Here is a 57671-nt window from a genome sequence, read left to right as displayed (position 1 = left end):
TCCAGTATCCGCCGTAGGTATCGCGCCGGCTGTCTCGCCCATAAAGGTGATGCAGGATTGAACCCGGCGCGGGGAAGCGATCGGGATCAGTCTTGAGTACGCCATCTTCAAGATAAATGGCGGCATGGTTGGGCACCGGCGAACGAATTTGCATCAGCACGATATCGCCCTGCTGCAATTGGCTGACCTGTTCAAAACCAGCGGCGGGCAGGTTCTCCAGATAGAGATTTGCGCCCTTGTCCCACCAGCCGTCCTCGCGGTCATAGTCACCGAGTTCGATACCCATTTCCCTTCGGTAATAGTCAAGAATGATGCTCAGGCAATCATGTACACCGTGGACGAATGCGCGCCCAATCAAGGGCGCCAGATATCCACTGGGTGTGATGGTGACCAGTTCACCCTTGTGAACTTGCCCTTCATCATCCTTGCGCACTTCGAGAATGTGCCACGGTAACCCAGAGGCTTCACAAGAGACCCGGTCTGCCTCACTGGCCGTCGCCGGATAATCAGGATGGCTGTGAACGACGGCGATGATCTCGCCGCACTCCTCGGCCGCTGCGTAGTCTTGTGGTGCCAGACGAAAGTGTTCACTGGGCGTCGTTGCAGTATTGCGGCACGGCACATAACGTTGTCTGCGTCCCTCGCGAATCAGCAAACCGCAGCATTCGTCGGGATACTGCGCGATGGCATGACGCTCGATGGCGGCCAGCGTGGTCTTGTTCATGATCAGCTCCGAATCAGACCCGCCGCCGGAAATGAGCCGTATGGCAGTGGATTGTTTTCGCCAAAACGCAGCTTGCAGCTGCTCAGGCGGCCACCGCACTTGTCCTTGGCCGCGTCGCTGACGATCACGTCATTGGCATCCGCCACAGGACCGCCGTTGTAGCCGCAGTACGGACCGCGATAACCGCCACAACTGAGCCACCAGCAGACATTGGCAACGATTTGCCGACGCGGCAGTTGTACGCCGTTGAAGTCCAGCGCACTGGCGAGTTCGAACTTCACCACTTCACTGTCTTCACTGACTTTGCGTTCGATGTACCAGACATCTGGCGGCAGTTCTTCTTCGGGATCGGCTTCAGGCTGACCATCGAGGTACTTGCCCAACGTGCGATGACGGATCAGCCGCGCCCCGACCAGATCATCGAAATACAACACCAGAGCAGTGATGAAACCACCGACGTTACCGACCGAAAGCGATGGAGTCGGTTGTGTGCCTTGCCCGGTCATTTCAAAGCCTTCGGCCTGAATGGGCCAGGGTGAATACTCCAGGCCTTGCCAGAAAATCGAGGCTTGCTGTGGATAGCCGTGAAAGCGATATAACTCGGCGCCGAGGCTGGTGGCATCGAGTTCAAACAGCTCGACCCAGGCCCCCGGTTCCAGCGCCTGGATATCTGCAGTAATGGACATTTGAATCTCCGGGCAAAGAAAACCCCGCACAAGGCAGGGTGGTTTTGGCGTCAGGCGTATCCCGTTTTACGGGTGAAATGCCTGCTCGAATGTGGCTAGCAAGGTGTAGAGACCTGCTCCCATTGGAGTCGGTTGATAACCTTTGCAGCGATAGAGGGCCGGCTCGCTCAACGGTGCCGTCCAGTAAAAAGGCGCGGCTCCGGCGTGACGATCAAGAAACTGCACAATGGATCTGATCCGCGCCTCGTCACCGACGAAGGTCAGCGGCCAGGATTGTGTTTTGTTGTTGATACCGTCTTCGGCCACTTGTTGATAGCCATCACCAAACTTCGCCGACTTGAGGCGAAACTCGACATTGCCGACAGGCTCTACTTTTGGAAGCCAGCTGAATGTTTCCGTGCTCATGTTTCCTCCGGGCGTGAGTGGTTGCAGCCGCTGATCGTCAGCGGCCGTTAATGGCGGACCAGATCTGTCCACCCGGTTTAAGGTCACGAGCAATCTGTTCGGCGGCACCCAGTTTGGCGGCACCGGCGTAGGCCTTGGCGACGGTTTGCGAGTTCATGTCGCCTGCTACGCTCCCCCCCGAACTGTCGCCCACATTGATTGTTTGCTGGATGACTACCTGATGGTTGCTGTGACCGCCCAATGCGCCACCCTGCACCTGCACGCCGAGGGAGCCATCGGAACCTCGACTGAGCGGCATGATGGCTTCTGCTCCGGCTTCGCCGAACATGGCCATCGGCGCCAGGATCGGCCCCGTGGCAACGCCGTTTGTAAAGGCCCCCCCCTTGGCGAATCCGGTGTATTTGAAATCCGACCCAAGCGATAAAGCCGGGTTGAAGATGGTGGTGTCCGCCCCTACTCTGGCGGTCGTCACCCCAGGTGCGCTACCACCACCAAACAGCGACGTCGCCGCCGTTCCGACCAGACCGAACAACGAACTCAGACCTTTGGACATCGCTGTTTGAGCGGCCAGCTTGGCCATGTCTCCAAGCACCGATTTGGCAAAATCGGAAAACGAAAACTTGCCTGTCAGCGCAAATGTCGACACCGCATCGCCCATGGTGTTGAACGCGTTGGTAAACACTGCCTTGGATTTGGCTGCAACATTGTTGGTGCTGGTCAGGTAATCATCCCAGGCCGAAGTGGCCCCATTGATCCAATTGCCCTGAGCCTCGGTCATCGACTCATAATTGCTTTGAACCTGAAGAGTCATTGAGTCGTGCTCGGACTTCAACGCCGCCAGTCGAGTGCCGTAGTCGGCACTGTCTTGAGGCGCAACACCTCCAGACACAGGAGTATCCAGCGCTTTTCGCGAGACTGCATATTTCTGGTCGATTTCACTCAACGCTTTCGCACGCTCACCTTCCCGTGAGCCCATTCCAACAAGTGCGGCAGACAATGAGCCATCGCGCCGCAACTTGTCGAAGTCGTTTGAATAGTTGACTTGCTTACTGGCTTGCTCCTGAACATCGACATAAGTAGCGATATTGGCTTGGGCAATCGAGCTGGCTGACGTATGCAACGTCACGCCGATTTTCTTTGCTGCGTCCTCGATCTGCTTTTGCATCTGGCGCAGCTTTTGTTCAGTGATACGTGACGCCTGAGTCCAGGCTTGTTCAAGGCCGTCCAGGTTCGGCGTCAAACCCGCTGAGGAAGTAACTGCCATGTGCATTTCTCCGGGCTATGAAAAAACCCGCCGAAACGGGTCATGTAGTTGTCTGCCTATCGCCATTGCTCAATCGCGCGTTCAAGGGAGAGCCCCTGACGCTGCTCATGGGGCATGAAGTCCAGCAGTTCTGCGAGGCCACCGCCCAGCCGGTGAGTCTGTAGCGCGACCATCGCACTACCCGCCTCCAGCCGCCTACCGGTATGAAGCGAACCATATCGATCGATATAGCGGCCCCACGCCAGAGCTTCATGGTAGGTCATGCGCTCCTTGGCTTCGACAATCGTCCGGCCGCCGATTCCGTTAAGCACCAACTCGTGCCAGAACTCATCGGCGGCAGTCAGTTTTTTGCTGCGTGACCACCCGTGCCATTCACCTCATTGACTGCATTGAGCATCAGAAAGCCCAGGGCGGGCTCAAGACTGTAGGCATCGTCGTAGGAGAGCGCTTCCGTGCCCTCGGCCCCCAAAGACACCGAAGCGGCGATATAGCTCGCATTTCGGCTCTGCTCGTTTTCGCCTTGAGCAAACAGCCGCTCGATGACGCCAAACGACTGTCGGCGAATATGCAAAGTGAAGGTATCCGTTACTTCCTTGCCCGATTTGCTGTCCAGATGCGTCCAGCTCACATCTTTGCGGACGAGCTGAGCATCGACGATGCCGCCCTTGGCTTTAAGTTGTTTGAGGTTCATGACGTCTCTCAGGCTTTCTTGATCCAGGCGGAACCGCCGGTGCGTTGAATCGTGACAGTGGTCGTGACCACAGCATTCAGCGCGAAATTGAATGGGAAGTCCGACACATAACCGTCGAACGAAAACCAGGTACGGGTCGTTGGCAGCTCAAAGTCATTGCCTTGAGTATTCACGGTGGGCACTACACCCTTGCCATCGGACCAACCCACCACCCATTTGATACCGGTGTCGCCATCGGTTTCGGAGAGTTGATGCAGGCGAATGTGACTGGCATTGGTAGGATCGGCGTTGAGGCCCAGACTGGCGGTACCAGGGGTACGCAGACCTTTTTTATAGGTGCGCGCCTCAGCATCGAGACTGGTGTCCTCAATCTGTTCCGCTGGAGCACCACCCGGATCAAAAGACGTGGCGTGTTCAATTTCCAGAACAGTGTGAGGACCGGTACCGGTAGTTGGCGGCACCAGGGCGAAAATTTGCGTACCTTGGGTGAGGATCGACATATAACGTTCTCCAATGAACATAAAAAACCCGCAAAAGCGGGGTGGGTTGTGTTGTTTGTTTTGGGGACGACCTGAAAGACACGAGGTGGATCAGGGCGCAGGCGTACCATCAAGGTAGGGAGGCGCATTCGGATCTGGTTCCCGACTCTTGATCAGATCCACCAGAGCCTGATTGCTCTGCGCCAATAATCGGATAGAAGCATTCAGCGCTGCCTGGCCGTCAGTCTGAACTTGCAGCGCCGCGACCAGCCTGTTGATTGCGGCCAGATCTTCGTCATTCATCGTCAATAGTTCTCTTCGAGAGGATCATTTATCGGTGGGGGAATCGCGCGACGGTACTTCGCAGACACCAATGCGCTTGGCAGCCCAACGTTCATAGAGGCCGATAGCTACGTCAGCACCGGCCATCGCGGTCAGGCAACCGAACGCGCCGGCGGCCCAGATCGAAAGTCCTGCGGCGTACAGCAGCATGATCGCCGACACACCGCAGATCATGCAGGCGCCGGAGCGCAAGGCCAGTCGCCGCAGCAGCGACCAGCCGCGGGCACCTTCCTTGTCGGCGCGCCACATTTCGCCGGACACCCCGCCGACGACGGCAAGGAGGATGACCAGCCAGATCGGCATGTCCGCCAACGCTTGTTGCTCGCTTGTCATGTCACGCCTCCCGGGGGTGATTGATGAGTGATGTGTGTTGGGTTCAATCGTTTTCTCTTGAGGTAGGCATTCCAAAAAGCCCGGCGCGGGAGCCGGGCTTTTCAGTAATGCACTCCAGACTTGGTTACGGCGGGTATGCCGAATCAGAACGGAGCGACTGGCCAATTGATCGTCGGGAATGTGTTTTGCTCGGTAACTTCGCTGACGGCAACGAAGTACTGCTTATAGGCGATCAACGCCGACTCGTCCGCTGGAGTGGCGATGCCGAGGTCCGACTTGTATTGCAAAGGGTTAAACATCAACCAGCGCTCGGCTGCATCAAAACGTTGTTGCATGCGACCCGTGGTGATCAGTTGTTGCTCGAGGGGAGTAGCCGCAACATATTCATCTCCAGCGGGGCCCCAGGTGATTTTCATTCCCGACTGAGCAGTGTCGTTACCGGTGATATCCCGCCATGCGGCATAGGGTTCATTTGCCGGCACAGCCGGCGCGTCTCCCTCAGTGTCGACGACCTGAAGAATCACGGTGTAACCCATTACGGTGGTTGCAAGTGCGTAACGATTCATTCCAATTCCCTTTTTTGATGAGTTCTGAGCAAACGCTGTGGGTTATGCCTGTCAGTGCGGAGCGACAGGCCAGACCAGTTAATAAAGATTCATTTCGTCTTGCTGGGTTTGTTGTTAGCGATAAACATCGCGATGAAATTAGGCAGGCATTCCAAAAAGCCCGGCGTTAAGCCGGGCCTTTCAGTAATGCGCTCCTTCGCCTTCCTTCAAATCCTGTGTTCAAGAAGGAAGCTGACTTTTCGGCGCTACTGGCGCGGTACGAGTCCATTCAGATTGTTTTTCCGACCGCGGTCCCTGCCCGCCGGATAACTGCTTCTGGTGCTTTACGCTGCACACCCGGGTCAGTTGCCAACCCTCTGAACCGTTGAGGCCGGTTCATCGCTGCCTGTTCTTATGGAACTAAAGAGCTTTCTTGCCAGCCGCTTTGTCGAGCGGCTTGGTGGCAATAATATGCATGTATGCATATCCAGTCAATGCGCAAATGCATTTATTTATGCACTAGAAATGCGTAGATGCATGAAAGCCCCGCTACTCAAGGGTTTGGCGGTTTCATCAAGGCGAAAAAAAACCCGCCAATGGGCGGGTTTGTCTGAAGAGGGTCGGGTTAGCGGGCGTACATGCCCCACCAGAAGACGTGACCGAGGATGACGATCTGCTCTTCCTGGATTTCCTGGAAGCTGTAGTCCTCGTCCGGATGTTCATCGCGATTGAAGCTGCGCAGACGGATACCCGTCGGCAGGCGGTAGAGCTGCTTCACGCGCAATTGGCCGTTGTGATTGATCGCGTAAAGGTCGCCATCAATGATGTCGCCGATGCCGCACTTACCGGCGTTGACGCCGACGGTGGCACCATCACGCAACACCGGCAACATGCTGTTGCCGCGCACTGTCACGCATTTGGCCTGGTCGAACTGCACACCGTTATGGCGCAGGCTGCGCTTGCCGAAGCGCAGGCTAGAGCGTTCGCTCTCTTCGATGACGAATCTTCCTGATCCAGCAGCCAATTCAACCTCGCGAAGGAACGGTACCGACACTTCGTCATCATCGACAGGCGTATCGTCGTCCCACAGCATTATGTCCTTGAGTTCCGCGTGTACGTCATCACGCGCGGCACCCGCCGACGGCGCGACATCCGCGCGCCCGCGCAATTGATCGGTGCTCACGGCGAAGTACTCGGCGATCTTCGAGATATGTTTATCCGAGGGATCGACGATCTTCCCGCTGAGAATCCGCGAGAGAGTGGATTGAGGCACGCCGGTGCGACGGTGGAGCTCCGTGGGGGAGATCCCGTGCTGGTCGAGCAGTGCTCTTAAGACGGAGGCTACGTTGCGTTTTTGCATAACGCGCATAGTGCTTGAAGTTATTCGCGAAGACAAATGCTGATTTGCATAAATCGTGCATAAACACACTTTTTGATGAAGAAACCCGTCACCCGGCTGCGATGCCTGCGTCCGACAGACTGCCCATGGTAACCTTGCGCCCATCGCGGAAAAGCCCGGCTGATGCCCCCGCTTTTGCCCTACATCTTTTAACGAGTTGCCTGACAATCCGATGAATAAAGCCGTCTCCGACCTGTCCTCCCACACTCCGATGATGCAGCAATACTGGCGCCTGAAGAATCAGCATCCGGACCAGCTGATGTTCTATCGCATGGGCGACTTCTACGAGATCTTCTACGAAGACGCGAAGAAGGCGGCCAAGTTGCTCGACATCACCCTGACCGCGCGCGGACAGTCGGCGGGGCAGGCGATTCCGATGTGTGGCATTCCTTACCACGCGGCGGAAGGCTATCTGGCGAAGCTGGTGAAGCTTGGCGAGTCGGTGGTGATCTGCGAGCAGGTCGGTGACCCGGCGACCAGCAAAGGCCCGGTGGAGCGTCAGGTCGTACGGATCCTGACGCCGGGTACGGTCAGCGATGAGGCCCTGCTCGATGAGCGCCGCGACAACCTGATTGCAGCGCTACTGGGTGATGAGCGCCTGTTCGGTCTGGCCGTACTGGACATCACCAGCGGCAACTTCAGCGTTTCGGAAATCAAAGGCTGGGAAAATCTGCTGGCGGAACTGGAGCGGATCAATCCGGTTGAGTTGCTGATCCCGGATGACTGGCCAAGGGACCTGCCAGCGGAAAAACGCCGTGGCGTCAGTCGTCGTGCGCCGTGGGATTTCGAGCGCGACTCGGCGCTGAAAAGTCTTTGCCAACAGTTTTCCACTCAGGACCTGAAAGGCTTCGGCTGCGAGAACCTGACCCTGGCCATCGGCGCCGCCGGTTGCCTGTTGGCCTACGCCAAGGAAACCCAGCGCACCGCCCTACCCCATTTGCGCAGCCTGCGCCACGAACGTTTGGATGACACCGTGGTGCTGGACGGCGCCAGCCGCCGCAATCTTGAACTCGACACCAATCTGGCCGGCGGCCGCGACAACACCCTGCAATCGGTGGTCGATCGCTGCCAGACCGCCATGGGCAGCCGTTTGCTGACCCGTTGGTTGAATCGTCCGCTGCGCGATCTGACCGTGCTGCTGGCGCGCCAGACTTCGATCACTTGCCTGCTCGATCGCTACCGTTTCGAAAAACTGCAACCGCAGCTCAAGGAAATCGGCGACATCGAGCGGATTCTCGCGCGGATCGGCCTGCGCAACGCGCGTCCTCGTGATCTCGCACGGCTGCGCGACGCCCTTGGCGCACTGCCTGAACTGCAAGTGGCCATGACCGACCTGGAAGCGCCGCACCTGCAAGGTCTGGCGACCACCACCAGCACTTACCCGGAACTGGCGGCGCTGCTGGAAAAAGCCATTATCGACAACCCGCCTGCGGTCATCCGTGACGGCGGCGTGCTGAAAACCGGTTACGACAGCGAACTCGATGAACTGCAGTCGCTGAGCGAAAACGCCGGTCAGTTCCTCATCGATCTGGAAGCCCGCGAGAAAGCCCGCACCGGCCTGAGCCACCTGAAAGTTGGCTATAACCGCATTCACGGCTACTTCATTGAACTGCCGAGCAAGCAGGCCGAATCGGCGCCAGCGGATTACATTCGTCGGCAGACGCTGAAAGGCGCCGAACGCTTTATCACGCCGGAACTGAAAGAATTCGAAGACAAGGCGCTGTCGGCCAAGAGCCGCGCCCTCGCACGCGAGAAGATGCTTTACGAAGCGCTGCTGGAAGACTTGATCAGCCAATTGCCACCGTTGCAGGACACCGCTGGCGCACTGGCCGAACTCGACGTGTTGAGCAACCTCGCCGAGCGCGCGCTGAACCTCGACCTGAACTGCCCACGTTTCGTCAGCGAGCCGTGCATGCGCATCTCCCAGGGTCGTCACCCGGTGGTCGAGCAGGTGCTGACCACGCCGTTCGTGGCCAACGACCTCAGTCTGGATGACAACACGCGCATGCTGGTGATCACCGGCCCGAACATGGGTGGTAAATCCACCTACATGCGCCAAACCGCACTGATCGTGCTGCTGGCGCATATCGGCAGCTTCGTGCCGGCCGCCAGTTGCGAACTGTCGCTGGTCGACCGCATTTTCACCCGTATCGGTTCCAGCGATGACCTCGCGGGCGGCCGTTCGACCTTCATGGTCGAAATGAGCGAGACCGCCAACATCCTGCACAACGCCACCGAGCGCAGCCTGGTGCTGATGGACGAAGTCGGTCGCGGCACCAGCACCTTCGACGGTCTGTCGCTGGCGTGGGCTGCGGCGGAGCGCCTGGCCCATCTGCGTGCCTATACGCTGTTCGCTACGCACTACTTCGAACTGACCGTGTTGCCGGAAGCCGAGCCATTGGTGGCCAACGTCCACCTCAACGCCACCGAGCACAACGAACGCATCGTGTTCCTGCACCACGTGCTGCCCGGCCCTGCCAGCCAGAGTTACGGGCTGGCAGTGGCGCAATTGGCCGGTGTACCGAGCGAAGTGATCGTGCGTGCCCGCGAGCACTTGAGCCGACTGGAAGAAACCGCTTTGCCGCATGAAGCGCCGAAACCTGCGGCCAAGGGCAAACCGGCGACGCCACAGCAAAGCGACATGTTCGCCAGCCTGCCGCATCCGGTACTCGATGAGCTGGCTAAACTGGATCTGGATGACCTGACCCCGCGTCGTGCGCTCGAAATGCTCTATGCATTGAAGAACCGGATATAAGCACTGAAGAAGCGGATATAACGCAAACGGCTTCAAGCTGTTAGAATCTCGCGCGGTTTGGGATGCTGCTGGCTAATAGCCTGGCCAGCAGGTATCGCTCCCGAACCTGGCGACCCCAACCGTGAAGGGGCAACGCTGCCGCCGCCTGAGGAGAAAATTAGAAATGACCTTCGTCGTCACCGACAACTGCATCAAGTGCAAGTACACCGACTGCGTAGAAGTCTGTCCGGTGGACTGCTTTTACGAAGGCCCGAATTTCCTGGTGATTCACCCGGATGAGTGCATCGACTGCGCCCTGTGCGAACCGGAATGCCCGGCCGTAGCCATTTTCTCCGAGGACGAAGTTCCGGAAGAGATGCAGGAATTCATTCAACTGAACGTTGAACTGGCCGAAATCTGGCCGAACATCACCGAGAAGAAAGAATCGCTGCCGGATGCCGAAGAGTGGGATGGTGTCAAAGGCAAGATCAAAGACCTCGAACGCTGATCTGCCACGCGCTCGAATGAAAAGGCCCCTTGCGGGCCTTTTTGCTGTCCTGCGTTTACTTTTTTGCGGGCAAAAAAAGGGGCGGTATGACCCGCCCACATTTTTTCCCTATTCCCTGTATTCCTTTTCATCGTCCTGATGAATCGCGTCCTGCGATGTCCGTTCCCCTCTTCCTTGAAGGGCGTGTCTGTCCGTCGACACAACCCAGATACTAAAGAGTTCCCGGCCAAAAGCAATCGGCTCCAGAGACCAAAAACAGCTGTAATAAGCACTTCACATTAAAAAATAAATAAACAAATCAACAAGTTAAAAAGCGCCATCGGTGGCGATCGACGTCTACCGTACTGTAAAAATAGTGAACACTTACGAAAGAGTAAGCCAAGGCTTACACCGCGAGACTACAAACGATGGAATTGCCAACCGTACGTCCGGCAATGAAGCGGGTGGCATGGGATAACCAACAAATCCATGCCAACAAAAAGCCCCGAACCAGTCGGGGCTTTTTGCAGGCGGGCGTATGAGGCGCTTACTGAAACAGCGACTCGCTCGACAGGCCATTCTTCTCGAGGATTTCACGAAGGCGCTTGAGGCCCTCCACCTGGATCTGCCGTACCCGTTCCCGGGTCAGACCAATCTCCAGGCCTACGTCTTCCAGCGTGCTGCTCTCGTGACCGCGCAGGCCGAAGCGGCGTACAACTACCTCGCGCTGCTTGTCGGTCAGCTCCGACAGCCATTGATCAATGCTCTGCGACAGGTCGTCATCCTGCAGCAGTTCGCACGGATCGGTCGGACGATCGTCGGTAAGGGTGTCCAGCAGGGTTTTATCCGAATCCGGACCCAGCGAGACGTCGACCGAAGAAACCCGTTCGTTCAGGCCGAGCATGCGCTTGACCTCGCCCACCGGTTTCTCCAGCAGGTTGGCGATTTCTTCGGGTGAAGGTTCGTGGTCGAGCTTTTGCGTCAGCTCCCGTGCAGCACGCAGGTACACGTTGAGCTCCTTGACCACATGGATCGGCAACCGGATGGTCCGGGTCTGATTCATGATCGCGCGCTCGATGGTCTGACGAATCCACCAGGTCGCGTAGGTCGAGAAGCGGAAGCCGCGCTCGGGATCAAACTTTTCCACCGCCCGGATCAGCCCGAGGTTGCCCTCTTCGATCAGATCCAGCAGCGACAGCCCCCGATTGACGTAACGCCGGGCGATTTTGACCACCAGCCGCAGGTTACTTTCAATCATGCGCTTGCGCCCGGCCGGATCGCCACTCTGCGACAAACGCGCAAAATGAACTTCTTCCTCCGGGGAGAGCAATGGGGAAAAGCCGATTTCGTTGAGATACAGCTGCGTGGCATCAAGTGCCCGCGTGTAGTCGATGTACTTATGTTGTTTAAGTGAAGCGGAGTGTTTGGATTTGGAACGAACGGAAGGTGGAGCAGCCCCTTCATCATTCGACATCGAAGATTCCGAATCGATGCCGGTCTCCATAAGGAGAACCTCATCGTCGATGTCAAACTCCGGCACTTCTTTACTGAGAGCCATTGTTATAGTCCTTTGGTGAGTTCGACCCCAAGCTCAAGCGACGCCTTTATCCTTGGCAGCGCTGGAGCCTGTCCCCTCTACGCGACGGAACAGGCTGGCTTACAAATCAACGTCTTGGCAGGAACTGCAGTGGATCTACAGGTTTACCTTGGCGGCGAATCTCAAAATGCAGTTTCACCCGGTCTGTACCCGTTGACCCCATTTCGGCAATTGTCTGTCCGACCTTGACCTGCTGTCCCTCCCGAACCAACAGCCTGCGATTATGTCCGTAGGCACTGACGTAGGTTTCGCTGTGTTTGATGATGACTAATTCGCCGTAGCCCCTTAAGCCACTTCCGGCGTATACCACCGTCCCATCAGACGCAGCTAAAACAGGCTGTCCCAAATCTCCGGCGATATCAATTCCTTTATTCAAACTACCGTTTGAAGAGAATTTTCCAATCAGAATGCCATTAGATGGCCATCCCCAGCCGGTCGGGGCCGGGCCTGCTGGAGGCAGCGGAGCGGGTGCCGATTTGTTGGCGACGGACGGTGCAACCCCCGCCGAACCGCCCGTAGAACCGGTGGTTGTGGTGGTCGTCGTGCCATTTGCCTGGCGCCGGATTACCGTGGTTTTACTCGACGAAGAAGGCGAAGTACTGCTGTTGCTCACCACCGCCGTCGGCGTTGAACCGGTACGGCCATCGAAGCGAATTGTCTGACCCGGATGGATCGTGTACGGCGTAGGAATATTGTTCCGGGCAGCGAGGGCTTTGTAGTCCCAGCCGTAGCGAAACGCGATCGAAAACATCGTATCGCCGGGACGGACTACATACTGTCCGGTCGTCACGGTAGGACGCTGGGCCACCGCGTTGTTGCGATCGACTACCCGGACATTGCTCGATTTGGTGCTGGAGCAACCGACCAGCAAGGTGCTCAAGACAAGGCCAGTCACCAGGCGCTGAAAGCTCGTGTTACCCATACGCTGCGCAATGACTGTGAGACTCACCCGCCGCTCCCTTTGTGGTGGCTGAAAAATGTGAAATGCCGGATTTCGACATGAGGTGTCGCCAGTATAACGGGCCGGATCGGCTTTACCTTTAATGAAGCGAAATCGCTTCGCGCACACGTTTGCAAGTTGAAAGTCTGCTGCGTTTAAACCATCGCTGTCGGCGTAAGACACAGACGAACGAAAGGAATTCAGCGCACGTAAACAAATGCTCAGGCCAGTGGCCCGTTGAGCAACGGCACGAAACGAACTGCCCCCAGAACGTGTCGGGAAAAGCCATTTTCCTCACGTACGATCAGCAACAATTGCTGCACTTCTCCGGAGCCTACCGGAATCACCATGCGCCCGCCCGGAGCCAGTTGATCGAGCAAGGCTTGCGGTACATCCGTGGCCACGGCGGTGACGATAATGCCGTTATAAGGTGCCAGTGCCGGCCAGCCTTCCCAGCCATCGCCCCAACGGAACACAACGTTGCGCAGGTTCAGCTCGACCAGGCGCTCCTTGGCGCGATCCTGCAGCACCTTGATGCGCTCAACCGAGAAGACTCGCTCGACCAGTTGCGACAACACGGCGGTCTGGTAACCGGAACCGGTACCGATCTCCAGCACTTTATCCAGTGGCCCGGCCTCCAACAGCAGCTCGCTCATGCGTGCCACCATATAAGGCTGGGAAATCGTCTGGTTATTGCCGATCGGCAGAGCTGTGTCTTCGTAAGCGCGGTGTGCCAGTGCCTCGTCGACGAACAGGTGACGCGGTGTACGCCGAATCACTTCCAGCACCTTGGCGTTGGACACACCCTCTTCGTACAGACGCTGGATCAGACGCTCGCGGGTACGCTGGGACGTCATGCCGATGCCGCTCCGCAGCCGGTCTTCGTGTTCACGAGCCATCAGCGCAGTCCCTCCAGCCAGCCGTCGAGACTTCTGAACGCGTCGTTAAAGGTGCGATCAAGCTGCAACGGCGTGATGGAAACATAGCCCTGCATCACTGCATGGAAGTCCGTGCCCGGGCCGCCATCTTCGGCATCGCCGGCAGCGGCAATCCAGTAACCGGCCTTGCCACGCGGATCGACCACCTTCATCGGCGCCGCCGCCCGGGCGCGATGGCCCAGTCGGGTCAGCTGGATGCCGCGAATGTGGTCGATGGGCAGGTTGGGAATGTTCACGTTGAGCACCGTGCGCGGCGGCAGATCGAGCCCGGCATGGGCTTCAACCAGTTTGCGCGCAAAGTACGCCGCTGTCGGCAGATTATCCACCTGCCGCGAGACCAGCGAAAAAGCAAATGACGGACGCTCGAGAAAACGTCCCTCTAGGGCGGCCGCCACGGTTCCGGAGTACAGCACGTCATCGCCAAGGTTGGCGCCGAGGTTGATCCCGGAAACCACCATGTCCGCCTCGCGCTCCAGCAAGCCGTTCAGGCCCAGGTGCACGCAGTCGGTCGGTGTGCCGTTGAGGCTGATAAAGCCGTTGGCCAGGTATTGCGGGTGCAGCGGACGGTCGAGCGTCAGCGAACTGCTGGCGCCGCTTTTGTCCTGCTCCGGGGCGATAACCACACACTCGGTGTAATCCGCCAGCGCAGCATAAAGCGCGGCAAGACCGGGTGCGGTTACCCCATCGTCGTTAGAAATCAGAATACGCATGGGCTGTCCGTCTGCCCCACCGGCACCAGATCAACGAGTTCGCGCACCAATACGGTGGCGAAGCATCCGGCCGGGAGGACGAATTCCAGTTGCAGAATGTCAGGCTGGGGATAATGCCACGTCAACCCGCCAATGGGCAGCCGCAGGATGCGACGTTCGTGACTCATACCGGCGTTGATCAACCAATCGCGCAACTCCGCCTCGCGTGCGGCGATCCCCTGCTCCAGTTCATGGACAGCGCCTGCGGTCGGCGAGTCACCTTCGCCCCACTGCGGGCCGGTTGGATGCAGATCAAGAATCGCCAGACGCGGATCACTGCACTCGGCTTCACCGGCCGGAAAAAAACTGCGGCTGTCGGTGAAGGCCAGCAAATCACCGACCTGGGCTTTTTGCCAGGTGCCATCGGCAACACGCGCCGCCAGCACCTTGTTGAACAGAAAACTGCGCGCGGTCGAGAGCAGGCGCGAACGCACGTTGCGTTGCTCCGGCAAGGCCTTGCGCGCCGCCCACGCACGGGCATCGACAACGTTGCCGCCGTCGTGACCGAAACGCTGGGCACCGAAATAATTAGGAATGCCTTGTTTGGCGATCAGTTGCAGACGCTCTTCGATTGCAGCTTTGTCGCCGGCGAATTGGGTCAGGCGCAGTGTGAAACCGTTGGCCGAATGCGCACCGCGTTGCAGCTTGCGCTTGTGCCGGGTGGTCTTGAGGATCTTCAGCGTGTCGTTTTCCGCCGCTGACAGATCCGGGTCGGCCTTGCCCGGCAGTTGCACGCTGAACCATTGACGGGTCAACGCCTGACGATCCTTGAGACCGGCATAGCTGACGGTACGCAATGGCACGCCGGCAGCCTTGGCGATACGCCGTGCGGCTTCTTCAGTGTTCAAGCCACGTTTTTCGACCCAGATCCACAGGTGTTCACCATCGCCGCTAAACGGGATATCGAGGACTTCATCCACCTGAAAATCTTCAGCGATGGCTTTCAGTACCGCGGTGCCCAAGGGTTCGCCATAGGCGCGAGGGCCGAGCAATTGCAGTTCATTCATGCGCGCAGCAACAAGGCAACGGAGTGCACGGCGATACCTTCTTCGCGACCGACAAAGCCAAGCTTTTCGGTAGTGGTAGCTTTCACGTTCACTTGATCCAACTCAACTTGAAGATCCGCCGCGATCAGCGCGCGCATCGATTCGATATGCGGGGCCATTTTGGGCGCCTGGGCAACGATGGTGTTGTCGACGTTGCCGACTTTCCAGCCTTTGGCGTGAATCAGCGCGACGACATGACGCAGCAGCGCGCGGCTGTCGGCGCCCTTGAATTGCGGGTCGGTGTCCGGGAAGTGCTTGCCGATATCACCCAGCGCCGCAGCGCCGAGCAAGGCATCGCTCAAGGCGTGCAGCAGGACGTCACCGTCGGAATGAGCGAGCAGCCCGAAGCTGTGTGCGATACGCACGCCGCCCAGAGTAATGAAATCGCCTTCAGCGAAACGGTGCACATCATAGCCGTGGCCAATACGCATAAAAAAAACGCCCCGATTTTTGTCAGGGCGTGATTCTACCTGCATTAACCGCGCAGGGCGCGTGCGTGATGCTGCAAGTGGTCGTCTATAAAGCTTGAGATGAAGAAATAGCTGTGGTCGTAGCCCGGTTGCAGGCGCAACGTCAGCGGATGGCCCGCTTGTTTTGCCGCTTGTTGCAAGGCTTCGGGTTTGAGCTGGGTAGCGAGGAAGTCATCGCGATCGCCTTGATCGACCAGCAGCGGCAGTTTTTCATCCGCTTCGGCGATCAGCGCACAAGCATCCCACTCCTTCCACTTCGAACGGTCTTCGCCCAGGAACCGGGAAAAAGCTTTTTGCCCCCACGGGCAATCCATCGGATTGTTGATTGGCGAAAATGCCGACACCGATTGGAAACGCCCAGGATTACGCAATGCACAGACCAGCGCACCGTGGCCGCCCATGGAGTGGCCGCTGATGCTGCGTTTGTCCGAAGCGGGGAAATGCGCTTCAACCAATGAAGGTAATTCCTGCACGACATAGTCATGCATCCGATAGTGCCGCGACCAAGGTTCTTGCGTGGCATTCAGATAGAAACCGGCACCGAGGCCGAAATCCCATGCGCCATCTGGATCACCCGGGACATCAGGGCCTCGCGGGCTAGTGTCCGGGGCGACGATGATCAAACCCAGTTCGGCAGCCATGCGCATCGCGCCGGCCTTCTGCATGAAGTTTTCGTCAGTACAGGTCAGGCCCGACAACCAATACAGCACTGGCAGCTTGCCGCCCTGCTCTGCTTGCGGTGGCAAGTAGACGGCGAACACCATGTCGCAGCCGAGCACGTCGGAACGATGGCGATAACGCTTGTGCCAACCGCCAAAACTTTTCTGGCAGGAGATGTTTTCCAGACTCATGTAAAGACTCCTACGCGGTCACGACCACAAGCCTTCAAGACTTGCGGCCATGTCGCCACGATTGATCAGAAATGAATGACGGTACGGATGCTCTTGCCTTCATGCATCAGGTCGAACGCCTTGTTGATGTCTTCCAGGCCCATGGTGTGGGTGATGAACGTATCCAGCGGGATTTCGCCGCTTTGGGCCATGTCGACGTAGCTTGGCAATTCGGTACGACCGCGCACGCCGCCGAACGCCGAACCGCGCCAGACGCGACCAGTCACCAGTTGGAATGGACGGGTAGCGATTTCCTGGCCGGCTCCGGCCACACCGATGATCACCGACTCGCCCCAACCTTTGTGGCAGCACTCAAGGGCGGCGCGCATCAATTGCACGTTGCCGATGCACTCGAAGGAGAAGTCCACACCGCCATCGGTCATGTCGACGATCACTTCCTGGATCGGACGATCGAAATCTTTCGGGTTTACGCAATCGGTGGCACCGAGTTGCTTGGCGATTTCGAACTTGGCCGGGTTGATGTCGATAGCGATGATGCGTGCAGCCTTGGCCTTCACCGCGCCGATGACTGCAGACAGACCAATACCGCCCAGACCGAAGATGGCCACGGTGTCACCCGGTTTGACCTTGGCGGTGTTGAGCACGGCACCGATACCGGTGGTGACGCCGCAACCGAGCAGGCAAACCTTTTCCAGTGGCGCATCTTTGGAGATCTTGGCCACGGAAATTTCCGGCAACACGGTGTATTCCGAGAACGTGGAAGTGCCCATGTAGTGGAAAATGGTTTCGCCCTTGTAGGAAAAACGCGAAGTGCCGTCCGGCATCAAGCCTTTGCCCTGAGTCGCGCGAATCGCCTGACACAGGTTGGTCTTGCCCGACTTACAGAATTTGCATTGGCCGCACTCCGGGGTGTACAGCGGAATGACGTGATCGCCCACCGCAACCGAGGTTACGCCCTCGCCGATGGCTTCAACGATCGCGCCACCTTCGTGGCCAAGGATCGACGGAAAGATGCCTTCCGGATCAGCACCGGACAGGGTGTAGGCGTCAGTGTGGCAAACCCCGGAAGCCACCACGCGCAGCAACACTTCACCAGCCTTGGGCATGGCGACATCGACTTCTACGATTTCCAGCGGCTTCTTGGCCTCGAAGGCAACGGCGGCGCGCGACTTGATCATGCTGACTCTCCAGTGAATCCAATGAATAAAAAACCAGACAAGGAGTGTAATACATGGCTTTACGATGAATAATCAGGGCAAAAGCAAAACATTATTGCCACACAGGGATAATCCCGATGTCCGAAAATCGCTGGGAAGGCATCGACGAGTTTGTCGCCGTTGCTGAATGCAGCCAATTCACCGCCGCAGCCGAACGTCTTGGGGTTTCGTCCTCGCACATCAGTCGACAAATCGTACGACTCGAAGAGCGTTTGCAGACGCGCCTGCTCTATCGCAGTACCCGGCGCGTGACACTGACCGAGGCCGGGCAGACCTTTCTGCAACATTGCCAACGCTTGCAGGATGGTCGCGAAGAAGCCCTGCGTGCGGTGGGCGACCTGACCAGTGAGCCTAAAGGCATGCTGCGCATGACCTGTGCCGTGGCTTACGGCGAACGCTTCATCGTGCCGCTGGTGACGCGGTTCATGGGGCTGTATCCGCAGCTGCGCATCGATATCGAACTGAGCAATCGCCAGCTCGATCTGGTCCATGAAGGGCTGGATCTGGCGATTCGCTTGGGCCGCCTGCAGGACTCGCGGCTGGTCGCGACACGCCTGGCGCCACGGCGAATGTTTCTCTGCGCTTCACCGTCCTACGTTGAGCGGTATGGTCGCCCACACAGTCTGTCGGAATTGAGTCGGCACAATTGCCTGATCGGCAGTTCGGACATTTGGCAGCTTGAGCAAAACGGGCGCGAGTTTTCCCAGCGTGTGCAGGGCAACTGGCGCTGCAATAGTGGGCAAGCGGTGCTGGATGCGGCGCTTCAAGGGGTGGGGTTGTGTCAGTTACCGGACTATTACGTGCTGGAGCACTTGCACAGCGGTGCACTGATTTCATTGCTGGAGGCGCATCAACCGCCGAATACGGCGGTGTGGGCGCTGTATCCGCAGCAGCGGCATTTGTCGCCGAAGGTGCGCAAATTGGTGGATTTTTTGAAGGAGGGGTTGGCTGAGCGGCCGGAGTATCGACGCTGAGTGATGGGTTGCCTGTCCGGCCGTCTTCGCGAGCAGGCTCGCTCCCACAGGGGATCTTCAGTGGATAGAAAATTCGTGTTCGGCGTAATTCAAAGGTGGGAGCGAGCCTGCTCGCGAAGGCAATCTGAAAAGCGTCACTGCACTCAGCGGCGGTTAGCCCAACGCTGACGCAACCACTCCAGATCTTCCGGCCGGGTGACCTTGAGGTTATCCGCCCGCCCTTCAATCAGACGCGGCTTAAGCCCGGCCCACTCCATCGCTGATGCTTCATCGGTAATCACAGCATCAGCAACCAGACTGTCTGCCAACGCCCGATGCAACGCGCCGAGGCGAAACATCTGCGGCGTATACGCCTGCCAGATCACGCTGCGATCGACGGTTTCCAGCACACGACCGTGCTTATCGACCCGCTTCAACGTGTCGCGCGCCGGCACCGCAAGCAAACCGCCGACCGGATCATCTGCCAGTTCATCCAGTAACTTGTCAAGATCTTCGCGGCTCAGATTCGGTCGTGCCGCATCGTGCACCAGCACCCAATCTTCATCATCGGCACCCTGCGCGTGCAAGTGCAGCAAGGCATTGAGCACCGAACCGGAACGCTCGGCCCCGCCGTCAACCCGCTGAATGCGCGGATCGTTGACGCACGCCAGGTTCGGCCAGTAAGGATCATCAACAGCAAGACTGACCACCAGCCCTTTAAGGCTTGGGTGATCAAGGAAACAGCCGAGGCTGTGTTCGAGAATTGTGCGCCCGCCCAGTTGCAGATATTGCTTGGGACGGTCCGCGGCCATTCGGGCACCGACGCCCGCGGCAGGAATCACGGCCCAGAAGGCCGGCAGGGAATTGATCATTGGGCCAACTGGTAAAGGGTTTCGCCGTCCTTGACCATGCCCAGTTCGTGACGAGCCCGCTCTTCAACGGTCTCCATGCCCTTTTTCAACTCGCTGACTTCAGCGTCCATCACTCGGTTGCGCTCCAGCAAACCTTCGTTCTCGGCGTGTTGATCAGCAATCTGCTGATTCAGCTCGGCGACTTGCGCCAGACTGCCGTTACCCACCCACAGGCGGTACTGCAGACCGGCCAGTAGCAAGAGCAAAACGAGAAACAACCAGTAAGGACTGCGCATCGAATATCAGGTATCCAGTGAAAAAAGACAGCCACGCCAAAACTTTGAAGCATCTGATAGCACGAAGCCTGGAAGACCCAGGCTTGTGCTGTTAAGGCATCAGATTAGTGGCAAATCCATCGCTGTCACGACTTTTTCGACACAATCCGGTGTCCTTCCATCGATTTGTACTTAGCCGCGGAACTCGCTGCGACCGTTGTACTTGGCCTTGCCATTCAACTGCTCTTCGATACGCAGCAGTTGGTTGTACTTGGAAACGCGGTCGGAACGGCACAGCGAACCGGTCTTGATCTGGCCAGCCGAAGTACCCACCGCCAGGTCGGCAATGGTCGAATCTTCGGTTTCGCCCGAACGGTGCGAGATCACTGCGGTGTAACCGGCAGCCTTGGCCATCTGGATGGCTTCGAGGGTTTCGGTCAGGGTGCCGATCTGGTTGAACTTGATCAGGATCGAGTTGGCGATCTTTTTATCGATGCCTTCTTTGAGGATCTTGGTGTTGGTCACGAACAGGTCGTCGCCTACCAGCTGAGTCTTCTCGCCGATCTTGTCGGTGAGGATCTTCCAGCCAGCCCAGTCGGACTCGTCCAGACCGTCTTCGATCGAGATGATCGGATAACGTTCGGTCAGACCTTTCAGGTAGTCAGCGAAACCTTCAGCGGTGAACACCTGGCCTTCGCCGGACAGGTTGTACTTGCCGTCTTCGTAGAATTCGCTCGCCGCGCAGTCCAGGGCCAGAGTCACGTCGGTGCCCAGCTTGTAACCGGCATTGGCCACAGCTTCCGAGATCACTTTCAGCGCGTCTTCGTTGGACGCCAGGTTCGGTGCGAAACCGCCTTCGTCGCCAACGGCAGTGCTCAGGCCACGGGCCTTCAGCACAGCTTTCAAGTGATGGAAAATCTCGGTGCCCATGCGCAGACCTTCCGAGAACGACTTGGCGCCAACCGGCTGCACCATGAATTCCTGGATGTCGACGTTGTTATCGGCGTGCTCGCCACCGTTGATGATGTTCATCATCGGTACCGGCATCGAGTAAACACCCGGAGTGCCGTTGAGGTTGGCGATGTGTGCGTACAGCGGCAGGTCCTGATCCTGTGCAGCCGCCTTGGCCGCAGCCAGGGACACGGCGAGGATGGCGTTGGCACCCAGGGTCGCTTTGTTTTCAGTACCGTCGAGCTTGATCATCGCGTGGTCCAGAGCTTTCTGGTCGCTTGGGTCAGTGCCCAGCAGCAGATCGCGGATCGGACCGTTGATGTTGGCTACCGCTTTGAGCACGCCCTTGCCCAGGTAACGGCTCTTGTCGCCATCACGCAGCTCGAGCGCTTCACGCGAGCCAGTGGATGCACCGGACGGCGCGCAAGCGCTGCCGATGATGCCGTTGTCGAGAAGCACGTCCGCTTCCACGGTGGGATTGCCACGGGAGTCGAGAACTTCACGACCTTTGATGTCGACGATTTTTGCCATTGTTGTAAACACTCCAAAGTTGACGAAAACGACGCAGCTAGAGGAAATCTTTTTACCGTCGGCAAGGGGTGTGCAGCGGGCAGGCTTGCAGACGATAACGCTCATACCTGAGGGCATGAGCGACAAATCGTGCGGTACTTTACCGGAGAATTGAGTATTACGCGGTTTCTACCGTCGGAAAACTCTTCACCAGTTCGTCCAGAGCTTTGAGCTGGGCCAGGAATGGCTCCAGTTTGTCCAGACGCAAGGCGCAAGGGCCGTCGCATTTGGCATTGTCCGGGTCCGGATGCGCTTCGAGGAACAGACCCGCCAGTGACTGGCTCATGCCAGCCTTGGCCAGATCCAGAACCTGGGCACGGCGACCGCCGGCGGAGTCGGCACGACCACCCGGCATTTGCAACGCGTGGGTCACGTCAAAGAACACCGGGTACTCGAACTGCTTCATGATGCCGAAGCCGAGCATGTCGACCACGAGGTTGTTGTAGCCGAAGCTCGAACCACGCTCGCAGAGGATCAATTGATCGTTACCTGCTTCGACGCACTTGTTCAGGATGTGTTTCATTTCCTGAGGCGCGAGGAACTGGGCTTTCTTGATGTTGATCACTGCATTGGTCTTGGCCATCGCGACGACCAGATCGGTCTGACGCGACAGGAAGGCCGGCAGCTGGATGATGTCGCAGACCTCAGCGACGACCGCAGCCTGATCAGGCTCGTGGACGTCGGTGATGATCGGCACGCCAAAGGCTTGTTTGATGTCCTGGAAGATGCGCATGCCCTCTTCCAGGCCAGGACCACGATAGGAGGTCACAGAAGAACGGTTGGCCTTGTCGAAACTGGCCTTGAACACGTAAGGGATACCGAGTTTCTCGGTAACCTTCACATACTCCTCGCAAACCTGCATGGCCATGTCACGGCTTTCCAGCACGTTCATGCCGCCGAACAGCACCATGGGTTTGTCGTTGGCAATCTCGATGTCGCCGACGCGGATGATCTTCTGTGCCATCGGGGTTACGCCTTCTTCTGGTGTTGAGCCAACGCAGCTTTGACAAAACCGCTGAACAGCGGATGGCCATCGCGCGGTGTCGAGGTGAACTCAGGGTGGAACTGGCAAGCGACGAACCATGGGTGATCGGCCGCTTCAACCACTTCAACCAGCGCCGCATCAGCGGAGCGGCCGGAGATTTTCAGGCCGGCTTCGATCAGCTGTGGCAGCAGGTTGTTGTTCACTTCGTAACGGTGACGGTGACGCTCGACGATCACGTCCTTGCCGTAGCAGTCGTGGACCTTGGAGCCGGTTTCGAGCAGGCAGTCCTGAGCGCCGAGACGCATGGTGCCGCCCAGATCCGACGACTCGGTACGCACTTCAACGGCACCGGTCGCGTCTTCCCACTCGGTGATCAGACCGACAACCGGATGGCCGCTGGCGCGATCGAACTCGGTGGAGTTGGCGTCTTTCCAGCCCATCACGTTACGGGCGAACTCGATGACCGCCACTTGCATACCGAGGCAGATACCCAGGTACGGAACCTTGTTTTCACGAGCGTACTGAACGGCAGTGATCTTGCCTTCCACGCCGCGCAGACCGAAGCCGCCCGGGACGAGGATCGCGTCGACACCTTCGAGCAGCGCAGTGCCCTGGTTTTCGATGTCTTCGGAATCGATGTAACGCAGGTTGACCTTGGTACGGTTGCTGATGCCGGCGTGACTCATCGCTTCGATCAGCGACTTGTAGGCGTCCAACAGCTCCATGTACTTGCCGACCATGGCGATGGTCACTTCGTGTTCCGGGTTCAGCTTGGCGTCAACCACCGCGTCCCACTCGGACAAGTCAGCGCTGCCGCATTGCAGGCCGAAACGCTCGACAACGAAATCGTCCAGACCCTGCGAGTGCAGGATGCCCGGAATCTTGTAGATGGTGTCGGCGTCTTCCAGCGCGATCACCGCACGCTCTTCAACGTTGGTGAACTGAGCGATCTTGCGACGCGACGAGATGTCGATCGGGTGATCGGAACGGCACACCAGCACGTCCGGCTGCAGACCGATCGAACGCAGCTCTTTTACCGAGTGCTGGGTTGGTTTGGTCTTGGTTTCGCCAGCGGTGGCGATGTACGGCACCAGTGTCAGGTGCATCAGCATCGCGCGCTTGGCGCCGACTTCGAAACGCAGTTGACGGATGGCTTCGAGGAACGGTTGCGACTCGATGTCACCGACGGTGCCACCGATTTCAACCATCGCCACGTCAGCGTCGCCAGCACCCTTGATGATGCGGCGCTTGATTTCGTCAGTGATGTGCGGGATCACCTGGATGGTTGCACCCAGGTAGTCACCACGGCGCTCTTTGCGCAGCACGTGCTCGTAGACACGGCCAGTGGTGAAGTTGTTGTTCTGGGTCATGGTCGTGCGGATGAACCGCTCGTAGTGCCCCAGGTCCAGGTCGGTTTCGGCGCCGTCGTGGGTAACGAACACTTCACCGTGCTGGAACGGGCTCATGGTGCCCGGATCGACGTTGATGTACGGATCCAGCTTCAGCATGGTGACCTTAAGTCCCCGCGCCTCCAGGATGGCTGCCAATGAAGCCGATGCAATGCCTTTCCCCAATGAAGAAACAACACCGCCCGTGACGAATATGTAGCGCGTCATGAAAAACCCTAGAAGTCTGCGTTAAAGCGGTACGAGCCGCCGGGGAAAGCGAAGGAAGGCCGAAGCCCCCGATCACCTGCATTAATCACAGTGCACCTTTCAAAAAAACCGCCGCGTTGGGACAGACCGGCAGATGAAACACCGGTACGTTGCTCGCTACACATTTTTTGGAATCGCCCAGCAAAGACTGCTTGGTAATCGGCAACTCCTGCAATTCAGGCGAATCCACAGAAGTTGTATCAAGAAGGGAGCGTAGTCTACCGGAATGCTCCTTTCAGCTCAAACCTTGATCTTCGTCTGTTGGCAGCCAATGCAATTTCCAGCCGTGCTGCAAATGGCCATCAAGTCCCGACAGGTTCGCCACCGCGAGCAATTCATCGCCGCGAAACAGCAGCGGCAATCTGCCACGGACGAAGCCTGGCACTGCGCGCTCATTGAGCAGGCGCTTGAGATCACGATGGCCGCGATCCGCGACCTGCATGACTTCGCCGCCCTGCCGATAGGCAATGCGCAATGGCCCGGAAGGCGCCTGCCCGCTGAACAGGACACGTCCATTATCGGCCAAGCGTAGCGCTGACGCCGGCGCTTGCCAGTCGGCGCCGATCACCGGCGCGCGCAACCAATTGCCACTGAGCCACCACAGACGGCCGGCGCTGCGGTGCAGTTCGCCATCGACCAGGCGCCAGATTGGCGAAGCATCAGGAGCGGCGCCGCACAGATTCGCCCAACCCGACCAGTGGTCGGTGTCGGGAAGTCGGGTCAACGGTTCGAGCCAGTGTCTGAGGGCGTTTCGTTGACGGGCGACAGACAGCGCAGCCAGCGGCGCCAGTTCCAGCGACGGCAATCCCAGCCATTCGAATTCATGCGCGTTCGCCGCCTGCGCCAGATCAATCTGCGCCAGCTCATCGAGCAGCCCCTCGGCTTCACGCAGATGCACGGCGCTGCGGGCCATGTTCGCCTGCGCTTGCGGCCAGCGACCGGTCAGCAACGGCACGATCTGATGGCGCAGATAGTTGCGCGAGAATTGCTGATCCTGATTGGACGGGTCTTCGATCCAGACCAATTGGTGAGCCTGCGCATAGGCTTCCAGCTCGGTCCGAGAGATTTCCAGCAACGGACGAATCAGCGTGCCCTGCCCCACTGGCCGTTGCTTGGGCATCCCCGACAATCCCCGCACACCTGCACCACGCATGAGTCGAAACAACAGCGTTTCCGCTTGATCATCACGATGCTGGCCAGTGAGCAACACGTCATTGGCTTGCGTGAGCGCACTGAACACGGCGTATCGCGCATTCCGCGCCGCCCGCTCCAGACTCGCGCCTGGTTGCACTGTCACGCGCTCGATCAGCAGCGGCACGCCCAGCTCGTCGCAGACGGACTGGCAATGTTGCGGCCACGCGTCGGCCGCAACCTGGAGGCCGTGATGGATATGGATTGCGCTTAGCGCGGGGATGGATTCGGTTTTTGCCAGAGAGGCGAGCAGGTGCAGCAGGACGGTGGAATCAAGACCACCGGAGAACGCGACGCGCCAATGAGCGGCATTGCGCCAAGGCTCAAGGTTCAGTCGAAGCCGCGACGGTAAATCACTCATGGACTGCCCCATTTCTTTACCCTTGCCTAAACCAAATGTGGGAGCGAGCCTGCTCGCGAAGACGGTTTAACATTCAACAGATTTGTCGACTGTTATACCGCTTTCGCGAGCAGGCTCGCTCCCACATGGGTATTGCGTTCGACTTAGAGACCGTAGCTCATCAGTCGATCATAACGACGCTTCAACAGCGCTTCGTTATCGAACTTCTTCAACATCGCCAGTTGCGAGCTCAGCTCGGCACGGATCGACGCCGCAGCAGCGGCTGGATCACGGTGCGCACCGCCCAGAGGTTCGCCGATAACTTTATCGACGATGCCGAGGCCTTTAAGACGCTCGGCGGTAATGCCCATCGCCTCAGCAGCATCCGGCGCTTTTTCTGCGGTTTTCCACAGAATCGAAGCGCAACCTTCCGGCGAGATCACCGCGTAGGTCGAGTATTGCAGCATGTTCAACTGATCGCAGACACCGATGGCCAGTGCACCGCCGGAACCACCCTCACCGATAACGGTGGCGATGATCGGGGTTTTCAGGCGCGACATCACGCGCAGGTTCCAGGCGATCGCTTCGCTCTGGTTACGCTCTTCTGCGTCGATACCAGGATAAGCACCCGGGGTGTCGATGAAGGTCAGGATCGGCATTTTGAAACGCTCGGCCATCTCCATCAGGCGGCAAGCCTTGCGGTAGCCTTCCGGACGCGGCATGCCGAAGTTGCGGCGTACCTTCTCGCGCACTTCACGGCCCTTCTGGTGACCGATGATCATCACCGGCTGGTCTTCCAGACGGGCGATACCGCCAACGATGGCCGCGTCGTCAGAGAAGTGACGGTCGCCGTGCAGTTCGTCGAACTCGGTGAAGATGTGCTCGATGTAGTCGAGGGTGTACGGGCGTTTCGGGTGACGTGCCAGACGTGCGATCTGCCAGCTGGTCAGCTTGCCGAAGATGTCTTCGGTCAGCGTTTTGCTCTTGTCCTGCAGGCGGGAGATCTCATCGCCGATATTCAGCGAATTGTCATTACCGACCAAGCGCAACTCTTCGATCTTGGCTTGCAGGTCGGCGATCGGCTGTTCGAAATCTAGAAAATTCGGGTTCATAGGCGTCCGTCTTGGGTCGTGTCCCAAATGAGCTTGGGCCGGCCGGTTGTCTATTCGCGCCCTACCTTAAGGGAGAGGCGCGCTGAGGTCGAGATTAAAAATTCAGGTTGCGGGCAAGCGCCATGATGGCACTCGCCGGTCAACGGTATTGGAGGAAGACGTTGTCTCGCCCGAACTGGTCACGCAGAGCCTGAATCAAGGCATCCGCCGGATCAATTCGCCACGTCTCGCCGAACTGCAGCAAGGTCTTCGCATCCGGGCTGGTGTACTCCATGGTGATCGGGCACGCACCGCGATGACGCTTGAGCAAATCACCCAACCAGCGTAGCTGATCGCCTTTCAGGTCCTGGGTTTGCAGCTTCAGGCGCAGGCTCTCGGCCAGATTCGTGCGGGCATCTTCCATGCTCATCACGCGCTTGACTCGCAAGCGCAGACCACCGGAGAAGTCGTCGTTGCTGACTTCACCTTCGACCACCACCATCGCGTCAGTCTGCAACAACGACTGCGCAGAATGGAACGCATCGGCGAACAGCGACGCCTCGATCCGCCCCGAGCGGTCGTCGAGGGTGATGAAACCCATCTTGTCGCCCTTCTTGTTCTTCATCACCCGCAGGGCAATGATCATCCCCGCCACGGTTTGTGTATCCCGGGCCGGTTTCAGGTCGATGATGCGCTGACGGGCGAAACGACGAATTTCGCCTTCGTATTCGTCGATCGGGTGACCGGTCAGGTACAGGCCCAAGGTGTCTTTTTCACCTTTGAGGCGTTCCTTGAGGGTCAGCTCCTTGGCCTTGCGATGGGACGCATAAACGTCGGCGTCTTCCTCGACGAACAACCCGCCAAACAGATCGGCGTGGCCACTGTCGTGAGTACGCGCGGTCTGTTCCGCTGCCTTGATCGCCTCTTCCATCGCCGCCAGCAGCACGGCGCGGTTACGGTCGATGTTGGCTTGATAAGCCTTTTGTTCGTCGTGGAAGTACGGCCCCAGACGATCCAGCGCACCGCTGCGGATCAGGCCGTCCAGCGTACGTTTGTTGATGCGTTTGAGGTCGACACGGGCGCAGAAATCAAAGAGATCCTTGAACGGACCTTCCTGACGCGCCTCGGTGATCGCCTCAACCGGGCCTTCACCGACACCCTTGATCGCGCCGAGGCCGTACACGATGCGGCCGTCGTCGTTCACCGTGAACTTGAACTCCGAAGTGTTCACGTCCGGCGCGTCGAGGCGCAGCTTCATCGTGCGCACTTCCTCGATCAAGGTCACGACCTTGTCGGTGTTGTGCATATCCGCCGAGAGTACCGCGGCCATGAATGGCGCCGGGTAGTGGGCTTTCAGCCATGCAGTCTGGTAAGAGACCAGGCCGTAGGCGGCAGAGTGGGATTTGTTGAAGCCGTAACCGGCGAATTTTTCTACCAGGTCGAAAATGTTACCGGCAAGGTCGGCGTCGATATTGTTGGTCGCACAACCCTCAATGAAACCGCCGCGCTGCTTGGCCATTTCCTCGGGTTTTTTCTTACCCATCGCTCGACGGAGCATGTCCGCACCGCCGAGGGTGTAGCCGGCCATGACCTGAGCGATCTGCATCACCTGTTCCTGATACAGGATGATGCCGTAAGTCGGCGCCAGAACAGGCTTCAAACCTTCGTACTGATAATCCGAGTGCGGATACGCCAGTTCGGCGCGACCGTGCTTACGGTTGATGAAGTCATCCACCATGCCGGACTGCAGCGGGCCCGGACGGAACAGGGCCACCAGTGCGATCAAGTCTTCCAGGCAGTCGGGCTTGAGCTTTTTGATCAGCTCTTTCATGCCGCGCGATTCAAGCTGGAACACCGCGGTGGTTTCAGCTTTCTGCAACAATGAGTACGTCGGTTTGTCGTCCAGCGGGATAAATGCGATATCCAGCGGCGGCTCGTTGACCTTGGCGCGGTCGCGGTTGATGGTTTTCAGCGCCCAGTCGATGATCGTCAGAGTCCGCAGACCAAGGAAGTCGAACTTCACCAGGCCGGCCGCCTCAACGTCGTCCTTGTCGAACTGGGTAACCAGACCGTCGCCGGCCTCGTCGCAATAGATCGGCGAGAAGTCAGTCAGCTTGGTCGGCGCAATAACCACACCACCGGCGTGTTTACCGACGTTACGCACGACGCCTTCGAGCTTGCGCGCCATCTCCCAGATTTCTGCGGCTTCTTCATCGACCTTGATGAAGTCACGCAGGATTTCTTCCTGCTCGTAGGCTTTTTCCAGGGTCATGCCGACTTCGAACGGAATCATCTTCGACAGACGATCCGCCAGGCCGTAGGACTTGCCCTGCACCCGCGCCACGTCGCGCACCACAGCCTTGGCGGCCATGGAACCGAAGGTGATGATCTGGCTTACCGCGTTGCGGCCGTACTTCTCGGCCACATAATCGATCACGCGGTCACGCCCGTCCATGCAGAAGTCGACGTCGAAGTCGGGCATCGAGACCCGTTCCGGGTTAAGGAAACGTTCGAACAGCAGGTCGTATTCCAGCGGATCAAGGTCGGTGATCTTCTGTACATAAGCCACCAACGAACCGGCACCCGACCCACGGCCCGGACCTACCGGCACGCCGTTGTTCTTGGCCCACTGGATAAAGTCCATAACGATCAGGAAGTAACCGGGGAAACCCATCTGGATAATGATATCCAGCTCGAAATTCAGCCGGTCGACGTAGACCTGACGCTTGGCTTCGTAGTCTTCGGTGGTGTCCTTGGGCAGCAGCACCGACAAGCGTTCTTCGAGACCGTCGAAGGAGACTTTGCGGAAATATTCGTCGATGGTCATGCCATCGGGAATCGGGAAGTTGGGCAAAAAGTGCGTGCCCAGCTTCACTTCGATGTTGCAGCGTTTGGCGATCTCGACGGTGTTTTCAATCGCGTCAGGAATATCGCTGAACAGCTCGATCATTTCCTCGGCGCTTTTCAGGTATTGCTGATCGCTGTAATTTTTCGAACGTCGCGGATCGTCGAGGGCGCGGCCCTCACCGATGCACACGCGGGTTTCGTGGGCGGCGAAGTCTTCCTGCTTGATGAAACGCACATCGTTGGTCGCCACCAACGGCGCGCCCAGTTTGTCGGCGAGGGCGACGGCGCCGTGCAATTGTTCTTCGTCGTTGGGACGGTTGGTGCGCTGGATTTCCAGATAGAAACGATCCGGGAATACCGCCATCCATTCTCGCGCCAGCGCTTCGGCCTCGGCCGGGTTGCCACCGATCATGGCCATGCCGATCTCGCCTTCTTTGGCGGCGGACAGCATGATCAGGCCTTCATTGGCTTCAGCAACCCACTCACGCTCGACGATGATCATGCCGTTGCGCTGGCCTTCGATGAAGCCGCGCGAGATCAACTCGGTGAGGTTGCGATAGCCCTTGGCGTTCATCACCAACAGGCTGAGCCGGCTCAGCGGTGCGTCCGGGTCCTTGTTCGACAGCCACAGGTCGGCGCCGCAGATCGGCTTGATGCCCGCGCCCATGGTGTTTTTGTAGAATTTGACCAAGGAACACATGTTGTTCTGGTCGGTGACCGCGACCGCCGGCATGTTCATGGCCGTCAGTGCCTTGACCAATGGCTTGATCCGCACCAGCCCATCGACCAGGGAGTATTCAGTGTGCAGGCGTAGATGAACGAATGAAGCCGGCATAGTGATCCTGTCCAGTTACATAGAGACAACAAGGCCCGGATTGTACCGGGCCTCGAACAAAACATCAGCCTTGCGACTAAACCTGCGTCAGACCTTCCAGCGCTTCATAAGCCTGACGCACCGGGGCGAACGAGCGCCGGTGAATCGGCGTCGGGCCAAGGCGCACCAACGCTTCCAGATGAACGGGCGTCGGGTAGCCTTTATGGCCGCCGATGCCGTAACCCGGGTAGATCAATTCGAATGCAGCCATCTCACGGTCGCGACTGACCTTGGCCAGAATCGATGCGGCGGCGATGGCTGGAACCTTGCCGTCGCCCTGCACCACCGCTTCAGCACGCATCGGCAGTTGCGGGCAGCGATTGCCGTCGATCATTGCCAGTTTCGGCTGGATGTGCAGGCCGGCGACTGCGCGCTGCATGGCCAGCATGGTCGCGTGCAAAATATTCAGCTCGTCGATTTCTTCGACTTCGGCGCGGGCGATGCACCAGCTCAGGGATTTCTCGATGATTTCGTCGTAGAGCTTTTCGCGCTTGGCTTCGGTGAGCTTCTTCGAATCGTTGAGGCCGAGAATCGGACGATCCGGATCGAGAATCACCGCCGCCGTCACCACCGCACCGCACAATGGGCCACGACCGACTTCATCGACACCGGCAACCAGTTCTTCAACTTCGGCGACCAGGGTGAAATCCAGGCCCATCTGCATGTTTGTCTTGCTCATCGTGTTTGACCGATCAGGTTGAGGACGGCATCCGCCGCCTGATTGGAGGCGTCCAGGCGCAGTGTGCGATGGATCTCGTCGAAACCGCGCGTCTGTTCCTCGCCACCTTCGATCAATGGCGACAGGGTCTGCGCCAGCGCTTCGACCGTCGCATCGTCCTGCAACAACTCCGGGACCAGCAGACGCTGGGCCAGCAGATTCGGCAAGGACACGTACGGACTCTTGACCATGCGTTTGAGAATCCAGAACGTCAGCGGTGCCAAGCGGTAGGCCACCACCATCGGCCGCTTGTACAACAGCGCTTCAAGGGTGGCGGTGCCCGAGGCGATCAACACGGCGTTACACGCGGCCAGAGCCAGATGGGATTTGCCATCGAGCAAGGTCACCGGCAGATCGCGGCCGGCGAGCAGCTCTTCAAGTTGCGCGCGGCGCTCCGGGTTGGCGCACGGGATGACAAAGCGCAAACCCGGGCGCAACGCACGCAGGCGTTCAGCGGTATCGAGGAACAACGCCCCCAATCGGGACACTTCGCCGCCACGGCTGCCGGGCATCAACGCCACCAGCGGGCCGTCGGGCAAGCCCAGTTCGGCACGGGCCGCAGCACGGTCGGCTTCCAGCGGAATGGTATCGGCCAGGGTGTGACCGACGAACCGCACTGGCACGCCTTTCTCTTCGTAGAATCTGGCCTCGAACGGCAGCAGCGTCAGCATCAGGTCGCAGCCTTCGCGGATCTTCAGCACACGCTTCTGCCGCCACGCCCACACCGACGGGCTGACGTAATGCACGGTTTTGATCCCGGCCTGACGCAGCTTGAGTTCGATATTGAGGTTGAAGTCCGGCGCATCGATACCGATGAACACGTCCGGCTTCTCGGCGATCAGCGTGGCGATCAGGTCTTTGCGGCGCTTGAGCAATTCGCGCAGCCGGCCGAGGACTTCCACAAGACCCATGACCGACAAGCGCTCCATGGGAAAGTAGGAGGTCAGGCCTTCGGCCTGCATCAACGGGCCGCCGACGCCGATGAACTCGACCGCCGGATGCTGCACCTTGAGGGCGCGCATAAGGCCGGCACCGAGAATGTCACCGGAAGCTTCACCTGCCACCAGCGCAATACGCAGATTGGCCATGATCAGCGAGTGATGCCGCGAGTCGACGACTGAATGGAGTCGCGGAATATCGCCACTTCCGGGAACTGCGCCGCAGGTTCGGCCAGCTCAGCCAGTGCCTGTTCGACCGTGAGGCCCTGGCGGTAGACGGTTTTGTACGCGCGACGCAGGGTGTGAATCGCGTCCTCGCTGAAACCGCGACGGCGCATGCCTTCGAAGTTCATGCTGCGCGCTTCGGCAGGGTTGCCGAACACGGTGACGAACGCCGGAACGTCCTTGCCGATGGCGGTGCCCATGCCGGAAAAGCTGTGGGCGCCGATATGGCAATACTGATGAACCAGGGTGAACCCGGAGAGGATCGCCCAGTCATCCACGTGCACATGGCCGGCCAACGCGGTGTTGTTGACCAGAATGCAGTGGTTGCCGATAACGCTGTCATGCCCGATGTGCGCATAGGCCATGATCAGGTTGTGATCGCCCAGCGTGGTTTCCGAGCGGTCCTGCACGGTGCCACGGTGAATCGTCACGCCTTCGCGGATGACGTTGTGGTCACCGATCACCAGACGGGTTTCTTCACCCTTGTACTTCAGATCAGGCGTGTCTTCGCCTACCGAGGAAAACTGGTAGATGCGATTGTGCTTGCCGATGCGGGTCGGGCCTTTGAGGATTACATGCGGCCCGATCACGGTACCCTCGCCGATTTCCACACCTGCGCCGATGATCGACCACGGGCCGACCTCGACGCCATCAGCCAGAACGGCTGACGGATCGATGATTGCGCGAGGGTCAATCAAACTCATAGCTTGCGTTCCGCACAGATGATTTCAGCGGAGCAGACTGGCTTGCCGTCGACCGAAGCCTGGCATTCGAACTTCCAGATCTGACGCTTGCAGCTGATGAACTTGGCTTCAAGGATCAACTGATCGCCCGGCAACACCGGCTGGCGGAAACGCAGCTTGTCGGAACCGACGAAGTAATACAGGGTGCCGTCGGCCGGTTTGACGTCGAGCATTTTGAAACCGAGGATCCCGGCAGCCTGAGCCATCGCTTCGATGATCAGCACGCCCGGCATGATTGGATGCGCCGGGAAGTGACCATTGAAGAACGGTTCATTGATGCTGACATTCTTGTAGGCGCGAATGCGCTTGCCTTCAGTGTCCAGTTCCACCACCCGGTCCACCAGCAGGAACGGGTAACGGTGAGGCAGGTATTCGCGAATCTCGTTGATGTCCATCATTTCGGGGGGAAGCCTATGTAAAGATTGGGAGCGCGACTGACGCGCACTCCTCTAGCAAATCAAGGAGGCAGTCTAGAGGCTGTGCACACTTGATATGGAAATGGTATCAGCCATCAGATGAAGCATTGCCGTCAGGGGTCACTTCCCCTACGCGCTTTTCCAGCTGTTTCAAACGTCGCGCGATGTCATCGAGCTGACGGATGCGGGCCGCGCTTTTGCGCCATTCGGCCGCCGGTTGCATGGCTGTACCGGAAGAATAGGCACCCGGCTCGGTAATCGAGTGGGTCACCATGGTCATCCCGGTCAGGAAAACGTTGTCGCAAATATCAATGTGGCCGACCAGACCGACACCACCGGCGAGCATGCAATGCTTGCCGATCTTAGTGCTGCCGGAGATCCCGACGCACGCCGCCATGGCGGTGTGATCACCGACCTGAACGTTGTGGGCGATCTGGATCTGGTTGTCGAGCTTCACGCCATTGCCGATCACGGTATCGGCCAGAGCGCCGCGGTCGATGGCGGTGTTGACGCCAATCTCGACATCGTCGCCGATGGTCACGCCACCGATCTGGGCGATTTTCTGCCAGATGCCTTTTTCGTTGGCGAAGCCGAAGCCTTCACCCCCGAGCACGGCACCGGACTGAATCACCACGCGCTTGCCGATGCGCACGTCGTGATACAGCGTCACGCGCGGGGCAAGCCAGCCGCCTTCACCGATTTCGCTGCGGGCACCGACGACACAATGCGCACCCAGTGTCACTTGTGCACCAACGCGTGCGCCGGCCTCGATCACTACAAAAGGGCCGATGCTGGCGGTTGGATCAACCACCGCGTCCGCCGCAATGAACGCTGAAGGATGGATACCCGCAGTGGCTTTTGGCTTGGGATCGAACAGATGCGAGATTCGCGCGTAAGCCAGATAAGGATCAGGCACGACCAACGCATTACCGTCAAAACCTTCGGCGTCAGCTTCTTTGAGCAACAGCGCAGCGGCCTGCGAACCTGCCAGGTATTTGCGATATTGAGGGTTTGCCAGAAAGCTCAACTGAGCTGGGCCAGCCTCTTGCAAAGTGGCTAGCCCAGTAATTTGCTTCTCCGGGTCGCCACGCAGGGTGGCGCCGAGGAACTCGGCCAACTGGCCGAGCTTGATATTCACGGTCATGGGTTACTTCAGCTGATTCATGCGCTCGATAACCTGGCGCGTGATGTCGTACTGAGGTTTGACATCGATCACTGCGCCACGCTCGAACACCAGGTCAAAACCACCTTTCTTGATGACTTCTTCCACTGCGCTATCCAGTTTCGGCTTCAGTTGCTTGAGCATTTCGCGGTCGGCAACAGCTTTGGCTTCGTTCAGTTCTTTGGACTGGAACTGGAAGTCACGGGCCTTTTGCTTGAATTCCAGCTCGAGACGCTCGCGCTCACCTTGCTGCATTTTGTCGCCACCGGCCATCAGACGATCCTGAATACCCTTGGCACTGCTTTCCAGTGTTTTCAGCTTGGTCAGTTGCGGGCCGAATTTTTTCTCGGCATCCACCGCGTACTTCTTGGCAGCGTCGGATTCCAGCAAGGCCATCTGATAGTTCAGAACGGCAATTTTCATGTCGGCAAATGCCGGGCCTGCCACCATCAAGGAGGCCAGGAGAACCAATTGAGTCAACTTACGCACGATGCACTCCTACAAAATCCATTGTCGTTATCTTGGGTCAGACGCTTAGAACGTCTGGCCGAGGGAGAATTGGAACACTTGAGTTTCAGCCTCATCCGGCTTCTTGATCGGCATGGCCAACGCGAAGCTCAGAGGACCCAGTGCGGTGACCCAGGTCACACCCACACCAACGGAACTGGCCATGTTGCTCAGGCTGATGTCGTTGCACTTGGTGTTCGACGTCGAGCCGTTCGCATTGGTAGTGTCCTTGCACTGCGAGTCAAATACGTTACCCACATCCCAGAATACCGAAGTACGCAGGGAACGCTGATCCTTGACGAATGGCAGCGGGAACAGAACCTCTACACCACCCTGGATCAGGACGTTACCACCGAACGGCAGTGGATCCTGGTCCGGATCAGCCAGGGTACCCGGGTTGTTACCACGACTCGGCGTACTGCGCGGGCCAAGCGTACTGTCCTTGAAGCCACGAACCGAGTTGAAACCACCAGCATAGTAGTTTTCATAGAACGGCAAGCCGTCGGTTCCACCGTAGCCGTCGCCATAACCCAGCTCGGTGTGCAGACGCAGGGTGTAGTTTTCGCTGATCGGCTGGAACAATTGACCACGGTAATCGAGTTTGTAGAACGACAGATCGCTACCTGGAATGGTCGATTCCAGTGTCAGGCTCTGCGAACGACCACGGGTCGGCAGTACGCCTTTGTTCAGGGTCGATTCGGACCAGCCGGCCGAAGCCTTGAAGTTCAGGTACTTGTCGCCTTCCTTGTTAACGAAGTCGAAAATCTCGTCAACGGTGTAGGTACCGGTCTTGATCTCGTCCTGTTGAACCGACAGACCAAACGTCAGACGCGAAGTCTCGCTGATCGGGTAGCCAACGTTCACGCCGGCACCCAGGCTGTCTACCGCATAGCTTGCTACGTCGACGTCGAGGTCTTTGTAGTCAGTGGTGCGATAGAACGCGTTGTAACCCAGGCTCACGCCATCGGCGGTCCAGTACGGGTCAACGTAGCCGAAGTTGTAGCGGCTCTGGTATTCGCTGCGAGTCAGGCCGATGCTGACGCGGTTACCGGTACCGAGGAAGTTGTTCTGGGTGATCGAACCACCGAGGATCAAACCGGCGCTCTGGGCGAAACCGACACTGGCGGTAATCGAACCGGAAGCCTGTTCTTCAACGGCGTAGTTCACGTCAACCTGATCGTCGACACCCGGGACAGCCGGAGTTTCAACGTTCACTTCTTTAAAGAAGCCCAGACGTTCAAGACGGGTCTTGGACTGGTCGATCAGGTAAGTCGAAGCCCAGCCGCCTTCCATCTGACGCATTTCACGACGCAGCACTTCGTCTTCGGACTTGGTGTTGCCACGGAAGTTGATGCGGTTGACGTAGGCACGCTTGCCCGGATCAACAGCGAACAGGATATCGACGGTGTGATCTTCATCGTGCGGCTGAGGTACGCCGTTGACGTTGGCGAAGGTGTAACCCTCGTTACCCAGACGACGGGTGATCAGCTCGGACGTGGTGGTCATCAGCTTGCGCGAGAACACCTGCCCCTTCTGTACCAGCAGCAGGGACTTGACCTGATCTTCAGGGACTTTCAGATCACCGCTGAGCTTGACATCACGAACGGTGTATTTCTCGCCTTCGGTGACGTTGACAGTGATGTAGACGTGCTTCTTGTCCGGGGTGATCGACACCTGAGTCGAAGCGATATCCATATTGATATAGCCACGATCCAGGTAGTAGGAACGCAGACGCTCCAGGTCACCGGACAGTTTTTCACGGGCGTACTTGTCATCGTTCTTGAAGAACGACAGCCAGTTGGTGGTCTTCAGTTCGAACAGGTCGGTCAGGTCTTCCTCAGGGAAAACCGTGTTGCCCACCACGTTGATGTGCTGAATCGCCGCAACGGTACCTTCGTTGATCTTCACTTTCAGGCCGACGCGGTTACGCGGTTGCGATACCACTTCGGTATCGACCGTAGCCGAGTAACGACCTTGCGCGACGTACTGACGCTGCAGCTCATTACGCACACCTTCAAGGGTGGCGCGCTGGAAGATCTCGCCTTCGGCCAGACCGGATTGCTTGAGACCTTTCATCAGGTCTTCAGTCGAAATCGCCTTGTTGCCTTCGATTTCGATACTGGCGACCGACGGACGCTCGACGACCGTGATGACCAGAACGTTGCCTTCGCGGCCCAGCTGGATATCTTGAAAGAAACCGGTTTTGAACAACGCACGAGTGGATTCCACCAGGCGACGATCATCCGCCTGCTCACCGACGTTCAACGGCAAGGCACCAAAGACGCTACCCGCGGAGACCCGCTGGAGGCCATTGACGCGAATATCAGAGATAGTGAAGGACTCGGCGTGAACTTCGGCGATCATCAATACGGTGAGAACCGCAGTTAGCAGCAGACGTTTCATGAAGTCCTTTCTTATTCCAACTGGCAATAAACAAACTGCCGCAAAATGCGGCAGATTCGCAATTCAGCGAAGCGTTACAGTCGACCCAGATCGTTGACCAGAGCAAGCAACATCACCCCGACCACCAAACTGATACCGATCTGTATCCCCCAACCTTGCACCCGATCCGACAAGGGACGCCCACGCGCCCACTCGATCAGATAAAACAACAAATGCCCCCCATCCAGTACAGGAATGGGCAGCAAATTCAGAACCCCCAGGCTAATACTCAGATAAGCAAGGAAATTCAGGAAATCAGCAACGCCCGACTGGGCAGAAGCGCCCGCCACTTTAGCAATGGTTATCGGTCCACTCAAGTTTTTTACCGAGAGCTCGCCGAACAGCATTTTCTTCAGTGAGTCGAGTGTCAGAATGCTCATGGTCCAAGTGCGACGGGCGCCCTCGCCAATCGCGGCCAACGGCCCATAACTGACCTCGCGGATCATCTCCGGCGGCCAGTCGACAGCTTTCACACCCGCGCCCAGATATCCGCTTGGCGATTTGCTTTCACCGCGCGCTGCCAAAGTCACAGGGACGTCGATTTGAGCACTGTCGCGCTCGATGCGCAGCATGATTTTGGTATCAGGACGCGTACGAACGGTATCGACCACCTGCTGCCAGTCATTCAACGCCTGACCGTCGAGCGCCAACAGGCGATCACCGGTCTTCAGGCCGGCGGCCTGGGCCGGACCTTTCGGATCAAGCTCGGCCAACACCGGCGGCAGAGCCGGGCGCCAAGGACGAATACCCAGAGAGCGGATCGGGTCAGGCTCATCAGCGCCTTTGAGCCAGTTGTCCAGCTTCAGCTCACGCGGCGAGTCCGTTGTCGAACCCTGCTCACGCACCAGCAATTGCAGCGAGCCACTTTCACCAAGGCGTCGCACCAATTGCAGATTGACGGCAGCCCAACCGGTAGTCGGCTCACCATCGACAGCAACAATTTCCTCACCGGCACTCAGCCCGGCGCCGGCAGCAATACTGCCGGATTCAACCGCACCGATGACTGGACGAACCTGCTCGCTGCCAAGCATCGCCAACACCCAGAAGAACACCAGCGCCAAGAGAAAATTGGCAATAGGGCCGGCCGCAACAATAGCGATACGCTGACGCACGGATTTGCGGTTGAACGACTGATCAAGCTGATCGACCGGAACTTCGCCCTCACGCTCGTCGAGCATTTTGACGTAGCCACCCAGGGGAATCGCGGCAACAACAAACTCGGTACCTTGCTTGTCGTGCCAGCGCAACAACGGCATGCCAAAGCCTACGGAGAAACGTAGAACCTTGACGCCACAGCGACGCGCGACCCAAAAGTGGCCGAATTCGTGAAAGGTGACCAGCACACCCAAGGCGATCAGGGTGCCGGCAATCATATAGAGCGCGCTCATCTACTTTCTCCGCAAACCTGTTCAGTGCCGCGTGTAGCCATTGTGTTGCAAATTCTAACGATCGTGACGCTTCAACCACTGCCCGGCCAGAACTCGCGCCTTGGCATCTGCCGTAAACACGGCTTCGAGATCTCCCAGTGCAACGACCGGCTCGAGGCTCAAGACCTCCTCGATGATACTCGCGATTTCCAGGTAGCGGACCCGTCCGTCGAGAAACGCTGCCACCGCCACTTCGTTGGCCGCATTAAGCATCGCCGGAGCACTGTCGCCCACTTCGGCAGCTTGCCGTGCCAGACGCAGGCAAGGGAAGCGCTGTTCATCCGGCGCCTCGAAGTCCAGCCGCGCGATGGCGAACAGATCCAGCGGTGCGACGCCGGAATCAATGCGCTCCGGCCAGGCCAGGGCGTTGGCGATCGGCGTACGCATGTCGGGATTGCCCAACTGCGCCAGTACCGAGCCGTCGACATAATCGACCAGCGAGTGAATCACGCTTTGCGGGTGAATCACTACTTCGACTTGCGACGGCTTTGCATCAAACAACCAACAGGCCTCGATCAACTCAAGACCCTTGTTCATCATGCTGGCCGAATCGACCGAAATCTTGCGCCCCATGGACCAGTTCGGGTGCGCACACGCCTGCTCAGGTGAAACATGCGCCAGTTCACTCATCGGCGTCTGTCGGAACGGACCACCAGAGGCTGTGAGTAAAATCCGACGGACACCGACCGAGCTCAATCCACGGGCAAAATCCTGCGGCATGCACTGGAAAATCGCGTTGTGTTCGCTGTCGATCGGCAGCAGCACCGAACCGCTCTTGCGCACTGCCTGCATGAACAAGGCGCCGGACATCACCAGCGCCTCTTTATTGGCGAGGAGAATCTTCTTGCCGGCTTCGACGGCGGCCAGGGTCGGGCGCAGACCAGCCGCACCAACGATCGCCGCCATCACCGCATCGACTTCCGGAGCAGCAGCGACCTGACACAGGCCCTCCTCCCCCACCAATACACGGGTCGGCAAACCGGCGGCGCGCAAATCATCCTGCAGGCCGCGCGCAGCAGCGGCCTCTGGCACCACGGCAAATTGCGGCACGTGACGCACGCACAAGGCGAAAAGCTCACTCAGTCGCGTGAAACCACTTAACGCGAACACCTGATAACGCTCTGGATGACGCGCAATAACATCCAGCGTACTCAGGCCGATCGAGCCCGTCGCGCCCAGTACGGTAATCTGTTGAGGGCGACTCACGGCGCAGCCATCCACAGCAGCACGGCAAACACCGGGATTGCCGCAGTCAGACTGTCGATGCGATCAAGCACGCCGCCATGACCGGGCAGCAGATTACTGCTGTCCTTGATGCCGGACTGACGCTTGAACATGCTTTCGGTCAGGTCGCCAACAACCGAGATAAAGACGATCAGCGCAGCGCCGATCAAGCCCTTAAGCAGCTCGGCGACAGTCCAGTCACGCACCAGACCGACAATCGCAGTAATCAACAGACTCAGCGCCAAACCACCGTAGACGCCTTCCCAGCTCTTGCCCGGACTGACTTGCGGGGCCAGCTTGCGCTTGCCGAATTTGCGACCAGAGAAGTAGGCACCGATATCGGCCCCCCAGACCAGCACCATCACGGCCATGATCAGCCAGTTACCCAGCGGGTACTGCTTGATCTGCACCAGACCTTGCCAGGCCGGCAGCAGAATCAGCAGGCCGATGACCAGTTTGGTTGCCGCACTGGACCAATGCACGCTGGAGCGCGGATAGGTCAGCACCAGCCAGGTCGCCGCCGCCCACCACAATACAGACGCCCCCAGCACCCATGGGGCAAGACCGGGCAAGATGTACATGATGAACAACAGGAACGCGACCACGGCGGCAAAACCCACGCGGAATGCTTGCCCGGTGAAGCCAGCCAGACGCGCCCATTCCCAGGCACCCAAAGTCACGACCAGACCGATGAACAAGGCAAAACCGGAGCCTTCCAGCAGGAAAAACCCGCACAAGGCGATCGGCAGCAGGATCAGTGCAGTGATGATTCGTTGTTTAAGCATTAAACCCGGGCTCCAGCTTCGACCTGTTCGCTCGTTTTACCGAAACGACGCTGGCGCGAAGCGAAATCGGCCAGCGCATTGCGCATGGCATCGTGTTTGAAGTCCGGCCAGAACAGGTCGGAGAAGTACAACTCGGCGTAAGCCAGTTGCCACAGCAGGAAGTTGCTGATGCGATGTTCGCCACCGGTACGAATGCAAAGGTCTGGCAACGGTAGATCGCCGGTCGCCAGACAGGTTTGCAGCAGATCCGGGGTGATGTCTTCCGGACGCAGGTGCCCGGCCTGAACTTCACGCGCCAGACGCTGTGCAGCTTGCGCAATATCCCACTGACCACCGTAATTGGCGGCGATCTGCAGAATGAAGCGGTTGGAGCCGGCGGTCATGGCCTCGGCTTCGCGCATCGCAGCCTGAAGCTCAGGGTGGAAGCGCGAACGATCGCCAATGATGCGCAGGCTGATGTTGTTGTCGTTAAGGCGCTTGGCCTCACGACGCAATGCCTTGAAGAACAGATCCATCAAGGCACTGACCTCATCGGCCGGGCGCTGCCAGTTCTCACTGGAGAACGCGAACAGGGTGAGCACTTCGACCTTGGCCTCGGCGCACACCTCAATTACGGCACGCACAGCATCCACGCCCGCTTTATGCCCGGCGACACCCGGCATAAAGCGCTTTTTCGCCCAGCGATTGTTGCCATCCATGATGATCGCGACATGGCGCGGCACCGCGGACGGCGCAGTCTGCTTGGTCTTGTCCATTAAAAGCTCGAACCTTATACGGCCATCAGATCCGCTTCTTTTTGCTTGGTAGCCGTGTCGATATCAGCTTCAGCCTTGTCGGTGATTTTCTGAATATCGGCAGCAGCACGACGCTCTTCGTCTTCGCTGATTTCTTTGTCCTTGACCAGTTTCTTCAGCTCACCCAAGGCGTCACGACGAATGTTGCGCACGGCAACACGAGCGTCTTCGGCGGCACTGCGCGCCTGCTTGGTGAAGCCCTTGCGGGTTTCTTCAGTCAGGGCAGGCATGGAAATCAGTAGCAATTCGCCCAGGTTGGTCGGATTGAGGTTCAGGCCGGCGCTCTGGATTGCCTTGTCGACCGCCGCGAGCATGTTGCGCTCGAACGCAACGACTTGCAGGGTGCGCGAATCTTTTACAGTGATGTTGGCCACTTGGGTGATGGAAGTGTCTGCGCCGTAGTACGGCACCATCACGCTACCCAGAATGCTTGGGTGAGCCTTGCCGGTACGAATCTGACCAAAAGCGTGAGTCAGAGAGTCCAGGGATTTCTGCATGCGCTCTTGAGCGTCTTTCTTGATTTCGTTGATCATTGTTGACCTTCCTCGATCAGGGTGCCTTCAGCGCCGCCATGGACGATGTTCAGCAGGGCACCGGGCTTGTTCATGTTGAATACGCGCAACGGCATCTTGTGGTCGCGGCACAGGCAGATAGCGGTCAGATCCATCACGCCCAACTTGCGATCCAGTACTTCATCATAAGTCAGATGATCGAACTTCTCGGCATGCGGGTCTTTGAACGGGTCAGCGGTGTAGACGCCATCGACCTTGGTCGCTTTGAGCACGACGTCGGCATCGATTTCGATTGCGCGCAGGCAGGCTGCCGAATCCGTGGTGAAGAACGGGTTGCCGGTACCGGCAGCGAAGATCACGACGTCTTTGGAGTTCAGGTGACGCATGGCTTTGCGGCGATCGTAGTGATCGGTCACACCCACCATGGAAATGGCCGACATCACGATGGCCGAGATATTGGCACGTTCCAGCGCATCGCGCATGGCCAGGGCGTTCATCACAGTGGCCAGCATGCCCATGTGGTCGCCTGTGACCCGATCCATACCGGCTTTGCTCAAGGCTTCGCCGCGGAACAGGTTGCCACCGCCGATCACCAGACCGACCTGTACGCCGATACCGACCAGCTGGCCGACTTCCAGCGCCATGCGATCCAGCACTTTTGGATCGATCCCGAACTCTTCCGAGCCCATCAGGGCCTCGCCGCTAAGCTTGAGTAGAATGCGTTTATAGCGAGCCTGATAACCACTGCCCTGCTGAGCCATTGCGAATCTCTCCTGCGGCGTATTTAAAATTCTTTGCGAGCTGTTTACAGCTGGCGTTCACTCTAGCTTGGCGCTGCTTCAGCGCCATCGGAACATGGCTTTGTAAGTCAGTTCCAAGTGGAAACCAATAAAAATTGGCAACCCCATCTGAAAAGAGGCTGCGCGCGTAAGCGGGCAGCCTCTTTCGGGCGACAGTTGAAAAACCGTCTTATTGCTTGGCGGCAGCCAGCTGGGCAGCAACTTCTTCAGCGAAGTTGTCGACTGGCTTCTCGATGCCTTCGCCTACTTTGAAGTAAGTGAAGGAAACGATTTCTGCGCCGGCTTTCTTGGCCAGCTCGCCAACCTTGACTTCAGGGTTCTTGACGAACGCCTGCTCAACCAGGCTTGCTTCTGCCAGGAACTTGCTGATACGGCCCTTGACCATGTTCTCAACAATGTTTTCTGGCTTGCCTTTGATCTTCTCTTCGTTCAGCTGCAGGAACACAGCTTTTTCACGCTCGATCGCTTCATCCGAAACTTGCGAAGGCAGCAGGAACTCAGGGTTGCTTGCAGCTACGTGCATCGCGATGTCTTTGGCCAGCTCGACGTCACCGCCTTTCAGGACAACAGCAACACCGATCTTGTTACCGTGCAGGTAGGTGCCGACAACGTCACCCTCTACGCGGACCAGACGACGGATGTTGACGTTTTCACCAACTTTGGCAACCAGAGCTTCACGAGCCGATTCCTGAGCGGCGATCAGCGGAGCTGCATCGGTCAGGTTCTCGTCGAAGGCTTTTTCTACGCTGGCAGCAACGAAGTTCTTGAAGTCATCTTGCAGGGCCAGGAAGTCGGTCTGCGAGTTGACTTCCAGCAGCACGGCTGCCTTGTCGTTCGATTTGATGGCGATTGCGCCTTCAGCGGCAACGTTGCCAGCCTTCTTCGCAGCCTTGATCGCGCCCGAAGCACGCATGTCATCAATGGCTTTTTCGATGTCGCCGTCAGCCTTTTCCAGGGCTTTCTTGCAGTCCATCATGCCTTCGCCGGTACGCTCGCGCAGTTCTTTAACCAACGCTGCAGTAATTGCTGCCATTTTCAAATTCCTCTTGGATAGGTTTTCAACCATTCCACCCGATCGAACGGGCGTTCAATTCGTCCCGAGCCCCACCTTGTAGCCGCTGCACGTTACAGATGCTGTAGCTGCGCTGCCGACAAATGGTTTTCGAGGTGGCAAAAAGGGGGCCAAGCCCCCTTTTTGCTTACTGAGTCAACGCCAGGGCGTTAATTACTCAGCTGCAGCCTGAGTTTCTTCAGCTGCGAATTCTACAGTGCCGCCAGCAACATTGTTGCGACCACGGATCACTGCGTCAGCCATCGAACCCATGTACAGCTGGATAGCGCGGATTGCGTCATCGTTGCCTGGGATGATGTAGTCAACGCCTTCCGGGCTGCTGTTGGTGTCGACAACGCCGATTACCGGGATGCCCAGCTTGTTGGCTTCGGTGATCGCGATGCGCTCGTGGTCAACGTCGATCACGAACAGTGCGTCTGGCAGACCGCCCATGTCCTTGATGCCGCCCAGCGAACGATCCAGCTTTTCCAGGTCACGGGAGCGCATCAGCGCTTCTTTCTTGGTCAGCTTGGCGAAAGTACCGTCTTCGGCTTGAACCTCAAGGTCACGCAGACGCTTGATGGAAGCACGAATGGTTTTGAAGTTGGTCAGCATGCCGCCCAACCAGCGGTGATCGACGTACGGCGAACCGCAACGTGCTGCTTCTTCAGCAACGATCTTGCCAGCGGAACGCTTGGTGCCGACGAACAGAATCTTGTTTTTGCCCTGGGCCAGACGCTCTACGAAAGTCAGAGCTTCGTTGAACATTGGCAGGGTTTTTTCAAGGTTGATAATGTGAATCTTGTTACGCGCGCCGAAAATGTACTTACCCATTTTCGGATTCCAGTAACGGGTTTGGTGACCGAAGTGCACACCGGCCTTCAGCATATCGCGCATATTGACTTGGGACATGATAGTTCCTTAATAAGTCGGGTTTGGCCTCCACGTATCCCAATGACCAACCAGTGGCATAAAGCCAAAAGCACCCAGGTCATCGTGTCGACACGTGTGTGGATTTAAGCTTTTCGGGGTATCCCCGGAAAGCGGCGCATTTTATACCACAGGGTGCGCAGAAACGGAACCGGGAATCTGTATTCGCACCAAGGACATGGGCGCAGCCCCCTTGGAATCGGCTCCGAACGCACCATTGTATAGAGAGAAGCGATGTACGCGGGCGCTGAATTGCGCCGTGCGTCTGTTAGAATCGCGTTTTTCAGGGTCGCCAATCGACACTCGCCACCCTATTCGTATCAGCAAGCGCCGCCGAGCGCAGAGAGAGCCTGTATGACCGTCAACCTCAAAACTCCCGAGGACATCGCTGGCATGCGCGTCGCCGGCAAACTGGCCGCCGATGTGCTGGAAATGATTGCCGCACATGTCAAACCGGGCGTCACCACCGATGAACTGAACCAGATCTGCCACGACTACATCGTCAATGTGCAGCAAGCCATCCCTGCCCCGCTCAATTACAAGGGCTACCCGAAGTCGATCTGCACCTCGATCAACCACGTGGTCTGCCATGGTATTCCGAATGACAAGCCGCTGAAAAACGGCGACACCCTGAACATTGACGTGACCGTGATCAAGGACGGTTACCACGGCGACACCAGCCGCATGTTCCACGTCGGCGAAGTACCGGTCTGGGCCGAGCGTCTGTCGCAGATCACCCAGGAATGCATGTACAAGGCGATCGAGATCGTCAAACCCGGCTGCCGCCTCGGCGACATCGGTGAAGTGATCCAGAAGCACGCCGAGAAGAACGGCTTCTCGGTGGTTCGCGAGTTCTGCGGCCATGGCATCGGCAAGGTTTTCCATGAAGAACCGCAGATCCTGCACTACGGCCGCGCGGGCACCGGCATGGAACTGAAGGCCGGCATGACCTTCACCATCGAGCCGATGATCAACCAGGGCAAGGCCGACACCAAAGTACTGGGCGACGGCTGGACCGCGATCACCAAGGACCGCAAGCTCTCGGCGCAGTGGGAACACACCCTGCTGGTCACTGACACCGGTTACGAGATCTTCACCCTGCGCGCCGATGACACCATCCCGCGCGTCTCGGCCTGATCCACACAACGCTCCCAGCCTTTTAGAAGGAAAGCCAATCGATGCCGCAGGTGGATCCCGAACTCTTCGACCGCGGCCAGTTCCAGGCTGAACTGGCCCTGAAAGCGAGTCCTATCGCGGCGTTCAAGAAGGCGATCCGCCAGGCTCGCGAGGTGCTCGACACACGTTTTCGCCAGGGTCGCGACATTCGCCGCCTGATCGAAGACCGTGCCTGGTTCGTCGACAACATCCTGCAAAAGGCCTGGGAGCAGTTCAACTGGAGTGAAGACGCCGACATCGCGCTGGTCGCGGTCGGCGGCTACGGCCGCGGTGAGCTGCACCCTTATTCCGATATCGATCTGTTGATCCTGCTGGACAGCGCCGATCACGAAGTTTTTCGCGATTCCATCGAGCGTTTTCTCACGCTGTTGTGGGACATCGGCCTGGAAGTCGGTCAGAGCGTGCGCTCGGTCGATGAATGCGCCGAAGAGGCGCGCGCCGACCTGACCGTGGTCACCAACCTGATGGAAAGCCGCACCATCTGCGGCCCCGAGCGTCTGCGTCAACGCATGCTCGACGTCACCAGCACCGCACACATGTGGCCGGCCAAGGAGTTCTTCCTCGCCAAGCGTGCCGAACAGAAGGCTCGCCACCACAAATACAACGACACCGAATACAACCTGGAACCCAACGTCAAAGGCTCGCCCGGCGGACTGCGGGATATTCAGACGATTCTCTGGGTTGCGCGTCGCCAATACGGCACCCTGAACCTGCGCGCCCTCGCTGGCGAAGGTTTCCTGGTCGAGAGTGAAAACGCCCTGCTCGCCTCCTCTCAGGAGTTTCTCTGGAAGGTTCGCTACGCCCTGCACATGCTCGCCGGCCGCTCCGAAGACCGCTTGCTGTTCGACCACCAGCGCACCATCGCCGGGCTACTGGGTTTTGAAGGCGACGACGCCAAACAGGCCGTCGAAAACTTCATGCAACAGTATTTCCGCGTGGTAATGAGCATTGCTCAGCTCAGCGACCTGATCATCCAGCACTTCGAGGAGGTCATCCTCGCCCCGGAAGACGAAGCGCCGCCACAGCCGATCAACTCGCGCTTCCAGCTCCACGACGGCTATATCGAAGCACGCAACGACAACGTGTTCCGCCGCACGCCATTCGCCATGCTCGAGATCTTCGTGTTGATGGCCCAGCAACCGGAAATCAAAGGTGTGCGTGCCGACACCATTCGCCTGCTGCGCGAGAACCGTCACCTGATCGACGACAACTTCCGCAATGACATTCGCAATACCAGCCTGTTCATCGAGTTGTTCAAGTGCAAGATCGGCATCCACCGCAACCTGCGCCGGATGAACCGTTACGGCATTCTCGGGCGCTATCTGCCGGAGTTCGGCTTCATCGTCGGGCAAATGCAGCACGATCTGTTCCACATCTATACGGTCGATGCGCACACGCTGAACCTGATCAAGCACCTGCGCAAATTGCAGTACACCCAGGTCTCGGAGAAATTCCCGCTGGCCGCCAAGCTCATGGCCAAACTGCCCAAGCCCGAACTGATCTACATGGCCGGTCTGTACCACGATATCGGCAAGGGCCGGCATGGCGATCACTCGGAAATCGGCGCGGTGGATGCCGAGGCGTTCTGCCAGCGCCATCAGTTGCCACTGTGGGACAGCCGTCTGATTGTCTGGCTGGTGCAAAACCATCTGGTGATGTCGACTACCGCGCAGCGCAAGGACTTGTCCGACCCGCAGGTGATCCACGACTTTGCCTTGGCTGTCGGCGATGAAACCCGCCTCGATTATCTCTACGTACTGACGGTGGCCGATATCAACGCGACCAACCCGACGCTGTGGAATTCGTGGCGCGCCAGCCTGCTGCGTCAGCTCTACACCGAGACCAAACGCGCGCTGCGTCGCGGCCTGGAAAACCCGGTAGATCGCGAAGAACAGATCCGCCAGACCCAAAGCGCCGCACTGGATATTCTGGTGCGTGGCGGCACCGACCCCGACGATGTCGAGCAGTTGTGGGCGCAATTGGGCGATGACTATTTCCTGCGCCACACCGCTGGCGACGTAGCCTGGCACAGCGATGCGATCCTGCAGCAACCGGTCGATGGCGGGCCGCTGGTGCTGATCAAGGAAACCACCCAGCGCGAGTTCGAGGGCGGCACGCAGATCTTCATTTATGCACCGGACCAGCATGACTTCTTCGCCGTGACCGTGGCCGCGATGGATCAGCTCAACCTGAACATTCACGACGCTCGGGTCATCACCTCGAGCAGCCAGTTCACCCTCGACACCTACATCGTGCTCGACAACGAAGGCGAGTCGATCGGCGACAACCCGGCACGGGTCAAACAGATCCGCGAAGGCCTGACCGAAGCCCTGCGCAATCCGGACGACTACCCGACGATCATCCAGCGCCGCGTGCCACGCCAGCTCAAGCATTTCGCCTTCGCGCCGCAGGTCACCATTCACAACGATGCCCAGCGTCCGGTGACCGTACTGGAATTGACCGCGCCCGATCGCCCGGGACTGCTGGCGCGGATCGGCGGGATTTTCCTCGAGTTCGACCTGTCGCTGCAGAACGCCAAGATTGCGACCCTGGGCGAGCGCGTGGAAGACGTGTTCTTCATCACCGATGCGCACAACCAACCGTTATCCGACCCGTTACTGTGCAGCCGTTTGCAGGATGCGATCGTTGAGCAACTGAGCGTCAATCAGGAACCCGATATCAAATTGTCGCGCCTCAGTATTTGATGGCGCCCTGGATTCAAATGGCTTTGCGAGAGACCCAGCCCCAATGAACAACGCTCTGAACCAGCTCCAGCCGTACCCGTTCGAAAAGCTTCGCGCCCTGCTCGGCAGCGTAACGCCGAACCCGGACAAACGCCCGATCGCCCTGTCGATCGGCGAGCCGAAACACCGCTCGCCAAGCTTCGTCGCCGAAGCCCTGGCGAACAGTCTGGATCAGATGGCCGTGTACCCGACCACCCTCGGCATTCCGGCGCTGCGTGAAGCCATTGGCGGCTGGTGCGAACGTCGCTTCGGCGTGCCAAACGGCTGGATCGATCCGGCGCGCAACGTGCTGCCGGTCAATGGCACCCGCGAAGCACTGTTCGCGTTCACCCAGACTGTGGTCAATCGTGGCGACGACGCGTTGGTGGTCAGCCCGAACCCGTTCTACCAGATCTACGAAGGCGCGGCGTTCCTCGCCGGGGCCAAGCCGCATTACCTGCCGTGCCTCGACGAAAACGGCTTCAATCCGGATTTCGATGCCGTTTCGCCAGACATCTGGAAACGCTGCCAGATCCTGTTCCTCTGCTCGCCGGGCAATCCGACTGGCGCGCTGATCCCGGTCGACACCCTGAAAAAGCTGATCGCCCTGGCCGACGAGTACGATTTCGTGATCGCCGCCGACGAGTGCTACAGCGAGCTGTACTTCGATGAGCAAACGCCGCCGCCGGGCCTGCTGACTGCCTGTGTCGAATTGGGCCGCAAGGATTTCAAGCGTTGCGTGGTGTTCCACAGCCTGTCCAAGCGCTCCAACCTGCCGGGCCTGCGCTCGGGTTTTGTCGCCGGCGATGCCGACATCCTCAAAGGCTTCCTGCTTTATCGCACCTACCACGGCTGCGCAATGCCGGTACAAACGCAACTGGCCAGCGTGGCGGCGTGGAATGACGAAGTGCATGTACGCGCCAACCGTGCGTTGTATCGCGAGAAATTCGATGCAGTACTGGAAATCCTCAGCGCGGTGATGGACGTGCAGCGTCCGGATGGCAGCTTCTATCTGTGGCCAAGCGTGCAAGGTGACGACGCCGCGTTCTGCCGCGATCTGTTCGAGCAAGAGCACGTAACCGTGGTGCCGGGTTCTTACCTGTCCCGTGACGTCGATGGCGTCAATCCGGGCGCTGGCCGTGTGCGTATGGCATTGGTCGCGCCGCTGGCCGAATGTGTCGAAGCCGCCGAACGGATTCGCGCCTTTATTACGCGCCAGAAATAAGCAATATTGACCCGCGCCAGGCAATCTGGCGCGCGGTTTAACCACCGCGATACATATCCAAACAATTACCGACTTCCTCCCTCGCCCTTGCAAAGATAGTCTTCAGGCGCACAGTCACTGCAACTAGCAGTCGTTACGCATTGGCTTCAAGAAACAACTTGCGAACACCACCTAAAACAAACCAGGTAATCAATATGGATATTGATCATGCGCCATTACCCCTTCGTCAAAATACGCAGAAGCAGCTTCGCCTCCGGACCACGCCGCAAGCGTTCAATCGCCTGTTCCAACCGATTATGGGACAACGCCAGCACGGTAACTTTTTCATTCGTTGAGGATATATCTGATGAACTGAAATACCGGGTCGAACGGGTAATACGCCAATGGGAGCCCTTTGTCAGCCTGACATTTGAACTGGTCGAACATGGCCAGATCCGCATCGCCCTGAACGGCAGTGAAAACTACTCGGCAATCGGCATCGAAGCATTGGAATTCGATTCCGATGAACCTACGCTGGTCATTGAGACGCCGGCCGGGGATCCGCTGTTTGAAGCCACGCTACTGCATGAGTTCGGCCATGCTCTCGGATTTCATCATGCCCACCTGCATCCCGACGCCAATATTCCCTGGGATATAGAGGCCGTCTACAAGTACTACCGGGAAACAGCGGGCTGGAACGATGATGAAATCGAGCTGAATATTTTCAGCCTCGATAGCAGCAACAGTATTTACCAGGGGGAATACGACAGACTTTCCATCATGCATTACCCGGTACCGAACTTCATGACCTTGGGCAATTTCGAGATAGCGTTCAACCGGAAAATCAGTGAGCGGGACAAACACCTGGCCAGGCAAAGTTATCCCGCCATTGATTATCGGGTATAGGTTATTTGACCTGCCCCAAGTTGGCCTCACTCAAATCAAGATCGGCCAACACCTCTCTGAGGACGTCATCACCTATCTGGTGATGGCGACTGAGGCTGTAGAGTTCCAGGCGTTGCGCCCTTAGCGCCTTCAAGCGCAGACGACGCTCGAGCAGATCCATCTGGAACGCCAAGGCCTGAGCTTCGGCGGAATCGTTGAAGACATCGAGTTGATGGCGATATTCGGACATGATCCGCGCCTTCAACTCGGCCGACAAAGCAGCCTGAGCAGCATCCTGCGGAGTGGTTTCCTCTATCTCGAGCGCATGAATCGCCGCTTCCGCAGTTTTACGCCACGCATCGCGCACTTCCTGGCGCCGTTTGTCATCCGGACTTTTTTCGATGCCGCGCAACAGCAGAGGCAGCGCGATACACGCCGAAACCAGCGACAGCAGAATCACCCCGGCGGCGATGAAAATCAGCAGATCACGCTCGGGAAAAGCATCGGCCCCCATCAACATCGGCACTGACATCACACCGGCCAGCGTCACTGCACCACGCACACCGCCAACGGTCAGCAACCAGCAGGAGCGCGCGGTCGGTACTTGCGTCAGCTCGCCCTTGCCGCGCAAACGTCGCAGCAGTACCGACAAACGCCAGATGCTCTGTACCCAGATAAACCGCAGCAACACCAGCGCGAGGAAAATCGCCACGACATCGAGGCAGCGATAGAACAACGTCGGCCACAGCGTCGGTTCATGGCTGACCACGGCTTTGATAATGTCCGGCAATTGCAGGCCGAGCAGGAGGAAGATCAAGCCGTTGAAGGCGAACTCCAGCAGCGACCAGACGCTGCGATTGAGCAAGCGGGTGCTGGTCTGCCGAGGCAACAGATCGAGCCAGCTCTGCATCATCCCCGCCGCCACGGCCGAGAGAATGCCCGAGACGCCAAGACGTTCGGCCAATACATAAGCGGCGAACGGCAACAGCAACATGAACACAACGTGCGTCGCGGGATCGTCCCAACCACGAGCGATCATCCACGCCCGCAAACGCCCGACCAGCCAGCTCAATGCCACGCCGACCGCCAGCCCACCTAGCGCCACCACGACAAAGGTGAGGCTGGCGCTGGTGAGCGAGAACACCCCCGTGATAGCCGCCACCAGGGCGAACTTGAATGTCACCAGCCCGGAGGCATCGTTCATCAGCGCCTCGCCCTGCAAGATATGCATCAGCGGGGTCGGCAAACGGTTTTGCGAAATGGCCGACACCGCCACGGCGTCGGTGGGCGACAAGACCGCCGCCAAAGCAAACGCCACCGGCAACGGAATTGAAGGCAACAACCAGTGAATGAAGTACCCAGCGCCAACCACGGTGAACAGCACCAGGCCCACGGCCAGGGTCAGGATCGGCCCGCGCAAGTGCCAGAACTCGCGCTTGGGCATGCGCCAGCCGTCGGAGAACAACAATGGCGGCAGAAACAGAAACAGGAACAATTCGGGATCGAGCGCCACATGCAGACCGAGGGTCGGCCAGGCGAGCAAGGCGCCAGCGGCGATTTGCACCAGAGGGAGCGGCAGCGGGATGACCCGTCCAACCAGCCGCGAGACGCTGACCAGCATCAGCAGGATCAGGACGGTGTAAGCGGTTTGCATAAAGCGGAAATCTCAGACAATCGACAGCGTTGAACTGCCATATTAGCTGCTTAGGATGAATCTGACCGTTGCACCTATGTCGCACTGCTGAAACGCAGCCCCCTTGTGGGAGCGAGCCTGCTCGCGAATGCGCTGCGTCATTCATCAGAGATATTGCCTGATACGGCCCCTTCGCGAGCAGGCTCGCTCCCACAGGGTTTTTCAGCGTTACGACAACCGTGGCCGACGAAACCGTTTGGTCATGGCATAATCCGACACCATTTTTTCTCCAGCACCTGTAAAGGGGACGATTCCTTGACCGTTTCAAGTAAAACGTTGCACCTTTTCGGCATCAAAGCCTGCGACACCATGAAGAAGGCGCGCACCTGGCTCGATGAACACGCTGTCAGCTACGACTTTCACGATTACAAAACCGCCGGTATCGACCGTGAGCACCTGACCCAATGGTGTGACGAACACGGCTGGCAAACGGTGTTGAACCGCGCAGGCACGACCTTTCGCAAACTCGACGACGAACGCAAAGCCGATCTCGACCAGTCGAAAGCCATCGAACTGATGCTCGCTCAACCCTCGATGATCAAGCGCCCGGTGCTCGATCTCGGTGACCGAACCCTGATTGGCTTCAAGCCAGATATCTACGCGGCCGCTCTGAAGCAAGCAGCCCGTCACTCTTTGTAGAGGTGTATTTACATGTCCAATTCCCTGTTCAGCATCGCCTTTGGTGTCGGCACTCAGAACCGTCAAGGTGCGTGGCTGGAAGTGTTCTACGCACAGCCATTGCTCAACCCGTCGGCCGAACTGGTCGCCGCTGTTGCGCCAATCCTCGGTTACACCGAAGGCAACCAGGCCATCACTTTCACCACCGCCCAGGCTGCGCAACTGGCTGAAGCCGTGAAAGGCATCGACGCCGTGCAAGGCAAGCTGCTGACCCGTCTGGCTGAAAGCCACAAGCCGCTGGTCGCCACTTTGCTGGCCGAAGACGCACAGCTGACCTCGACGCCTGAGGCCTACCTCAAGCTGCACCTGCTGTCGCACCGTCTGGTCAAGCCGCACGGCGTGAGCCTGGCCGGGATCTTCCCGCTGCTGCCGAACGTAGCCTGGACCAGCCAAGGTGCAATCGACCTGAGCGAACTGGCTGAACTGCAACTGGAAGCGCGTCTGCGCGGCGAGCTGCTGGAAGTGTTCTCGGTAGACAAGTTCCCGAAAATGACCGACTACGTGGTACCGGCTGGCGTGCGTATCGCTGACGCCGCGCGTCTGCGTCTGGGCGCTTACGTCGGTGAAGGCACCACCGTGATGCACGAAGGTTTCATCAACTTCAACGCCGGCACCGAAGGCCCGGGCATGATCGAAGGCCGCGTTTCCGCAGGCGTATTCGTCGGCAAGGGTTCGGACCTGGGCGGCGGTTGCTCGACCATGGGCACTCTGTCAGGCGGCGGCAACATCGTGATCAAGGTTGGCGAAGGCTGCCTGATCGGCGCCAACGCCGGTATCGGCATTCCGTTGGGCGACCGCAACACTGTCGAGTCGGGCCTGTACGTGACCGCCGGCACCAAGGTGGCGCTGCTGGACGAAAACAACAACCTGGTCAAGGTTGTGAAGGCGCGTGAGCTGGCCGGTCAGACTGACCTGTTGTTCCGTCGCAATTCGGAAACCGGTGCTGTGGAATGCAAGACCCACAAATCGGCGATCGAACTGAACGAAGCGCTGCACGCTCACAACTAAGCTGCCATACGATCCCCCCTGTGGGAGCGAGCTTGCTCGCGAAGGCGCCCCGTCAGTCAACAACAGTGCTGAATGACACGACGCTTTCGCGAGCAAGCTCGCTCCCACAAGGTTCGGTGTATACCCGCCCAAGTTCACAGGGCTGAACAAATGATGATTCCCTCCCCGTGGCGTGCCGATTTCCCGGCCATCGCCGCGCTGCAACGGCAAGACCAGACCTATCTGGACAACGCCGCCACCACGCAAAAACCCCAAGCCCTGCTCGACGCGCTGACGCATTACTACGCCAATGGCGCAGCCAATGTGCATCGCGCGCAACACTTGCCCGGCGCCCACGCGACGCAGGCGTTCGAGGACAGTCGGCTGAAGGTTGCCCAGTGGCTGAATGCCGGTGACAGCGGGCAGATCATCTTTACCCACGGCGCCACCAGTGCGCTGAATCTCCTGGCTTATGGCCTGGAACATCTTTTCCACCCGGGCGATGAAATTGTCATCAGCGCGCTGGAGCATCACGCCAACCTGCTGCCATGGCAGCAACTGGCGCAACGGCGCAACCTGAAACTGGTGATCCTGCCGCTGGATGCTGACGGTCTGATCGACCTTGCGGCCGCCGTGCATCTGATTGGTTCGCGCACGCGATTGCTGGCGGTCAGTCAGTTGTCCAATGTGCTCGGCGCTTGGCAGCCGTTGCCGGCATTAATCGGCATGGCCAAGGCGCAGAACGCGCTGACCGTGGTCGATGGCGCGCAAGGCGTGGTGCATGGTCGGCATGACGTGCAGGCGCTGGGTTGCGACTTCTATGTGTTTTCCAGCCACAAGCTCTATGGGCCTGATGGTCTCGGCGTGCTGTTCGGGCGCAACGCAGCACTTGAGCAACTGAAACCATGGCAGTTCGGTGGCGAGATGGTGCTGGAAGCCAACTATCACGACGCGCGTTTCCGCCCTGCACCGCTGGGTTTTGAAGCGGGCACGCCGCCGATTGCCAGTGTGATCGGCCTGGGAGCGACGCTGGATTATCTGGCAGGTCTGGATCAGGACGCGGTCTCCGCCCACGAAGCGGCGCTGCATGACTATCTGCTGCGAGGCCTCGCCGCTCGTAACGGCATTCGTCTGCTCGGCAAACCGCAACTGGCACTGGCGAGTTTTGTCGTCGACGGTGTGCATAACGCTGATCTGGCGCACCTGCTCACCGAACAAGGCATCGCTGTGCGCGCCGGGCATCACTGCGCGATGCCGCTGTTGAAAAGCTTTGAGCTGGCCGGGGCGATTCGTGTATCGCTGGCGCTGTACAACGACTCCGAGGATCTGGAGCGCTTCTTTGAGGCGCTGGATCAGGCGCTGGAGTTGTTGCGATGAGCTTGCCGGCCGAGGCAGCTGAAGCGCTGCAGACTTTTCAGAATGCAGCGAGCTGGGAGCAGCGGGCGCGGTTGTTGATGCAGTTTGGTGATCGATTGCCGCCGTTGGATGACGCGGAAAAATGCGACGCAAACCGGGTGCATGGCTGTGAGAGTCAGGTCTGGCTGGTCGGGGCGTTGCGCGATGGTCACTGGCAGTTCAGCGCCAGCAGCGATGCGCGGATGATTCGTGGGTTGGTGGCGTTGTTGCTGTTGCGGGTTAACGGCTTGTCGGCCACTGAATTGCAGCAGGTTGATTTGCCGGACTGGTTCAATCAGCTCGGCCTTTCGCGGCAGCTATCGCCCTCGCGCAGCAATGGCCTCAATGCCGTGCTCCAGCGGATGAATGAGTTGGCGGGTTAATCGCTTTCGCGAGCAGGCTCGCTCCCACAGGGGAATGCATTTCAATGTGGAAGCGAGCCTGCTCGCGAAGAGGCCATAAGCCCCAGCATCAAACCTGAGGTTTGACCCGATCCGCCGGGCGCCGAACCCCCGCGACAATCTTGTCCACAGCCTTGGTCGCCGCGACCATGCCGAACGTCGCCGTGACCATCATCACCGCGCCAAACCCGCCAGCGCAGTCGAGCTTCACGCCATCGCCGACAAAGCTCTTCTGCAAACAAATGCTGCCATCCGGTTTCGGATAACGCAGCTGTTCCGTGGAAAACACACACGGCACGCTGTAATGCCGGGTCACGGTGCGCGAAAAGCCATAATCACGACGCAACGTCGAGCGCACTTTCGAGGCCAACGGATCGTTGAAGGTGCGGTTGAGGTCGCAGACCTGAATCAACGTCGGATCGATCTGCCCGCCCGCCCCGCCCGTGGTGATGATCTGGATCTTGCGGCGCTTGCACCAGGCGATCAGCGCAGCTTTGGCGTTGACCGCGTCAATGCAGTCGATCACGCAATCGATGTTCGGCGTGATGTATTCGGCCATGGTGTCGCGAGTAACGAAATCCGCCACGGCGTGCACGGTGCAATCCGGGTTGATCCCGCGCAGACGCTCGGCCATCACTTCGACCTTGGGTTTGCCGACGGTGCTGTCCAGCGCGTGCAACTGGCGGTTGGCGTTGCTGACGCAGACGTCATCGAGGTCGAACAGCGAAATCTCGCCGACACCACAACGGGCCATGGCTTCCGCCGCCCAGGAACCGACGCCCCCGACGCCGACGATCGCCACATGGGCCGCGCGCAAACGCGCCAGGCCTTCGATGCCATACAAACGGGCGATGCCTGCAAACCGCGGATCTTCTGTACTCATGACCATTACCCCAAAAACCGGCGCGCATTATAGGGCTACGCAGCGACAAGTTTTAAGCATCAAGCTACAAGTGTAAGAACTTAAGTCAAAGTCGGCTGCCAAATGTCGGGCATTTCCCTGTCTGATGTACGACTTGCGAACTGCCGGTGTAGGATGCGCGCCCCTCGGGCGTCTAGCCGACCGATCCTTCGTTCCACAGCCTTTGGAACCCGAAATAGCTATGTCATCGCGTAAATTTGGACTCAACCTGGTGGTGGTTCTGGCAATCGCCGCCCTGTTCACCGGCTTCTGGGCGCTGATCAATCGCCCGGTCTCCGCGCCGAACTGGCCGGAGCAGATCTCCGGTTTCTCCTATTCGCCGTTCCAGCAGGGACAATATCCGCAGAAGGATCAGTATCCGACTGACGACGAAATGCGTCGCGACCTGGAGATCATGAGCAAGCTGACGGACAACATCCGTATCTACTCGGTCGACGGCTCGCTGCAAGACAT

The 57671-nt window shown here is 58.5% G+C and carries 56 protein-coding genes (2 of these 56 cut by a window edge); 12 read left to right on the top strand and 44 right to left on the bottom strand.

Annotated features, from left to right (window positions below; genetic code table 11):
* The 11 genes from ACRRSD_RS21185 to ACRRSD_RS21135 form a co-directional block, all read right to left on the bottom strand.
* Positions 1–724 carry the 5' portion of a C40 family peptidase gene (locus tag ACRRSD_RS21185; RefSeq protein ID WP_435035145.1) on the bottom strand. Its footprint begins 80 nt before the window's first position, so only the first 724 of its 804 coding nucleotides appear in the window; its start codon is at positions 722–724; its stop codon lies beyond the left edge, outside the window.
* Positions 725–726: 2 nt separating this feature from the next.
* Positions 727–1410, bottom strand: coding sequence for a phage minor tail protein L (locus ACRRSD_RS21180; RefSeq protein ID WP_435035144.1), 684 nt, complete (start codon positions 1408–1410; stop codon positions 727–729).
* A gap of 66 nt (positions 1411–1476) precedes the next feature.
* Positions 1477–1815 carry a phage tail protein gene (locus ACRRSD_RS21175; RefSeq protein WP_435035143.1) on the bottom strand — a complete coding sequence of 113 codons (339 nt, stop codon included), beginning with the start codon at positions 1813–1815 and terminating at the stop codon, positions 1477–1479.
* Positions 1816–1852: 37 nt separating this feature from the next.
* Positions 1853–3079: a phage tail tape measure protein gene (locus tag ACRRSD_RS21170; RefSeq protein WP_435035141.1), complete on the bottom strand. Its 1227-nt coding sequence runs from the start codon at positions 3077–3079 to the stop codon at positions 1853–1855.
* A gap of 56 nt (positions 3080–3135) precedes the next feature.
* Positions 3136–3390 carry a hypothetical protein gene (locus tag ACRRSD_RS21165; RefSeq protein ID WP_435038532.1) on the bottom strand — a complete coding sequence of 85 codons (255 nt, stop codon included), beginning with the start codon at positions 3388–3390 and terminating at the stop codon, positions 3136–3138.
* 29 nt (positions 3391–3419) lie between these two features.
* On the bottom strand, positions 3420–3770 hold the full coding sequence (locus ACRRSD_RS21160; protein ID WP_186622071.1) for a phage tail assembly chaperone family protein, TAC: 351 nt from the start codon (positions 3768–3770) through the stop codon (positions 3420–3422).
* A gap of 8 nt (positions 3771–3778) precedes the next feature.
* Complete coding sequence (locus ACRRSD_RS21155; protein ID WP_435035139.1) at positions 3779–4270, bottom strand: phage tail tube protein; 492 nt, start codon at positions 4268–4270, stop codon at positions 3779–3781.
* Between the two features lie 90 nt (positions 4271–4360).
* Complete coding sequence (locus tag ACRRSD_RS21150) at positions 4361–4552, bottom strand: hypothetical protein (protein WP_277760837.1); 192 nt, start codon at positions 4550–4552, stop codon at positions 4361–4363.
* A 24-nt stretch (positions 4553–4576) separates the two neighbouring features.
* Positions 4577–4924: a phage holin family protein gene (locus ACRRSD_RS21145; protein WP_277760836.1), complete on the bottom strand. Its 348-nt coding sequence runs from the start codon at positions 4922–4924 to the stop codon at positions 4577–4579.
* Between the two features lie 143 nt (positions 4925–5067).
* Positions 5068–5490 carry a tail fiber assembly protein gene (locus ACRRSD_RS21140; RefSeq protein WP_435035138.1) on the bottom strand — a complete coding sequence of 141 codons (423 nt, stop codon included), beginning with the start codon at positions 5488–5490 and terminating at the stop codon, positions 5068–5070.
* Positions 5491–6094: 604 nt separating this feature from the next.
* Entirely contained in the window at positions 6095–6829 is a 735-nt protein-coding gene (locus ACRRSD_RS21135) for an XRE family transcriptional regulator (RefSeq protein WP_007908821.1), read from the bottom strand.
* A gap of 211 nt (positions 6830–7040) precedes the next feature.
* Between ACRRSD_RS21135 and mutS the strand changes: the two genes are divergently transcribed.
* Together mutS and fdxA are read left to right on the top strand one after the other, a co-directional pair.
* Positions 7041–9623, top strand: a complete 2583-nt coding sequence (gene mutS, locus ACRRSD_RS21130) for a DNA mismatch repair protein MutS (RefSeq protein ID WP_435035137.1) — start codon at positions 7041–7043, stop codon at positions 9621–9623.
* A 163-nt stretch (positions 9624–9786) separates the two neighbouring features.
* On the top strand, positions 9787–10110 hold the full coding sequence (gene fdxA, locus ACRRSD_RS21125) for a ferredoxin FdxA (RefSeq protein ID WP_007908827.1): 324 nt from the start codon (positions 9787–9789) through the stop codon (positions 10108–10110).
* Positions 10111–10636: 526 nt separating this feature from the next.
* Here fdxA and rpoS read toward each other — a convergent pair.
* The 8 genes from rpoS to ACRRSD_RS21085 all read right to left on the bottom strand — a co-directional run bounded on the left by rpoS (position 10637) and on the right by ACRRSD_RS21085 (position 17858).
* Entirely contained in the window at positions 10637–11647 is a 1011-nt protein-coding gene (gene rpoS, locus ACRRSD_RS21120; RefSeq protein ID WP_038357938.1) for an RNA polymerase sigma factor RpoS, read from the bottom strand.
* 106 nt (positions 11648–11753) lie between these two features.
* Positions 11754–12635, bottom strand: a complete 882-nt coding sequence (locus ACRRSD_RS21115) for a peptidoglycan DD-metalloendopeptidase family protein (protein WP_435038531.1) — start codon at positions 12633–12635, stop codon at positions 11754–11756.
* Between the two features lie 212 nt (positions 12636–12847).
* Positions 12848–13483, bottom strand: coding sequence for a protein-L-isoaspartate(D-aspartate) O-methyltransferase (locus tag ACRRSD_RS21110; RefSeq protein ID WP_171057346.1), 636 nt, complete (start codon positions 13481–13483; stop codon positions 12848–12850).
* Positions 13484–13524: 41 nt separating this feature from the next.
* A complete protein-coding gene (gene surE / locus ACRRSD_RS21105) occupies positions 13525–14274 on the bottom strand; it encodes a 5'/3'-nucleotidase SurE (RefSeq protein ID WP_007908831.1) in 750 nt (249 codons plus the stop codon).
* The gene (truD, locus tag ACRRSD_RS21100; protein ID WP_435035135.1) at positions 14262–15320 is read right to left on the bottom strand and encodes a tRNA pseudouridine(13) synthase TruD; all 1059 of its coding nucleotides are present in this window, start codon (positions 15318–15320) and stop codon (positions 14262–14264) included. Before truD ends, surE begins: the two co-directional genes overlap by 13 nt.
* A complete protein-coding gene (gene ispF, locus ACRRSD_RS21095; RefSeq protein ID WP_034149878.1) occupies positions 15317–15790 on the bottom strand; it encodes a 2-C-methyl-D-erythritol 2,4-cyclodiphosphate synthase in 474 nt (157 codons plus the stop codon). Before ispF ends, truD begins: the two co-directional genes overlap by 4 nt.
* Positions 15791–15834: 44 nt before the next feature.
* Positions 15835–16680, bottom strand: a complete 846-nt coding sequence (gene fghA, locus ACRRSD_RS21090) for an S-formylglutathione hydrolase (protein ID WP_435035134.1) — start codon at positions 16678–16680, stop codon at positions 15835–15837.
* Positions 16681–16745: 65 nt separating this feature from the next.
* Positions 16746–17858, bottom strand: a complete 1113-nt coding sequence (locus ACRRSD_RS21085; RefSeq protein WP_007908835.1) for an S-(hydroxymethyl)glutathione dehydrogenase/class III alcohol dehydrogenase — start codon at positions 17856–17858, stop codon at positions 16746–16748.
* Positions 17859–17974: 116 nt separating this feature from the next.
* Between ACRRSD_RS21085 and ACRRSD_RS21080 the strand changes: the two genes are divergently transcribed.
* A complete protein-coding gene (locus ACRRSD_RS21080; protein ID WP_435035132.1) occupies positions 17975–18871 on the top strand; it encodes a LysR substrate-binding domain-containing protein in 897 nt (298 codons plus the stop codon).
* A gap of 143 nt (positions 18872–19014) precedes the next feature.
* Here the strand turns inward: ACRRSD_RS21080 and ispD are convergent, their stop codons facing one another.
* From ispD to rpsB, 23 genes are all read right to left on the bottom strand, one after another.
* Complete coding sequence (ispD, locus tag ACRRSD_RS21075) at positions 19015–19722, bottom strand: 2-C-methyl-D-erythritol 4-phosphate cytidylyltransferase (RefSeq protein ID WP_435035131.1); 708 nt, start codon at positions 19720–19722, stop codon at positions 19015–19017.
* Positions 19719–19997, bottom strand: a complete 279-nt coding sequence (gene ftsB, locus ACRRSD_RS21070; protein WP_007908838.1) for a cell division protein FtsB — start codon at positions 19995–19997, stop codon at positions 19719–19721. Before ftsB ends, ispD begins: the two co-directional genes overlap by 4 nt.
* Positions 19998–20168: 171 nt before the next feature.
* Complete coding sequence (eno, locus tag ACRRSD_RS21065; protein ID WP_093436567.1) at positions 20169–21458, bottom strand: phosphopyruvate hydratase; 1290 nt, start codon at positions 21456–21458, stop codon at positions 20169–20171.
* Between the two features lie 157 nt (positions 21459–21615).
* The gene (kdsA, locus tag ACRRSD_RS21060; protein WP_016985082.1) at positions 21616–22461 is read right to left on the bottom strand and encodes a 3-deoxy-8-phosphooctulonate synthase; all 846 of its coding nucleotides are present in this window, start codon (positions 22459–22461) and stop codon (positions 21616–21618) included.
* 5 nt (positions 22462–22466) lie between these two features.
* Positions 22467–24098, bottom strand: a complete 1632-nt coding sequence (locus ACRRSD_RS21055) for a CTP synthase (RefSeq protein ID WP_435035129.1) — start codon at positions 24096–24098, stop codon at positions 22467–22469.
* A gap of 274 nt (positions 24099–24372) precedes the next feature.
* Positions 24373–25701, bottom strand: a complete 1329-nt coding sequence (tilS, locus tag ACRRSD_RS21050) for a tRNA lysidine(34) synthetase TilS (protein ID WP_435035127.1) — start codon at positions 25699–25701, stop codon at positions 24373–24375.
* 131 nt (positions 25702–25832) lie between these two features.
* On the bottom strand, positions 25833–26780 hold the full coding sequence (locus ACRRSD_RS21045; RefSeq protein ID WP_038357918.1) for an acetyl-CoA carboxylase carboxyltransferase subunit alpha: 948 nt from the start codon (positions 26778–26780) through the stop codon (positions 25833–25835).
* Between the two features lie 139 nt (positions 26781–26919).
* Positions 26920–30441, bottom strand: a complete 3522-nt coding sequence (gene dnaE / locus ACRRSD_RS21040) for a DNA polymerase III subunit alpha (protein ID WP_038357916.1) — start codon at positions 30439–30441, stop codon at positions 26920–26922.
* A 76-nt stretch (positions 30442–30517) separates the two neighbouring features.
* The gene (gene rnhB, locus ACRRSD_RS21035) at positions 30518–31144 is read right to left on the bottom strand and encodes a ribonuclease HII (RefSeq protein ID WP_435038530.1); all 627 of its coding nucleotides are present in this window, start codon (positions 31142–31144) and stop codon (positions 30518–30520) included.
* 11 nt (positions 31145–31155) lie between these two features.
* Positions 31156–32286, bottom strand: a complete 1131-nt coding sequence (gene lpxB / locus ACRRSD_RS21030; protein WP_435035126.1) for a lipid-A-disaccharide synthase — start codon at positions 32284–32286, stop codon at positions 31156–31158.
* Between the two features lie 2 nt (positions 32287–32288).
* Complete coding sequence (gene lpxA / locus ACRRSD_RS21025) at positions 32289–33065, bottom strand: acyl-ACP--UDP-N-acetylglucosamine O-acyltransferase (protein WP_007908847.1); 777 nt, start codon at positions 33063–33065, stop codon at positions 32289–32291.
* Positions 33062–33502 (bottom strand): 3-hydroxyacyl-ACP dehydratase FabZ, encoded by a 441-nt coding sequence (fabZ, locus tag ACRRSD_RS21020; RefSeq protein WP_003222142.1) that lies wholly within the window; start codon positions 33500–33502, stop codon positions 33062–33064. The genes lpxA and fabZ overlap by 4 nt, the downstream gene beginning before the upstream one ends.
* 106 nt (positions 33503–33608) lie before the next feature.
* Positions 33609–34664: a UDP-3-O-(3-hydroxymyristoyl)glucosamine N-acyltransferase gene (gene lpxD, locus ACRRSD_RS21015; RefSeq protein ID WP_435035124.1), complete on the bottom strand. Its 1056-nt coding sequence runs from the start codon at positions 34662–34664 to the stop codon at positions 33609–33611.
* A 3-nt stretch (positions 34665–34667) separates the two neighbouring features.
* Positions 34668–35171: an OmpH family outer membrane protein gene (locus ACRRSD_RS21010; protein WP_007908849.1), complete on the bottom strand. Its 504-nt coding sequence runs from the start codon at positions 35169–35171 to the stop codon at positions 34668–34670.
* 45 nt (positions 35172–35216) lie between these two features.
* Positions 35217–37592, bottom strand: coding sequence for an outer membrane protein assembly factor BamA (gene bamA / locus ACRRSD_RS21005; RefSeq protein ID WP_435035122.1), 2376 nt, complete (start codon positions 37590–37592; stop codon positions 35217–35219).
* A 74-nt stretch (positions 37593–37666) separates the two neighbouring features.
* Positions 37667–39019, bottom strand: coding sequence for a sigma E protease regulator RseP (gene rseP / locus ACRRSD_RS21000; RefSeq protein ID WP_435035121.1), 1353 nt, complete (start codon positions 39017–39019; stop codon positions 37667–37669).
* A gap of 54 nt (positions 39020–39073) precedes the next feature.
* A complete protein-coding gene (ispC, locus tag ACRRSD_RS20995) occupies positions 39074–40264 on the bottom strand; it encodes a 1-deoxy-D-xylulose-5-phosphate reductoisomerase (protein WP_435035119.1) in 1191 nt (396 codons plus the stop codon).
* On the bottom strand, positions 40261–41067 hold the full coding sequence (locus tag ACRRSD_RS20990) for a phosphatidate cytidylyltransferase (protein ID WP_435035117.1): 807 nt from the start codon (positions 41065–41067) through the stop codon (positions 40261–40263). The genes ispC and ACRRSD_RS20990 overlap by 4 nt, the downstream gene beginning before the upstream one ends.
* Entirely contained in the window at positions 41067–41822 is a 756-nt protein-coding gene (uppS, locus tag ACRRSD_RS20985) for a polyprenyl diphosphate synthase (protein WP_034156332.1), read from the bottom strand. The genes ACRRSD_RS20990 and uppS overlap by 1 nt, the downstream gene beginning before the upstream one ends.
* A 14-nt stretch (positions 41823–41836) precedes the next feature.
* Complete coding sequence (frr, locus tag ACRRSD_RS20980; protein ID WP_435035115.1) at positions 41837–42394, bottom strand: ribosome recycling factor; 558 nt, start codon at positions 42392–42394, stop codon at positions 41837–41839.
* Complete coding sequence (gene pyrH / locus ACRRSD_RS20975) at positions 42391–43134, bottom strand: UMP kinase (protein WP_003222124.1); 744 nt, start codon at positions 43132–43134, stop codon at positions 42391–42393. The genes frr and pyrH overlap by 4 nt, the downstream gene beginning before the upstream one ends.
* Positions 43135–43342: 208 nt before the next feature.
* Complete coding sequence (gene tsf, locus ACRRSD_RS20970; RefSeq protein ID WP_435035114.1) at positions 43343–44206, bottom strand: translation elongation factor Ts; 864 nt, start codon at positions 44204–44206, stop codon at positions 43343–43345.
* A 192-nt stretch (positions 44207–44398) separates the two neighbouring features.
* A complete protein-coding gene (rpsB, locus tag ACRRSD_RS20965; protein ID WP_003222119.1) occupies positions 44399–45136 on the bottom strand; it encodes a 30S ribosomal protein S2 in 738 nt (245 codons plus the stop codon).
* A 372-nt stretch (positions 45137–45508) separates the two neighbouring features.
* Between rpsB and map the strand changes: the two genes are divergently transcribed.
* The 4 genes from map (at position 45509) to ACRRSD_RS20945 (ending at position 51163) form a co-directional block, all read left to right on the top strand.
* On the top strand, positions 45509–46291 hold the full coding sequence (gene map / locus ACRRSD_RS20960; RefSeq protein WP_435035113.1) for a type I methionyl aminopeptidase: 783 nt from the start codon (positions 45509–45511) through the stop codon (positions 46289–46291).
* Positions 46292–46332: 41 nt separating this feature from the next.
* On the top strand, positions 46333–49035 hold the full coding sequence (locus tag ACRRSD_RS20955; protein ID WP_435035111.1) for a [protein-PII] uridylyltransferase: 2703 nt from the start codon (positions 46333–46335) through the stop codon (positions 49033–49035).
* A gap of 43 nt (positions 49036–49078) precedes the next feature.
* Complete coding sequence (dapC, locus tag ACRRSD_RS20950) at positions 49079–50278, top strand: succinyldiaminopimelate transaminase (protein WP_435035110.1); 1200 nt, start codon at positions 49079–49081, stop codon at positions 50276–50278.
* A gap of 207 nt (positions 50279–50485) precedes the next feature.
* Entirely contained in the window at positions 50486–51163 is a 678-nt protein-coding gene (locus ACRRSD_RS20945) for a M12 family metallopeptidase (RefSeq protein WP_435035109.1), read from the top strand.
* A gap of 1 nt (position 51164) precedes the next feature.
* Here the strand turns inward: ACRRSD_RS20945 and ACRRSD_RS20940 are convergent, their stop codons facing one another.
* The gene (locus tag ACRRSD_RS20940; RefSeq protein WP_435035108.1) at positions 51165–52796 is read right to left on the bottom strand and encodes a Na+/H+ antiporter; all 1632 of its coding nucleotides are present in this window, start codon (positions 52794–52796) and stop codon (positions 51165–51167) included.
* 348 nt (positions 52797–53144) lie between these two features.
* Between ACRRSD_RS20940 and ACRRSD_RS20935 the strand changes: the two genes are divergently transcribed.
* The 4 genes from ACRRSD_RS20935 to ACRRSD_RS20920 all read left to right on the top strand — a co-directional run bounded on the left by ACRRSD_RS20935 (position 53145) and on the right by ACRRSD_RS20920 (position 56278).
* Positions 53145–53474, top strand: coding sequence for an arsenate reductase (locus ACRRSD_RS20935; protein WP_435038529.1), 330 nt, complete (start codon positions 53145–53147; stop codon positions 53472–53474).
* A 12-nt stretch (positions 53475–53486) separates the two neighbouring features.
* Complete coding sequence (gene dapD / locus ACRRSD_RS20930; RefSeq protein WP_011332675.1) at positions 53487–54521, top strand: 2,3,4,5-tetrahydropyridine-2,6-dicarboxylate N-succinyltransferase; 1035 nt, start codon at positions 53487–53489, stop codon at positions 54519–54521.
* 150 nt (positions 54522–54671) lie between these two features.
* Positions 54672–55877 (top strand): aminotransferase class V-fold PLP-dependent enzyme, encoded by a 1206-nt coding sequence (locus ACRRSD_RS20925; RefSeq protein WP_435035106.1) that lies wholly within the window; start codon positions 54672–54674, stop codon positions 55875–55877.
* A complete protein-coding gene (locus tag ACRRSD_RS20920; protein ID WP_435035104.1) occupies positions 55874–56278 on the top strand; it encodes a SufE family protein in 405 nt (134 codons plus the stop codon). The genes ACRRSD_RS20925 and ACRRSD_RS20920 overlap by 4 nt, the downstream gene beginning before the upstream one ends.
* A gap of 88 nt (positions 56279–56366) precedes the next feature.
* On the opposite strand, the gene tcdA is transcribed toward ACRRSD_RS20920, so the two are convergent.
* On the bottom strand, positions 56367–57185 hold the full coding sequence (gene tcdA / locus ACRRSD_RS20915; protein ID WP_435035102.1) for a tRNA cyclic N6-threonylcarbamoyladenosine(37) synthase TcdA: 819 nt from the start codon (positions 57183–57185) through the stop codon (positions 56367–56369).
* 214 nt (positions 57186–57399) lie between these two features.
* On the opposite strand from tcdA, the gene ACRRSD_RS20910 reads away from it, so the two are divergent.
* Positions 57400–57671: the 5' end (the start) of a glycosyltransferase gene (locus tag ACRRSD_RS20910; protein WP_435035101.1), read on the top strand. Its footprint extends 2320 nt past the window's final position; 272 of the gene's 2592 nt are visible here — the first part of the coding sequence; the start codon lies at positions 57400–57402; the stop codon falls past the right edge of the window.

This window comes from Pseudomonas neuropathica (assembly GCF_051174785.1).
GTDB lineage: Bacteria > Pseudomonadota > Gammaproteobacteria > Pseudomonadales > Pseudomonadaceae > Aquipseudomonas > Aquipseudomonas neuropathica_A.
The sequence above is the reverse complement of the archived record's forward strand: the minus strand, read 5'-3'. Positions and strand labels throughout refer to the sequence as shown.

Bases quoted from the DNA above. Each gene is read 5' to 3' on its own strand.
- ACRRSD_RS21045 (WP_038357918.1), bottom strand. From the start codon at position 26,780: ATGAACCCGAATTTTCTAGATTTCGAACAGCCGATCGCCGACCTGCAA.
- ACRRSD_RS20920 (WP_435035104.1), top strand. From the start codon at position 55,874: ATGAGCTTGCCGGCCGAGGCAGCTGAAGCGCTGCAGACTTTTCAGAAT.
- ispF (WP_034149878.1), bottom strand. From the start codon at position 15,790: ATGCGTATTGGCCACGGCTATGATGTGCACCGTTTCGCTGAAGGCGAT.
- uppS (WP_034156332.1), bottom strand. From the start codon at position 41,822: ATGGACAAGACCAAGCAGACTGCGCCGTCCGCGGTGCCGCGCCATGTC.
- ACRRSD_RS20945 (WP_435035109.1), top strand. From the start codon at position 50,486: ATGCGCCATTACCCCTTCGTCAAAATACGCAGAAGCAGCTTCGCCTCC.
- pyrH (WP_003222124.1), bottom strand. From the start codon at position 43,134: ATGGCTCAGCAGGGCAGTGGTTATCAGGCTCGCTATAAACGCATTCTA.
- dnaE (WP_038357916.1), bottom strand. From the start codon at position 30,441: ATGCCGGCTTCATTCGTTCATCTACGCCTGCACACTGAATACTCCCTG.
- ACRRSD_RS20935 (WP_435038529.1), top strand. From the start codon at position 53,145: ATGAAGAAGGCGCGCACCTGGCTCGATGAACACGCTGTCAGCTACGAC.
- ACRRSD_RS21175 (WP_435035143.1), bottom strand. From the start codon at position 1,815: ATGAGCACGGAAACATTCAGCTGGCTTCCAAAAGTAGAGCCTGTCGGC.
- ACRRSD_RS21180 (WP_435035144.1), bottom strand. From the start codon at position 1,410: ATGTCCATTACTGCAGATATCCAGGCGCTGGAACCGGGGGCCTGGGTC.
- lpxA (WP_007908847.1), bottom strand. From the start codon at position 33,065: ATGAGTTTGATTGACCCTCGCGCAATCATCGATCCGTCAGCCGTTCTG.
- ACRRSD_RS21085 (WP_007908835.1), bottom strand. From the start codon at position 17,858: ATGATCAAGTCGCGCGCCGCCGTTGCCTTCGAGGCCAAGAAGCCGCTG.
- bamA (WP_435035122.1), bottom strand. From the start codon at position 37,592: ATGAAACGTCTGCTGCTAACTGCGGTTCTCACCGTATTGATGATCGCC.
- lpxD (WP_435035124.1), bottom strand. From the start codon at position 34,664: ATGACCGTGAATATCAAGCTCGGCCAGTTGGCCGAGTTCCTCGGCGCC.
- ACRRSD_RS21170 (WP_435035141.1), bottom strand. From the start codon at position 3,079: ATGGCAGTTACTTCCTCAGCGGGTTTGACGCCGAACCTGGACGGCCTT.
- lpxB (WP_435035126.1), bottom strand. From the start codon at position 32,286: ATGGCCAATCTGCGTATTGCGCTGGTGGCAGGTGAAGCTTCCGGTGAC.
- kdsA (WP_016985082.1), bottom strand. From the start codon at position 22,461: ATGGCACAGAAGATCATCCGCGTCGGCGACATCGAGATTGCCAACGAC.
- mutS (WP_435035137.1), top strand. From the start codon at position 7,041: ATGAATAAAGCCGTCTCCGACCTGTCCTCCCACACTCCGATGATGCAG.
- tcdA (WP_435035102.1), bottom strand. From the start codon at position 57,185: ATGGTCATGAGTACAGAAGATCCGCGGTTTGCAGGCATCGCCCGTTTG.
- ACRRSD_RS21135 (WP_007908821.1), bottom strand. From the start codon at position 6,829: ATGCAAAAACGCAACGTAGCCTCCGTCTTAAGAGCACTGCTCGACCAG.
- ACRRSD_RS20940 (WP_435035108.1), bottom strand. From the start codon at position 52,796: ATGCAAACCGCTTACACCGTCCTGATCCTGCTGATGCTGGTCAGCGTC.
- rpsB (WP_003222119.1), bottom strand. From the start codon at position 45,136: ATGTCCCAAGTCAATATGCGCGATATGCTGAAGGCCGGTGTGCACTTC.
- rseP (WP_435035121.1), bottom strand. From the start codon at position 39,019: ATGAGCGCGCTCTATATGATTGCCGGCACCCTGATCGCCTTGGGTGTG.
- fabZ (WP_003222142.1), bottom strand. From the start codon at position 33,502: ATGATGGACATCAACGAGATTCGCGAATACCTGCCTCACCGTTACCCG.
- eno (WP_093436567.1), bottom strand. From the start codon at position 21,458: ATGGCAAAAATCGTCGACATCAAAGGTCGTGAAGTTCTCGACTCCCGT.
- ACRRSD_RS21055 (WP_435035129.1), bottom strand. From the start codon at position 24,098: ATGACGCGCTACATATTCGTCACGGGCGGTGTTGTTTCTTCATTGGGG.
- ACRRSD_RS21155 (WP_435035139.1), bottom strand. From the start codon at position 4,270: ATGTCGATCCTCACCCAAGGTACGCAAATTTTCGCCCTGGTGCCGCCA.
- ftsB (WP_007908838.1), bottom strand. From the start codon at position 19,997: ATGCGCAGTCCTTACTGGTTGTTTCTCGTTTTGCTCTTGCTACTGGCC.
- ACRRSD_RS21145 (WP_277760836.1), bottom strand. From the start codon at position 4,924: ATGACAAGCGAGCAACAAGCGTTGGCGGACATGCCGATCTGGCTGGTC.
- fdxA (WP_007908827.1), top strand. From the start codon at position 9,787: ATGACCTTCGTCGTCACCGACAACTGCATCAAGTGCAAGTACACCGAC.
- tilS (WP_435035127.1), bottom strand. From the start codon at position 25,701: ATGGGGCAGTCCATGAGTGATTTACCGTCGCGGCTTCGACTGAACCTT.
- rpoS (WP_038357938.1), bottom strand. From the start codon at position 11,647: ATGGCTCTCAGTAAAGAAGTGCCGGAGTTTGACATCGACGATGAGGTT.
- ACRRSD_RS21140 (WP_435035138.1), bottom strand. From the start codon at position 5,490: ATGAATCGTTACGCACTTGCAACCACCGTAATGGGTTACACCGTGATT.
- ACRRSD_RS21080 (WP_435035132.1), top strand. From the start codon at position 17,975: ATGTCCGAAAATCGCTGGGAAGGCATCGACGAGTTTGTCGCCGTTGCT.
- ispD (WP_435035131.1), bottom strand. From the start codon at position 19,722: ATGATCAATTCCCTGCCGGCCTTCTGGGCCGTGATTCCTGCCGCGGGC.
- ACRRSD_RS20990 (WP_435035117.1), bottom strand. From the start codon at position 41,067: ATGCTTAAACAACGAATCATCACTGCACTGATCCTGCTGCCGATCGCC.
- map (WP_435035113.1), top strand. From the start codon at position 45,509: ATGACCGTCAACCTCAAAACTCCCGAGGACATCGCTGGCATGCGCGTC.
- ACRRSD_RS20925 (WP_435035106.1), top strand. From the start codon at position 54,672: ATGATGATTCCCTCCCCGTGGCGTGCCGATTTCCCGGCCATCGCCGCG.
- fghA (WP_435035134.1), bottom strand. From the start codon at position 16,680: ATGAGTCTGGAAAACATCTCCTGCCAGAAAAGTTTTGGCGGTTGGCAC.
- dapC (WP_435035110.1), top strand. From the start codon at position 49,079: ATGAACAACGCTCTGAACCAGCTCCAGCCGTACCCGTTCGAAAAGCTT.
- surE (WP_007908831.1), bottom strand. From the start codon at position 14,274: ATGCGTATTCTGATTTCTAACGACGATGGGGTAACCGCACCCGGTCTT.
- ACRRSD_RS21110 (WP_171057346.1), bottom strand. From the start codon at position 13,483: ATGACGTCCCAGCGTACCCGCGAGCGTCTGATCCAGCGTCTGTACGAA.
- tsf (WP_435035114.1), bottom strand. From the start codon at position 44,206: ATGGCAGCAATTACTGCAGCGTTGGTTAAAGAACTGCGCGAGCGTACC.
- ACRRSD_RS21160 (WP_186622071.1), bottom strand. From the start codon at position 3,770: ATGAACCTCAAACAACTTAAAGCCAAGGGCGGCATCGTCGATGCTCAG.
- frr (WP_435035115.1), bottom strand. From the start codon at position 42,394: ATGATCAACGAAATCAAGAAAGACGCTCAAGAGCGCATGCAGAAATCC.
- dapD (WP_011332675.1), top strand. From the start codon at position 53,487: ATGTCCAATTCCCTGTTCAGCATCGCCTTTGGTGTCGGCACTCAGAAC.
- ACRRSD_RS21150 (WP_277760837.1), bottom strand. From the start codon at position 4,552: ATGAATGACGAAGATCTGGCCGCAATCAACAGGCTGGTCGCGGCGCTG.
- ACRRSD_RS20955 (WP_435035111.1), top strand. From the start codon at position 46,333: ATGCCGCAGGTGGATCCCGAACTCTTCGACCGCGGCCAGTTCCAGGCT.
- truD (WP_435035135.1), bottom strand. From the start codon at position 15,320: ATGAATGAACTGCAATTGCTCGGCCCTCGCGCCTATGGCGAACCCTTG.
- rnhB (WP_435038530.1), bottom strand. From the start codon at position 31,144: ATGCAGATGGGCCTGGATTTCACCCTGGTCGCCGAAGTTGAAGAACTG.